General features: G+C 66.9%; 39 protein-coding genes and 1 pseudogene. 21 read left to right on the forward strand and 19 right to left on the reverse strand.

Going from position 1 to position 49122, the window contains the following annotated elements; translation table 11 throughout:
- Positions 1-217: 217 nt before the first annotated feature.
- On the forward strand, positions 218-1132 hold the full coding sequence (locus WS62_RS06205; RefSeq protein ID WP_066569046.1) for a glutaminase: 915 nt from the start codon (positions 218-220) through the stop codon (positions 1130-1132).
- A gap of 461 nt (positions 1133-1593) precedes the next feature.
- Here WS62_RS06205 and WS62_RS06210 read toward each other — a convergent pair whose 3' ends face one another.
- Positions 1594-2316, reverse strand: coding sequence for a ribonuclease T2 (locus WS62_RS06210; RefSeq protein ID WP_066569047.1), 723 nt, complete (start codon positions 2314-2316; stop codon positions 1594-1596).
- A 412-nt stretch (positions 2317-2728) separates the two neighbouring features.
- Entirely contained in the window at positions 2729-3823 is a 1095-nt protein-coding gene (gene sfnG / locus WS62_RS06215; protein WP_059471593.1) for a dimethylsulfone monooxygenase SfnG, read from the reverse strand.
- A gap of 357 nt (positions 3824-4180) precedes the next feature.
- On the opposite strand from sfnG, the gene WS62_RS06220 reads away from it, so the two are divergent.
- The 6 genes from WS62_RS06220 to WS62_RS06245 all read left to right on the forward strand — a co-directional run bounded on the left by WS62_RS06220 (position 4181) and on the right by WS62_RS06245 (position 12321).
- Positions 4181-5383 (forward strand): efflux RND transporter periplasmic adaptor subunit, encoded by a 1203-nt coding sequence (locus WS62_RS06220; protein WP_066569048.1) that lies wholly within the window; start codon positions 4181-4183, stop codon positions 5381-5383.
- Between the two features lie 2 nt (positions 5384-5385).
- Positions 5386-7347, forward strand: coding sequence for a macrolide ABC transporter ATP-binding protein/permease MacB (gene macB / locus WS62_RS06225; protein ID WP_066569050.1), 1962 nt, complete (start codon positions 5386-5388; stop codon positions 7345-7347).
- Between the two features lie 9 nt (positions 7348-7356).
- A complete protein-coding gene (locus WS62_RS06230; RefSeq protein ID WP_066569052.1) occupies positions 7357-8748 on the forward strand; it encodes an efflux transporter outer membrane subunit in 1392 nt (463 codons plus the stop codon).
- A 112-nt stretch (positions 8749-8860) separates the two neighbouring features.
- On the forward strand, positions 8861-9475 hold the full coding sequence (locus WS62_RS06235) for a TetR/AcrR family transcriptional regulator (protein ID WP_226377317.1): 615 nt from the start codon (positions 8861-8863) through the stop codon (positions 9473-9475).
- Positions 9476-9518: 43 nt separating this feature from the next.
- Positions 9519-10547: an oxygenase MpaB family protein gene (locus tag WS62_RS06240; RefSeq protein ID WP_082720745.1), complete on the forward strand. Its 1029-nt coding sequence runs from the start codon at positions 9519-9521 to the stop codon at positions 10545-10547.
- Between the two features lie 100 nt (positions 10548-10647).
- Positions 10648-12321, forward strand: a complete 1674-nt coding sequence (locus tag WS62_RS06245) for a long-chain fatty acid--CoA ligase (protein ID WP_066569055.1) — start codon at positions 10648-10650, stop codon at positions 12319-12321.
- Positions 12322-12427: 106 nt separating this feature from the next.
- On the opposite strand, the gene WS62_RS06250 is transcribed toward WS62_RS06245, so the two are convergent.
- From WS62_RS06250 to WS62_RS06275, 6 genes are all read right to left on the reverse strand, one after another.
- A complete protein-coding gene (locus WS62_RS06250; RefSeq protein ID WP_066569058.1) occupies positions 12428-13585 on the reverse strand; it encodes an enoyl-CoA hydratase/isomerase family protein in 1158 nt (385 codons plus the stop codon).
- On the reverse strand, positions 13582-14376 hold the full coding sequence (locus WS62_RS06255) for an enoyl-CoA hydratase (protein ID WP_066569061.1): 795 nt from the start codon (positions 14374-14376) through the stop codon (positions 13582-13584). Before WS62_RS06255 ends, WS62_RS06250 begins: the two co-directional genes overlap by 4 nt.
- Positions 14376-15272, reverse strand: a complete 897-nt coding sequence (mmsB, locus tag WS62_RS06260) for a 3-hydroxyisobutyrate dehydrogenase (RefSeq protein ID WP_066569063.1) — start codon at positions 15270-15272, stop codon at positions 14376-14378. Before mmsB ends, WS62_RS06255 begins: the two co-directional genes overlap by 1 nt.
- A gap of 12 nt (positions 15273-15284) precedes the next feature.
- Positions 15285-16814 carry a CoA-acylating methylmalonate-semialdehyde dehydrogenase gene (locus tag WS62_RS06265; RefSeq protein WP_066569066.1) on the reverse strand — a complete coding sequence of 510 codons (1530 nt, stop codon included), beginning with the start codon at positions 16812-16814 and terminating at the stop codon, positions 15285-15287.
- 77 nt (positions 16815-16891) lie between these two features.
- Entirely contained in the window at positions 16892-18595 is a 1704-nt protein-coding gene (locus WS62_RS06270; protein ID WP_066569069.1) for an AMP-binding protein, read from the reverse strand.
- A gap of 121 nt (positions 18596-18716) precedes the next feature.
- Positions 18717-19850, reverse strand: coding sequence for an acyl-CoA dehydrogenase family protein (locus tag WS62_RS06275; protein ID WP_066569077.1), 1134 nt, complete (start codon positions 19848-19850; stop codon positions 18717-18719).
- Positions 19851-19949: 99 nt separating this feature from the next.
- Between WS62_RS06275 and WS62_RS06280 the strand changes: the two genes are divergently transcribed.
- The 9 genes and pseudogenes from WS62_RS06280 to WS62_RS06320 all read left to right on the forward strand — a co-directional run bounded on the left by WS62_RS06280 (position 19950) and on the right by WS62_RS06320 (position 30084).
- Positions 19950-21077 (forward strand): AraC family transcriptional regulator, encoded by a 1128-nt coding sequence (locus WS62_RS06280; RefSeq protein ID WP_082720746.1) that lies wholly within the window; start codon positions 19950-19952, stop codon positions 21075-21077.
- Between the two features lie 77 nt (positions 21078-21154).
- Positions 21155-22648: an NfeD family protein gene (locus WS62_RS06285; protein WP_066569088.1), complete on the forward strand. Its 1494-nt coding sequence runs from the start codon at positions 21155-21157 to the stop codon at positions 22646-22648.
- Positions 22645-23415, forward strand: a complete 771-nt coding sequence (locus WS62_RS06290; protein ID WP_066569091.1) for a slipin family protein — start codon at positions 22645-22647, stop codon at positions 23413-23415. Before WS62_RS06285 ends, WS62_RS06290 begins: the two co-directional genes overlap by 4 nt.
- Before the next feature lie 265 nt (positions 23416-23680).
- Positions 23681-24568 (forward strand): M24 family metallopeptidase, encoded by an 888-nt coding sequence (locus WS62_RS06295; RefSeq protein ID WP_066569093.1) that lies wholly within the window; start codon positions 23681-23683, stop codon positions 24566-24568.
- Positions 24569-24618: 50 nt separating this feature from the next.
- Positions 24619-26409 carry an SDR family oxidoreductase gene (locus WS62_RS06300; RefSeq protein ID WP_066569096.1) on the forward strand — a complete coding sequence of 597 codons (1791 nt, stop codon included), beginning with the start codon at positions 24619-24621 and terminating at the stop codon, positions 26407-26409.
- Between the two features lie 35 nt (positions 26410-26444).
- Complete coding sequence (locus WS62_RS06305; protein ID WP_066569152.1) at positions 26445-27353, forward strand: metal-dependent hydrolase; 909 nt, start codon at positions 26445-26447, stop codon at positions 27351-27353.
- Positions 27354-27821: 468 nt separating this feature from the next.
- Positions 27822-28235: pseudogene (locus tag WS62_RS06310) on the forward strand (isocitrate lyase/phosphoenolpyruvate mutase family protein); the annotation flags it as partial.
- Between the two features lie 86 nt (positions 28236-28321).
- Positions 28322-29047, forward strand: a complete 726-nt coding sequence (locus WS62_RS06315) for a sulfite exporter TauE/SafE family protein (RefSeq protein WP_066569100.1) — start codon at positions 28322-28324, stop codon at positions 29045-29047.
- A 650-nt stretch (positions 29048-29697) separates the two neighbouring features.
- Positions 29698-30084: a DUF2917 domain-containing protein gene (locus WS62_RS06320; protein ID WP_066569103.1), complete on the forward strand. Its 387-nt coding sequence runs from the start codon at positions 29698-29700 to the stop codon at positions 30082-30084.
- A 758-nt stretch (positions 30085-30842) separates the two neighbouring features.
- Here the strand turns inward: WS62_RS06320 and WS62_RS06325 are convergent.
- From WS62_RS06325 to WS62_RS06330, 3 genes are all read right to left on the reverse strand, one after another.
- Entirely contained in the window at positions 30843-31127 is a 285-nt protein-coding gene (locus WS62_RS06325) for a hypothetical protein (protein ID WP_066485167.1), read from the reverse strand.
- A 201-nt stretch (positions 31128-31328) separates the two neighbouring features.
- Positions 31329-31868, reverse strand: a complete 540-nt coding sequence (locus WS62_RS36040) for a hypothetical protein (RefSeq protein WP_156440885.1) — start codon at positions 31866-31868, stop codon at positions 31329-31331.
- Positions 31869-31962: 94 nt separating this feature from the next.
- Positions 31963-32445, reverse strand: coding sequence for an NlpC/P60 family protein (locus tag WS62_RS06330; protein WP_066569104.1), 483 nt, complete (start codon positions 32443-32445; stop codon positions 31963-31965).
- Positions 32446-32834: 389 nt separating this feature from the next.
- On the opposite strand from WS62_RS06330, the gene WS62_RS06335 reads away from it, so the two are divergent.
- Positions 32835-34136 carry an NCS2 family permease gene (locus WS62_RS06335; protein WP_066569106.1) on the forward strand — a complete coding sequence of 434 codons (1302 nt, stop codon included), beginning with the start codon at positions 32835-32837 and terminating at the stop codon, positions 34134-34136.
- A gap of 918 nt (positions 34137-35054) precedes the next feature.
- On the opposite strand, the gene WS62_RS06340 is transcribed toward WS62_RS06335, so the two are convergent.
- The gene (locus tag WS62_RS06340) at positions 35055-35342 is read right to left on the reverse strand and encodes a DUF1488 domain-containing protein (protein WP_010108324.1); all 288 of its coding nucleotides are present in this window, start codon (positions 35340-35342) and stop codon (positions 35055-35057) included.
- Between WS62_RS06340 and WS62_RS37935 the strand changes: the two genes are divergently transcribed.
- Positions 35278-35490, forward strand: a complete 213-nt coding sequence (locus tag WS62_RS37935; RefSeq protein WP_231748213.1) for a hypothetical protein — start codon at positions 35278-35280, stop codon at positions 35488-35490. The genes WS62_RS06340 and WS62_RS37935 overlap by 65 nt on opposite strands.
- A 438-nt stretch (positions 35491-35928) precedes the next feature.
- Here the strand turns inward: WS62_RS37935 and WS62_RS06345 are convergent, their stop codons facing one another.
- The gene (locus WS62_RS06345) at positions 35929-36123 is read right to left on the reverse strand and encodes a DUF2964 domain-containing protein (protein ID WP_066569108.1); all 195 of its coding nucleotides are present in this window, start codon (positions 36121-36123) and stop codon (positions 35929-35931) included.
- Positions 36124-36392: 269 nt separating this feature from the next.
- Here WS62_RS06345 and WS62_RS06350 point away from each other — a divergent pair, with 269 nt between their 5' ends.
- Positions 36393-38330, forward strand: a complete 1938-nt coding sequence (locus WS62_RS06350) for a sigma-54-dependent Fis family transcriptional regulator (protein WP_066569122.1) — start codon at positions 36393-36395, stop codon at positions 38328-38330.
- Positions 38331-38477: 147 nt separating this feature from the next.
- Positions 38478-38774 carry a 2Fe-2S iron-sulfur cluster-binding protein gene (locus WS62_RS06355; protein ID WP_066569125.1) on the forward strand — a complete coding sequence of 99 codons (297 nt, stop codon included), beginning with the start codon at positions 38478-38480 and terminating at the stop codon, positions 38772-38774.
- Positions 38775-39000: 226 nt separating this feature from the next.
- Here the strand turns inward: WS62_RS06355 and WS62_RS06360 are convergent, their stop codons facing one another.
- The 6 genes from WS62_RS06360 to WS62_RS06385 all read right to left on the reverse strand — a co-directional run bounded on the left by WS62_RS06360 (position 39001) and on the right by WS62_RS06385 (position 45960).
- On the reverse strand, positions 39001-40245 hold the full coding sequence (locus tag WS62_RS06360; RefSeq protein WP_066569128.1) for a peptidoglycan DD-metalloendopeptidase family protein: 1245 nt from the start codon (positions 40243-40245) through the stop codon (positions 39001-39003).
- Between the two features lie 726 nt (positions 40246-40971).
- Positions 40972-41673, reverse strand: coding sequence for an ABC transporter ATP-binding protein (locus WS62_RS06365; RefSeq protein WP_066569135.1), 702 nt, complete (start codon positions 41671-41673; stop codon positions 40972-40974).
- Positions 41673-42446 (reverse strand): high-affinity branched-chain amino acid ABC transporter ATP-binding protein LivG, encoded by a 774-nt coding sequence (livG, locus tag WS62_RS06370; RefSeq protein WP_066569138.1) that lies wholly within the window; start codon positions 42444-42446, stop codon positions 41673-41675. Before livG ends, WS62_RS06365 begins: the two co-directional genes overlap by 1 nt.
- Positions 42443-43714: a high-affinity branched-chain amino acid ABC transporter permease LivM gene (locus WS62_RS06375; protein WP_066569140.1), complete on the reverse strand. Its 1272-nt coding sequence runs from the start codon at positions 43712-43714 to the stop codon at positions 42443-42445. The genes livG and WS62_RS06375 overlap by 4 nt, the downstream gene beginning before the upstream one ends.
- Before the next feature lie 8 nt (positions 43715-43722).
- Positions 43723-44649 carry a high-affinity branched-chain amino acid ABC transporter permease LivH gene (gene livH / locus WS62_RS06380; RefSeq protein WP_066569142.1) on the reverse strand — a complete coding sequence of 309 codons (927 nt, stop codon included), beginning with the start codon at positions 44647-44649 and terminating at the stop codon, positions 43723-43725.
- A gap of 195 nt (positions 44650-44844) precedes the next feature.
- Entirely contained in the window at positions 44845-45960 is a 1116-nt protein-coding gene (locus tag WS62_RS06385; protein WP_066569144.1) for a branched-chain amino acid ABC transporter substrate-binding protein, read from the reverse strand.
- Between the two features lie 866 nt (positions 45961-46826).
- On the opposite strand from WS62_RS06385, the gene WS62_RS06390 reads away from it, so the two are divergent.
- Entirely contained in the window at positions 46827-48071 is a 1245-nt protein-coding gene (locus WS62_RS06390) for an NAD(P)/FAD-dependent oxidoreductase (protein ID WP_066569147.1), read from the forward strand.
- Positions 48072-49122: the final 1051 nt, after the last annotated feature.

The following is a 49122-nucleotide window of genomic DNA, read 5'->3' on the forward strand; positions in this document are numbered from 1 at the left end:
CCTCTTCGAATCTCATCTTCCGGGTTTCCTGTAACCACCGTGCCCGGCTTACGGGTGGCTTCATGCCGCACCCAAAAACCGGACAGATTACGTGCTACAGACCCGGACAATTCATTTGCTCGCGACACGATGCGCCGCCGATGCTTGACGAATTGCCGCCGAGAAGGTTCCATACGGGCTCGCTTCATACCCGCGCGGCGCACCGCGTACCGATTCGATGAATTACGCAGCGATCCTAGAACGCATCCACACCGAACTCGCGCCCTGGATCGGCGCGGGCCGCGTCGCCGACTACATCCCCGAACTCGCGAAGGTGCCCGCCGAACGGTTCGGCATGGCCGTCGTCACGCTCGACGGCGAAGTCCACACGGTCGGCGATGCGCGCGAGCGCTTCTCGATCCAGAGCATCTCCAAGCTGTTCGCGTGCACGCTCGCGTTCCAACTGCTCGGCGACGAACTGTGGCAGCGCGTCGGGCGCGAGCCGTCCGGCACCGCGTTCAACTCGCTCGTGCAGCTCGAAAGCGAGCGCGGCAAGCCGCGCAATCCGTTCATCAACGCGGGCGCGCTCGTCGTCGCCGACGTGCTGAGCCGCCGCTTCGTGCGCGCGGAGACGGCGCTCGTCGAATTCATCCGGCGCCTGACCGGCATCGCCGACATCGACTACGATTCGCGCGTCGCGCTGTCCGAGTTGCAGCACGCGGAGCGCAACCGCGCGATGGCGCATTTCATGGCGAGCTTCGGCAACATGCAGATGCCGCCGGAGATGGTTGTCGACGCGTATTGCCGCCAATGCGCGATCACGATGAATTGCGTCGAGCTCGCGCAGGCGGCGCTCTTTCTCGCGAACGGCGGCGTCGCGCCGGCGACGGGCGCGCGGATTCTCGATCCGAGCTCGGCGAAGCGACTGTCGGCGCTGATGCTGACCTGCGGCACCTACGACGCCGCCGGCGACTTCGTCTACCGCGTCGGGCTGCCGGCGAAGAGCGGCGTCGGCGGCGGGATCGTCGCGGTGCTGCCGGGCGAGATGGCGGTGTGCGTGTGGTCGCCCGGGCTCGATCCGAACGGCAACTCGCTCGCGGGGACGCTGGCCTTGGAATGGTTGACGACCTATTCAGGGCGATCGATTTTTTGAAGCGCCGAGGTCAAGCGCGACTCATCCGGCGCAACGGCGGCAGGTTTATGTCGGCGCTCGCCGGCACGCTCGCGCTCGAGTGGCTGACGACGTATTCGGGGCGTTCGATTTTCTGACGACTTCAGCGGCGCGACGCAGGATCTGACGGCGCGCGAGCGCCTTGATGTCGCCGGTCACCGATGACCCACGCGACCGCTCCTCCGCAAGCCGCGCCGCCAGTTGCCAATCGGCGACCTGCGCGCCGGCAAGCGATCTCGCTGCTTGACCGGCGGAAAACCGGGCAACGGCCGAGCGGCAACCGGGCGACGTCACGTCGCCGACGCCGGCGACGTTCGCCGCCTACCCGGCAGCCCACCCGGCAGCACTCGGGCTGCCGGTCCGACAACCGCGATCGCTTCGCTTGCGCTCCGCGCCGCTTGCCCGAGCCGCGTACCGCCCGAACTGCGCCAACCAGGCCGCGCTTACTTCGCGATGTAGATCCCGGACGTCGGGCACGTGCCCTGCGTGCTCCCGTCCGTCACGAGCGACGCTGCGCTCGGGAACTGCGAAGTCGCATCCGTCTTCACCGCAATCCACGCCTCGGTGAAATAGCTGACGTAGTTGACCTTCACGCACTTGAGCGATACCGCGCCGCGCGTATTGCTGCCGAACGCGCCTTCGAACGCGCTCAGGAGTTGCGTCCGCGTCACCGTGTTGCCCGCGTTCGATTGCAGGAACGTGTTGAACGACGTCGTCGACAGGCGGCTGACCATCCCGGTCGCGTTGTTCCAGTACGCGTCGGCCGACGGCGCCTGCGCGCAGGTGCCGTGCTTGTACCACTCGTGCTTGTCGAGGCACGACGCGACGCCCGGCATGTACGTCGACAGCGCGCTCAACGTCGACGAGCCGACCGGGTACGAGTCCATGCTGCACCACTGATGGTTGTTGTCGAGGTCGATCTCGTTCTGCGGCACGCCGCAATAGAACGGCTGATTGCCGTCGTAGTTGTTCGGCCACAAACCGTGCAGCGACAAGTTCGTCGACGCGTACGAACCCGACAGCGTGCTGCACTCGGTGGCGCTGTGCGTCGCGCAGAAGCCCGGCTCCCAGGACGTCGCGAGCAACAGATAGTCGTAGGCGTTGGCGGTGTTGCAAGCCGACGCGACCGCAAGCGCGCACACGGCGCGCGCGAAGGTATGAAGCATACCGGCCCCTTCAGTATGGACGCGGCGACCGCGCGAGAGGCGCCGCGATGTTGGTGAACTGTCGGGTGCCTATTGTGCTTTCGTCAATATTGCAGCGGTGTGACCGCGCGAAGGCGCGACGACGCGGGTCGTGCGATGAAGGCGATGCTCGGCGCAGTTGGACGAGATACGGTGAATGCGCATGCGATCGCACGCACGGCGTGGATGTTCGGCGTGGATGTTTCAAACGAGAAATTCAAACGCGGAGTCCGATGAAGCGCCGCGTGCGCTCGCGAACAGCGCCATTCCCTCGCCAGTCCATCGCGCACCCGACAGCGCACGACCCGTCGCTCGTCGCTCGTCGCTCGTCGCTCGTCGCTCGTCGCTCGTCGCGAGACGCGAGACGCTCGACGGGCCGCCGCGTCGCATCGCATCAAGCCGGCTGTGCGTCGCGCTGCCGCTCCAGCTCGCGCACGAGCGGCAGCACGCGCCTGCCGAAATATTCGACATCCTCGAGATAATGGAGGAACCCGCCGAGCACGAGATCGACGCCGATCTCCTTCAGCGCGACGATCCGCTCGGCGATCTGCTCGGGCGTGCCGATCAGGTTGGTCCTGAAACCGTCGTTGTACTGAACGAGATCGGCGAACTTCGAATCGGCCCACATTCCCTGCCCTTCGGGCGCCGCCTTGCCCGCCTGCTTGACCGCGTGGCCGAACGCGTTGACGGCGTCGACGTCCGCGTGACGGACGATCTCGTCGAGCACGTCGCGCGCCTCGCGCTCGGTGTCGCGCGCGATGATGAACGCGTTGACGCCGAATTTCACTTGCCGTCCCTGAGCGGCCGCCGCCGCGCGGATCTCGTCGATCTGCGCGCGATGGCCGTCGAGCGTGTTGCCGTTCATGAAGTACCAGTCGGACACGGCGGCCGCCATCCGGCGCGCGGCCGCCGAGTTGCCGCCCTGGAAGATCTCCGGATGCGGCTGCTGCAACGGCTTCGGCTTCAGCGTGTAGTCATTGAAGCGATAGAAGTCGCCCTTGAACGTGAAATTGTCCTGCGTCCAGACGCCCTTCACCGCTCGGATGAATTCCTCCGAGCGGCGATAGCGCTCGTCGTGCTCGAGCCACGGCTCGCCGATCGCGGTGAATTCGCCCTTGAACCAGCCGCTCACGACGTTGATCGCGACGCGTCCCTGGTTCAACTGATCGATCGTCGCGAGCTGCTTCGCGACGACGGCCGGATGCCACGGCCCCGGCAGGATCGCGGCAATCACCTTAAGCCGCTCGGTCGCGGCGAGGAGCGCATGGCTGAACGCGACGGATTCGTGCTGAAACTCGGCGCCGTAGCCCGCCGTGAAGCGGATCTGGGACAACGCGTAATCGAAGCCGTTCTTCTCGGCGAGCTGCGCGAGACGTCGGTTGTAGTCGATATCCCAGCTCGTGCGCTGCTCGATCTTGCTGACGACCAGGCCGCCGCTGACGTTGGGCACCCAGTAGGCGAACTTGAGGTGGTCCGGCTCGTGACTCATCGGATCGTTCCTTGAAGCATGAAGGGGACGGTAAGGATTCGGCGGCGTGCGGCCGGCCGGTCGGCAATGGCCCTCGGACGCGCCGCTTCGCGCGGCGTCTGTCTCGGCGCATCGTAGGGCGGGCCGGCATGTCAGCCAACCAATGAATTCAGCTATCGATGCCCGCCGCGGCGAGATATGCAAATGACGCACGGCGGCGGCCGAGATCGCGCTTTCACGCCGCGCGTGTAACGAACTGTCGAAATATTGAAGAAATTTGTCGCTGCATTGAACCCGGCGCGCCTTTCCGTATTCCAATGGACGGTTTGCATTTTCATTACAATTGCCCGCCTGCCACGCCTTACCGCTCTGCCTCCCATGAAAAAATCCCAACGCCGCTGGATCGCCGCGGCGGCCGGCGTCGTCGTGCTCGTCTCGCTCGTCGTGCTGGTCCAACGCTTTTTCGCGAAAGACAAGGCGCCGCATTACCTGACCGCGAAAGTCGCCCGCGCCGACCTCGAAAACGCCGTGCTGGCCACGGGCACGCTCCACGCGTTCAAGCAGGTCGACGTCGGCGCACAGGTGTCCGGCCAGTTGAAGTCGCTGAAGGTGAAGCTCGGCGACAAGGTGAAGAAAGATCAATGGCTCGCCGAGATCGATCCGGTGATCTCGCAGAACGAGCTGCGTCAGGCCGAAGCGAACGTCGACAACCTGATCGCGCAGAAGCGCTCGACCGCCGCGCAGCTCAAGCAGGCCGAGCTTGCGTTCAAGCGGCAGCAGCAGATGCTGCCCGACGACGCGACATCGCGCCAGGACTACGAGACCGCGGCCGCGACGCTCGACGTGCAGCGCGCGAGCCTCGCCGCGCTCGACGCACAGATCCGCGAGGCGCGGATCAAGATCGAGATCGCGCGCGCGAACCTCGGCTACACGCGAATCGCCGCGCCGATCGACGGCGAAGTGGTCGCAATCGTCACGCAGGAAGGCCAGACCGTGATCGCGCAACAGCAGGCGCCCGTGATCCTGAAGCTCGCCGAGCTCGACACGATGACGGTCAAAGCCCAGGTGTCCGAAGCGGACGTGATCCGCATCCACCCCGATCAGGCCGCGTACTTCACGATCCTCGGCGAGCCCGACAAGCGCTACTACGGCAAGCTGCGCGCGATCGAGCCCGCGCCGCAGAACTTCCTCGACACGCAAGGCGGACTCGGCGGCATGGGCGGCGGCGGCTCGTCGAAATCGAACACTGCGGTGTTCTACAACGCGCTCTTCGAAGTGCCGAATTCCGGCCATCGGCTGCGCATCTCGATGACCGCGCAAGTGAGCATCCTGCTCGGCACCGCGCGCAACGCGCTCAACATTCCCGTCACCGCGCTCGGCGCGAAGGACAAGGACGGCACGTACCCGGTGCGCGTGGTCGGCGTCGACGACAAAGTCGCGACCCGCAAGGTTCGCACCGGCATCAACAACAACGTGAAGGTCGAAGTGCTCGCGGGCCTGAAGGAAGGCGAGCGCGTGATCATCGGCGACGCGAACGAACCCGCGGCCGCCGGCGCCGCCGCGTCCGGCGCGGGGAGCTGACGATGGCCGAACCATTGCTGCAACTGATGCACGTCACGCGGCGTTTTCCCGCGGGCGACAAGGACGTCGTCGTGCTCGACGACGTGAGCCTCTCGATCGGCGCGGGCGAGATCGTCGCGATCGTCGGCGCGTCCGGCTCGGGCAAGTCGACGCTGATGAACATCCTCGGCTGCCTCGATCATCCGAGCGCGGGCAGCTACAAGGTGAGCGGACGCGAGACGAGCGAGCTCGAAAGCGACGAGCTCGCGCGCCTGCGCCGCGAGCATTTCGGCTTCATCTTCCAGCGCTATCACCTGCTGCCGCATCTCTGCGCGGCCGCGAACGTCGAGATGCCGGCCGTCTACGCGGGGAGCGCGCACGCCGAGCGGCGCGAGCGCGCGCTGAAGCTGCTCGCGCGGCTCGGCCTGTCGGATCGCGCCGACCATCGGCCGAGCCAGTTGTCGGGCGGACAGCAGCAGCGCGTCAGCATCGCGCGCGCGCTGATGAACGGCGGCGAAGTGATTCTCGCCGACGAGCCGACGGGCGCGCTCGATTCGAAGAGCGGCCAGGACGTGATCCGGGTCCTGCGCGAGCTGAACGCGCTCGGCCACACGGTCATCATCGTCACGCACGACGAGCACGTCGCCGCGCATGCGCGGCGCATCATCGAGATCAGCGACGGCCGGATCGTCGGCGACCGGCTCAATCCGCGCGCGGACGACGCCGACGGCGAGCACGACGCGAACGGCGGCCCGGCGCCCCACCGCACGCGCCGTCTGTCGGCGGGCGTCGGCCGCTTCGCGGAAGCGTTCCGGATGGCATGGATCGCGCTCGTGTCGCATCGGCTGCGCACGCTGCTGACGATGCTCGGCATCATCATCGGGATCACGTCGGTCGTGTCGATCGTCGCGATCGGCGAAGGCGCGAAGCGCTACATGCTCGACGAGATCGGCAGCATCGGCACGAACACGATCAACGTCTACCCCGGCCGCGACTGGGGCGACAGCCGCGCGGACACGATCCAGACGCTCGTGCCCGCCGACGCCGCAGCGCTCGCCGAGCAGATCTACGTCGACAGCGCGACGCCCGAGACGTCGCGCAGCCTGCTGCTGCGCTATCGGAACGTCGACGTCAACGCGCTCGTGAGCGGCGTCGGCGAGCGCTTCTTCCAGGTGCGCGGGATGAAGATGGCGCAAGGCATCGCGTTCGGGCCCGACGAGGTGCGCCGCCAGGCGCAGGTTGCGGTGATCGACGAGAACACGCGCCGCAAGCTGTTCGGCGCGAAGCCGAACCCGCTCGGCGAAGTGATCCTGATCGACAACCTGCCGTGCGTCGTGATCGGCGTGACCGCGGAAAAGAAGAGCGCGTTCGGCGACATGAAGAACCTCAACGTCTGGGTGCCGTACACGACCGCATCGGGGCGTCTGTTCGGCCAGCGCCATCTCGACAGCATCACGGTGCGCGTGCGCGACGGCCAGCCGAGCGACGCGGCCGAGAAGAGCCTGACGAAGCTGATGCTGCAACGGCACGGCCGCAAGGATTTCTTCACGTACAACATGGACAGCGTCGTCAAGACCGTCGAGAAAACCGGACAATCGCTGACGCTGCTGCTGTCGCTGATCGCGGTGATCTCGCTCGTCGTCGGCGGAATCGGCGTGATGAACATCATGCTCGTGTCCGTGACCGAGCGCACGCGCGAGATCGGCATCCGGATGGCGGTCGGCGCGCGGCAGGCCGACATCATGCAGCAGTTCCTCGTCGAAGCCGTGACCGTGTGCCTGATGGGCGGCGCGATCGGCATCGTGCTGTCGTTCGGGATGAGTTTCCTGTTCTCGCTGTTCGTCGATCAATGGAAGATGGTGTTCTCGGCCGGCTCGATCGTGTCGGCGTTCCTGTGCTCGACGCTGATCGGCGTCGTGTTCGGCTTCATGCCCGCGCGCAACGCGTCGCGGCTCGATCCGATCGATGCGCTCGCGCGCGATTGAGGTGAAGCGATGACGCACTTCCCGACCCGTCGTTTCGCCCGACGCGCCGCCGCGTTTGCATGTGCGTCTGCATTGCTGACCGGCTGCGCGACGCAGTCGCGCGACACGCCGCCGCACGCGGTCCGCTTGCCCGAGCAATGGGCGTCGCCCGTCGCCGCGCAGGCGAGCGCCGCGCCCGACGACTGGTGGCGCCGCTTCGGCGACCCGACGCTCGATCGCCTGATCGACGAAGCGCTGCGCACGAACAACGATCTCGCGGCCGCCGCGATCCGTGTCTATCGCGCGCAACTGCAGGCAGGGCTCGCCGATACGAACCTGACGCCGAACGTGACGCTCGGCGCGACCGGCAACGTATCGCGCACGCTCGACACGCACCGGATGGGCCGCACGAGCGGCATCACGGCGACGCTCGGCTACGAGCTCGACTTGTGGGGCAAGCTCGCCGCGCAGCGCGACGCCGCGCGCTGGGAGCTCGAAGCGACGCAGGCCGACCGCGATGCGGCGCGGCTGTCGCTGATCGGCACGACGGCGGCGCTGTACTGGCAGGTCGCATACCTGAACCAGCAGATCGCGCTCGGCAACGCGAACATCGCGTATGCGGAGCGGACGCTGAAGCTCGTGCGCTCGCGCCATGCGGCGGGAGCGACGTCCGGTCTCGACGTCGCGCAAGCCGAGCGCAACCTGTCCGCGCTGCGTGCCGACCAGACGCAACTGATCCAGCAGCGCGCCGAGAACCGCAACGCGCTCGCGATCCTGTTCGACCGGCCGCCGCAGCGGCAAGCAGCCGAGCGCGGCGCGCTGCCCGATGCGCCGCTGCCGGAAGTCGCCGCGGGCCTGCCCGCCGAGCTGCTCGGCCGCCGCCCCGATCTGCGCGCGGCCGAGTTCCGGCTGCGCGAATCGCTCGCGAACGTCGACGTGACGCGCACGAGCTTCTACCCGACCTTCACGCTGACGGGCAACATCGGCACGGCGAGCACGAGCCTCGAGCGCGTGCTGCAAAACCCGGTCGCGACGCTCGGCCTCGGGCTCGCGCTGCCGTTCATCCAGTGGAACACGATGCAGTTGCAGATCAAGGTGTCGAAAACGCAGTACGAGGAAGCGGTCGTCAATTTCCGCCAGAACCTGTATCGCGCGCTCGGCGAGGTCGAGAACGCGCTGTCCGCGCGCGTGCAGCTCGACGCCGAGGCCGACGAACGCACGCTCGCGCTCGCACAGGCGCGGCGTGCGGAATCGCTTGCGAGGGCGCGCTTCGTCGCCGGCGCGACAGGCGTGCAGCCGTGGCTCGACGAACAGCAACGGCTGCGCGATGCGCAAAGCGCGCTGGCGCGCGCCCAATTGGGCCGCCTCAACAATCGGATGAGCATCTACAAGGCGCTGGGCGGCGCGGACCGGTCGTCCTGAGCGCAGCCCCAATCCGCGCGCGCCTCGCCGTTTCGAGTCCGCGCTCGAACGAATTCGCTTGCCGAAATCCTACGCCGCTGCATATATTTCCTACGCATGTGAAGGAACAGCGATGCAAGAACGTACTCGTGCCGCCCATTTGGGCCCCGAGCGCAGACGGCCGCAGGTGCTGGACGCCGCGCTGCGCATTGCCGTCACGCGCGGATTGGCGGGCGTGTCGATGGAAGCGATCGCGCAGGCGCTCGGCGTCACGCGGCCGGTCGTCTACGCGTGCTTCGCATCGCGCGAAGAATTGATCGACGCGCTGCTCGAACGCGAAGAGCGCCGCCTGTTCGACGGCGTGATTTCCGCGTTACCGCACGAGCCGCCGTTCGGCGATCCGAAGCAATGGATGACGGCCGGATTCCAGGCGCTGCTGAAGGTCGTCGCGGAGCACGCCGATTCGTGGCGGCTCGTGCTCGCCGCGGATCACGATCGCGACGCGGTCGAACGCTACGGCAATGCGCGACGCCGCGTCGCGCAGCAGGTCGGCGCGCTGATGGGGCCCATGATGAAGAAGGCGGGCGTCAAGCAGATCGACAAGAAGCTGCCCGTGCTCGTCGAAATCTTCATGTCGCTCGGCGACGGCGCGGTGCGCGCGATGCTCGACGACGAACAGCAGTGGACGCCGGACGAACTCGGCGCATACGTGGGCCGGATCGTGCTCGGCGGATTCATGAAAGCCTGACGGCCGGATTCTTCCAGTGGCGGCGCATACAGGAGACATTGCGATGGATTTAGTCAGGAATATTGATCGTCAGGACCGGAAACGACAGGAAGACTACGGTTTCTTCGGCCCCGATTCCCCGACCTGGCGCGTGTGGACCTGCCCCACCGCGCTCACCATCGGCTTTCAGCGCTCCGTCGTCGTCGAGGAGCTCGATCCGTTCCTGCTCGCGGCCGTCAACTCCCGGCGCGGCATCTACACGAACCCGAAGCTGCGCTACGACCGGACGATCCGGTATTTCGCGACGGTGGCGGTCGGCGACGCGCGCAGCGCGCTCGACGCGTCCGAGATACTCGTGAAAGTGCACGCGAAAGCGGTCGGCATCGAGCCCGTCAGCGGCAAGCGCTTCGACGCGAACGATCCGGATTCGCAGCTGTGGATTCTGCTCACCGGCTGGCATTCGGTGCTGATCGCGTACGAGCGCTTCGGCCCCGGCAAGCTGTCCGCGGCCGACGAAGCGCGCTATTGGGAAGAATGCGCGATCGCGGCCGAGCTGCAGACATGCCCGTCGTCCGCCGTGCCGCGCACGCGGCAAGGCATCCGCCAGTATTTCGCCGAGATGCGCCCGCGGCTCGCCGCATCGGAACTCACGCAATCGACGATGCGGTATCTGCTCGACGGCTCGCGGATCACGATCGACGCCAACACGTCGCGCGCCGCGCGCCCGTTCCTGAAGCTCGCGGCATGGGTCATGCGCGCCGCGACGCTGTCGACGATGCCCGCGTACATGCGCGAGCTCGCCGGCATTCGCCAGCCGCATTGGGTCGGCGCCGCCATTGCGCCGCTCGTGCGCGCCGCGATGAAGTTACTCGCGACGCAGCGTGCTTCGCTCGCGCTCGTCGACGCCATCACGCCGTCGACCCGCCCGGTCATCGAGCCCGTGATCCGAGGCGTGCCGCCCGAGCGCGGCGAAACGCTGACGCCCGCCGAGGCGCGCGAACGCTACGGCCGGATCAGCGCGGCGGACATCTATCGGCGAATCCTGCAAGGCGGCGCGGGCGAAGGCGCCGCGGAACCCGCGGCGGTGCGTTGACGCGCCGCGACGCAGGCTCGCGGCACGCATCGCCGATGCAGCCGAGCGATGCCGCGAGCCACTCGCGGCACGCCGAATACACCAACGAGGAGACATGAGAATGAACAGGATCTGGCTTGCGGCCTATCCGCCCGGCGTGCCGGCCGATATCGACACGTCGCGCTATGCGTCGCTCGTCGCGCTGATGGAGGCGAGCTTTCGCGACTATCGCGCGCGCGACGCGTTCGTCTGCATGGGCAAATCGATCACGTACGGCGAGCTCGACGCGCTGTCGCGCAAGCTCGGCGCGTGGCTTCAGTCGCGCGGCCTGTCGCGCGGCGCGCGGGTCGCGATCATGCTGCCGAACGTGCTGCAGTACCCGGTGGCGATCGCCGCGATCCTGCGCGCGGGCTATGTGGTCGTCAACGTGAACCCGCTCTACACGCCGCGCGAACTCGAGCACCAACTGAAGGACAGCGGCGCCGAGGCGATCGTGATCCTCGAGAACTTCGCGACGACGCTGCAGGCGGTGATCGCGAAGACGTCGATCAAGCACGTCGTCGTCGCCGCGATGGGCGATCTGCTCGGCGTGAAGGGCGTCCTCGTTAATTATGTCGTGCGCCGCGTGAAGAAGATGGTGCCGGCATGGAGCCTGCCATCGTACACGCGCTTCAATGCGGCGCTCGCGCAGGGCGCGCAGCATGCGCTGCGGCGCATCCCGATCGAGCCGAACGACATCGCATTCCTGCAATACACGGGCGGCACAACGGGCGTATCGAAGGGCGCGACGCTGCTGCATCGGAACATCGTCGCCAACGTGCTGCAGTCCGAAGCATGGCGCGCGCCGCTCGTCGAAGGCCGGCCGAAGGACGTGCAGTTCGTGACCGCGATCGCGCTGCCGTTCTATCACGTGTTCGCGCTGACGGTGTGCGGCTTCATGACGATCCACGCGGGCGGGCTCGGCGTGCTGATCCCGAATCCGCGCGACATCGGCGGGATGATCGCCGCGCTCGAAGGCTATCCGATCTCCGCGTTCCCGGCCGTCAACACGCTCTACAACGCGGTGCTGCATCATGCCGACTTCCCGAAGCTCGACTTCTCGAAGCTCATTGTCGCGAACGGCGGCGGGATGGCGATCCAGGACAGCGTCGCGAAGCGCTGGCACGAGTGCACGCGCGTGCCGATCGTCGAAGGCTACGGCCTGTCGGAGACGTCGCCGAGCGCGACCTGCAATCCGGTGACGATCGCCGCGCACACCGGCACCGTCGGCGTGCCGCTGCCGTCGACCGAGATCGCGATCCGCGACGATGCCGGCCGCGACGTGCCGCTCGGCCAGGCGGGCGAAATCTGCATTCGCGGTCCGCAGGTGATGGCGGGCTACTGGAATCGGCCGGACGAAACCGCGAAGGTCATGACGCCGGACGGCTTCTTCAAGTCCGGCGACGTCGGCGTGATGGACGAACGCGGCTACGTGAAGATCGTCGACCGCAAGAAGGACATGATTCTCGTGTCGGGCTTCAACGTCTATCCGAACGAGATCGAGGACGTGGTCGCGTCCCATCCGGGCGTGTACGAAGTCGCGGCGATCGGCGTGCCCGACGAGCATTCGGGCGAGGCGGTGAAGCTGTTCGTCGTGAAGAAGGACCCGGCGCTCACCACCCAGGACGTGCTCGCGTACTGCAAGGAACGCCTCACGAACTACAAGCGGCCGAAGCACATCGAGTTCCGCGCCGATCTGCCGAAGAGCAACGTCGGCAAGATCCTGCGACGCGAGCTGCGCGACGCGGCTCGCTGAGCGCCGCATCGCGCGACGGCGCATCGATGCGCCGTCGCGCCCTTGCGACGTCGTGCCGGACCGCGCGGCCCGGCGCACCCGGCGGCGCGCCGGCCGTCACGTCATTTCACGTCATGTCATGTCGCGCCGCGCCGAGATCGGCGAGCGGATGCGTGTCGCGCTTCCACGGCGACGCGAGAAAATGCTGGACACGCTCGCGCTGCACCTCGACGAGCGACGCGGGCGCCCAGCCCGGCCTGCGATCCTTGTCGACGAGATGCGCGCGCACGCCTTCGCAGAAATCGCCCTCCTCGATCGCGTGCGCGACGATCCCGAGCTCCATCCGGAACGATTCGGCGAGCGTCATCTGCCGGCCGCGCAACAGCGCCTCGCGCGTGACTTCGAGCATCGTCGGCGAATGGCTCGTCAATGCGTCGAGCGTCGTCTGCAGCCATTGCCGGTGCTCGCGCGACAGCTCGTCGCGCGTCAGATCCTGCCGCAGCGTCGCTGCGATCCGCTCGACGCCCGAGCGCTTGTCGAAATGCCGGACGATCCATGGCATCTGGCTGTCGAGCGCCGCGTGCGGCACGACGTTGCACGGCGGCGCGAACACCGCGCGCAGTGCGCGCAGCGCGTCGCCCGACCAGTCCGTGCGTTCGAGCCGCGTCTCGAACGTGTCGAGCCACGACGACGGCACCGACAGATCGGCCAGCTTCGCGACGAGCGCATCCGCGCCCGACAGCGTCGCGCCCGTCAGGCCGACGTACAGCGACAGCTCGACCGGCAGCTTCGCGAGAAAATGCGTCGCGCCGACGTCGGGCACGAAGCCGATCCGCGTCTCCGGCATCGCGATCTTGCTGCGCTCGGTCGACACGCGCAGCGCGGCGCCCTGCGCAAGCCCCATCCCGCCGCCCATCGTGATGCCGTCCATCAGCGCGACGACGGGCTTCGGGAACGTGTGGATCGCGTAATCGAGCCGGTATTCGTCGACGAAGAACGTCAGCCAGCCGCGGCCGCCCGCCTTCGCCATCCGGTAGAGCGCGCGCACGTCGCCGCCCGCGCAAAAGCCCTTGTCGCCCGCGCCGCGCAGCACGACGGCGACGATCGAGCGATCGTCGCGGCAGCGTTCGAGCAACGCGGCGAGCTCGCGCACCATGTCGTGCGACAGCGCGTTGAGCGCGGCCGGCCGGTTCAGCGTGATCAGCGCGACGCGGTTCACGACGCGCATCTGCACGTCGCGCGCCGCCGTGTCGTGGCGAGCGTCGTGCATCATCGGCGTGCTCATTGCGGGTGCCCTCCGTCGTCGATTCGCCATTGCGGCTCGCGCTTGCCGAGGAATGCGGCGACGCCTTCGCGCGGCTCGCCGCCGTCGAACAGGTCGACGAAGCGCTCGCGCTCGATTGCGAGCGCCGCGCCGCGCGGCACGCCCTGCCGCGCGAGGCCGATCAGTTCCTTCGCAACGCCAACCGCGCGCGGGCCGAGCGCGACCGCGCCGCGCGCGAGCTCGAGCGCGGCGTCGCGCGCACGGCCCGTGTCGACGACTTCCTCGACGAGGCCGATGCGCAGCGCGGTTTGCGCATCGACGCGCACGCCCGCGAGAATCATCCGCTTCGCCCAGCCTTCGCCGACGAGCCAGGGCAGCGTCTGCGTGCCGAGCCCGCACGGCGTGAGGCCCACTGATGGCTCGGGCAGCGCCATCTGCGCGTGCCGCTCGGCGATGCGCATGTCGCACGCGAGCGCGCATTCGAGGCCGCCGCCCATCGCATAGCCGTTGATCGCGGCGATCGTCGGAAAGCGCGCGTCGTGCAACGCCTCGAACGCCGCGCCGAAGCGCGCGGCCATCGTGCGCGCCATCGCGTGATCGCCTTGCGCGAACGCGTTCAGATCCGCGCCCGCGCTGAAGAACTTCGGGCCGTCGCCCGTGACGACGAGCGCGCGCACGCGGGAATCGGCCTCGAGCCGCTCGATCGTGCGCTGCAGTTGAAGGAGCCCGTCCGCGCTGAACGTATTCGCGGACGGGCGCTTGAGCGTGACGAGCGCGATCGCGCCGTCGTCGGCGTAGTCGAGCTCGATCATCAGGCGTCCTTCTTGACCGGTTGATACAGGCGGATCACCGCGGAGAAATCGAGCTTGCCGTCGCCGCGGCTGCTCATCGTCTGATACAGTTGCTGCGCGAGCGCGCCGAGATACACCGGCTGCCGGACCTGCTTGGCCGCGTCGTTCGCGAGGCCGAGATCCTTCAGCATCAGATCGGCGCCGAAGCCGCCCGTGTAGCCGCGCGACGACGGCGCGGTCTCGATCACGCCCGGATACGGGTTGTACGTGTCCGAGCTCCAGCAGCGGCCCGTCGACGTGTTGATGATGCCGGCGAGCACCTTCGGATCGATGCCGAGCGACGCGCCGAGCGCCATCGCCTCGGAAACGCCCGCCATCGTGATCCCGAGCACGAGGTTGTTGCAGACCTTCGCGACCTGCCCCATCCCGGTCGCGCCGCAGTGGGCGATGTTCTTGCCCATCGCCGAGAGCACGGGCTTCACGCGCTCGAAGTCGGCGTCGCTGCCGCCGACCATGAACGTCAGCGTGCCCGCCGCCGCGCCGCCCGTGCCGCCCGACACCGGCGCGTCGACGAATGCGCCGCCCTTGCCGCGCACGAGCTCGCCGAACGCCTGCGCGCTCGCCGGATCGATGGTGCTCGAATCGATCAGCATCGCGCCCGCGCCAAGGCCGGCCAACACGCCGTCGTCCTGCGTGAGCACGGCGCGCACGTGTGCGGCCGCGGGCAGCATCGTGACGACGAACTCGGCGCCCATCGCCGCGTCGCGCGGCGACATCACGACGTGCGCGCCGCCGTCCTTCACGAGGCGCAGCGCGTCCTCGCTGAGGTCGAACGCGTGCACTTCATGGCCTGCTTTCAGCAGGTTGAGCGCCATCGGCGCGCCCATGTGGCCCAAACCGATAAAACCGATCTTCATCGCGCCTCCCGATCAATGCAGCCGAATCGTCGTGTTGACGGCGCCCGCCGTCGCGTCGTCGTCGAACCAGCGCGCGGTGACGGTCTTCGTCTGCGTGTAGAACTGCACGACCTGCTTGCCATAAGGGCCGAGATCGCCGAGCTTCGAGCCGCGCGAGCCCGTGAAGCTGAAAAACGGCACCGGCACCGGAATCGGAATGTTGATGCCGACCTGGCCGATGTCGATCTCGCTCTGGAACTTGCGCGCGGCCGCGCCGCTCTGCGTGAAGAGGCCGACGCCGTTGCCGAACGGATTCGCGTTGACGAGCGCGATCGCTTCGTCGAGCGTCTCGACCGACATCACGCACAGCACCGGCCCGAAGATCTCGTGCGTGTAGATCGTCATCTCCGGCTTCACGTCCGCGAAGACCGTCGGGCCGATGAAGTTGCCGTGCGGATAGCCGTCGACGTTCGTGTCGCGGCCGTCGAGCGCGAGCATCGCGCCCTCCTTCTCGCCCGTCTCGATGAGACCGAGGATCCGCTGCTTCGCCGCGCGCGACACGACCGGGCCGACGTCGGTGCCCGCCTCCGCGCCCGCGCTGACCTTCAGCGTCTTCGCCTTCGCGACGATGTCGGGCAGCCAGTCGCGCGCCGCGCCGACAAGCACCGCGACCGACGTCGCCATGCAGCGCTGGCCCGCCGCGCCGAACGCCGCGCCGACGAGCGCGTTGATCGTCTGCTCGCGGTTCGCGTCGGGCAGGATCACCGCGTGGTTCTTCGCGCCCATCATCGCCTGCACGCGCTTGCCGTGCTCGCTGCCGAGCCGGTACACGTGCGTGCCGACGGCCGTCGAGCCGACGAACGAGATCGCCTTCACGAGCGGATGCGAACACAGCACGTCGACGGCTTCCTTGCCGCCGTGCACGACGTTCAACACGCCCTTCGGCACGCCCGCCTCGATCGCGAGCTCGACGAGCTGCATCGTCGACAGCGGGTCCTGCTCGGACGGCTTCAGCACGAACGTGTTGCCGCAGACGATCGCCATCGGGAACATCCACAGCGGGATCATCGCCGGGAAGTTGAACGGCGTGATGCCGACGCACACGCCGAGCGGCTGGCGCAGCGTGTAGGTATCGACGCCGCCCGCGACGTTCTCCGCGAATTCGCCCAATTGCAGCGAGCCGACCGAGCACGCGTGCTCGACGACTTCGAGGCCGCGGAAGATGTCGCCTTCGGCGTCGGGCAGCGTCTTGCCCTGCTCGGCCGTCAGCGTCTTCGCGATCTGCGGCAGGTTCGCGCGCACGAGCTCCTGGAACTTCAGCATGATCCGCATCCGCGCGGACAGCGGCGTGCTCTTCCATTTCGCGAACGCGGCCTGCGCGGATTCGACCGCCGCGTCGACCTCGGCCGGCGTCGCGAACGGCACGCGCGCGAGCAGTTCCTGCGTCGCCGGATTGACGATGTCGCGCCACTCGGTCGCGTGGGACTCGACAAATTCGCCGCCGATCAATAGCTTCACGGTCGGCACGTGATGTCCCTTCTGGGACGACGGGGTTGCGTTCATCGTGCGATTCTCCAGGCTATGGCCGGCGACGCGCCGCGCGCGTCACCGGCCGGTTTATACGGCGGCGCGGCCGGGCGTCACTTGCCGTCGGCCGCGAAATCCTCTTCCCAATACTCGCCGGGCATCCGGCTCGACGTGTCGTCGCCGCGCGCCAGTTCGCGTCGGCGCAATTCGACGCGGCGGATCTTTCCTGAGATCGTCTTCGGCAGCTCGGCGAACTGCAACCTCCGAATCCGCTTGTACGGCGCGAGCTTTTCGCGCGAGAAGCGGAAGATCTCGCGCGCGAGCGCCTCGCTCGGCTCGTAGCCCGCGCGCAGCGTGACGAACGTCTTCGGCACCGACAGCCGCACCGGGTCCGGGCTCGGCACGATGGCCGCCTCGGCGATCGCCTCGTGCTCGATCAGCACGCTTTCGAGCTCGAACGGGCTCAGCCGGTAGTCGGACGACTTGAACACGTCGTCCGCGCGGCCGACGTAGACGAAATAGCCGTCGTCGCGACGCAGCGCGATGTCGGACGTCCGGTAATGGCCGTCGCGCATCGCGTGCGCGGTCGCCTCCGGATTGTTCGCGTAGCCCTTCATCAGGCCGACCGGGCGCTCGACGCTTGCGTCCACCGGCAGCGCGACCTCGCCTTCGCTCGCGCGCGCGCCGTCCGGGTCGAGCAGGTCGATCGCGTAGCCCGGCATCGGCCGGCCCATCGAGCCCGGCACGACCGGCTGGCCCGGCGAGTTGCCGATCAGGCACGTGGTTTCGGTCTGTCCGTAGCCGTCGCGGATCGTCACGCCCCACGCCTTCTTCACGCGCTCGATGATCTCGGGATTGAGCGGCTCGCCCGCGCCGACGATCTCGCGCAGCTTCACCGCGAACGTCGCGAGCGGCTGCTGGACGAGCATCCGCCAGACGGTCGGCGGCGCGCACATCGTCGTGACCTGGTATTCGACGAGCGCATCGAGCACGACCTTCGGCTCGAAGCGCGCGTAGTTGAACGCGAACACGCACGCCTGCGCGTTCCACGGCGCGTAGAAGCAGCTCCACGCGTGCTTCGCCCAGCCGGGCGAGCTGATGTTCCAGTGGATATCGCCCGGCTGCAGGCCGACCCAGTACATCGTCGACAGGCTGCCGACCGGATAGGTGCGGTGCGTGTGCTCGACGAGCTTCGGCTTCGATGTCGTGCCGGACGTGAAATACAGCAGCATCGGATCGCTCGCGTGCGTGACGCCGTCCGGCGCGAAGTCCGCGCTCGCCGCGTAGCCGTCTGCGAGCGCGAGCCAGCCCGCGCGCGGCGCGCCCGCGACGATCTTCGTCACGTCGAGCCCCGGCTGCTCGAACTTCTCGGCCTCGTTCTCGTCGACGATCGCATAGCGCGCGCCGCCGATCCGCACGCGCTCGCGCACGTCGTCGGCGGACAGCTGCGTCGTCGCGGGCAGCACGACCGCGCCCAGTTTCATCGCGGCGAGCATCGTGTCCCACAGCTCGACGCGGTTCGGCAGCATCAGCAGAATCCGCTCGCCGCGCGCGACACCGAGGCCGCGCAGCCAGTTCGCGATCCGCGAGGAGCGCGCCGACATCTGCGCGAACGTGTACTGCGCGCCGTCGCCCGTCGCGGCGTCGACGATCCACAGCGCCGGCTTGTCGTTGCCGCGCGCGATTGCGTCGAAGTAGTCGAGCGCCCAGTTGAAATCGTCGAGCGCCGGCCATCTGAAATTGCGATATGCGGTGTCGTAGTCGGTGCGGTGGCGCAGCAGGAAATCGCGTGCGTCGAGGAACGCCTGTGCCGTCATCGTGTCGTCTCCTGTCGATCAGAGTTAGCGCTTTAGCGCTTACTCCGATCCCATGCAAAGCTATCCATGTTGCACGAGTGCATCTTCGCTGTGATTCGCGCGGCGATTCGCGCGGCAGCATTCACAGCTGCCGCGCGATCACCATTCTTTGCACTTCGCTGGTCCCCTCGTAGATCTGCGTGATCCGCGCATCGCGGTAATGGCGCTCGACCTCGTAGTCGACGAGGAAACCGTAGCCGCCGTGGATCTGGATCGCGTCCGAGCACACCGCCTCGGCCATTTCGGATGCGAACAGCTTCGCCTGCGACGCCTCCGACAGACACGGCAGGCCCGCCGTGCGCAGCCGCGCCGCGTGATGCGTGAGGAGGCGCGCGGCGTTGATCCGCGTCGCCATGTCCGCGAGCTTCTCGGCGATCGCCTGATGCTCGGCGATCGGCTTGCCGAACTGGACGCGCTCGCGCGCATAGCGGCGCGCGCGGTCGAACGCGGCGCGCGCGATGCCGATCGCCTGCGCGGCGATGCCGATGCGCCCGCCTTCGAGATTCGACAGCGCGATCTTCAGCCCTTCGCCGCGCTTGCCGAGCAGATTCTCCTGCGGAATCGCGCAGTTCTCGAGCGTGATCGCGCACGTGTCCGACGCGCGGATGCCCATCTTCTTCTCGGGCTTGCCGACGATGAAGCCCGGCGTGTCGGCCGGCACGAGGAACGCGGACAGCCCGCGCTTGCCCTCGTCCGGATCGGTCATGGCAAAAACGATCGTGAGGCCGGCGCGCGCGCCGTTCGTGACGAACTGCTTGCTGCCGTTCAGAATCCAGCGGCCGTCGCGCAACTCCGCGCGGGTGCGCAGGTTGTGCGCCTCGGAGCCCGCCTGCGGCTCGGTAAGGCTGAACGCGCCGATCGTCTTGCCGGTCGCGAGATCGCGCAGCCACCGCTCCTTCTGCTCGGGCGTGCCGTAGTTCAGCACCGGCCCGCAGCCGACCGAGTTGTGCACGCTCATGAGCGTCGCGCACGACGCGCAGCCCGCCGCGATCTCCTCGAGCGCGAGCGCGTACGCGACGTAATCGGTGTACGATCCGCCCCAGTCGGGCGGCACGATCATGCCGAGGAAGCCCAGTTCGCCCATCTGCGCGACGACCTCGTCGGGAAGATGCGATTCGCGGTCCCACTGCGCGGCGTTCGGCGCGAGCGCTTCGGCGGAGAAGGCACGCGCGGCGTCGAGGATCATTCGTTGATCTTCGGTGTAGAGATCGTCCATTGCTGCGTGTCTCCTGGGCGGCCGCCGCGTCATGGCGCGGCGCGCCTCGTTCGTTCTGTCTCGATGAATCAAGTGTAGGCAACGCGCGGGTTCTGTTCGATGCTCGCTCCGCTCAATTACACTGATCGTTTTTGCCACACCGCGCCGCGGCATGCTCCTGCGATGAAGTACGACGAGAAGAAAGGCACCGTTTCGATCGAGCTCGTGGAGTCGAGCCTCGCGCTGTCGCGGCGGCGCGGCGTCGACGACGCGCCGCTCCTCGCGCAGGCGGGCATTCCCGCCGCGCTCCTCGCGTCGCCGAGCGCGCGCGTGTCCGCGCGGCAGTACGGCGCGCTGTGGAACGCGATCGCGCGCGCGCTCGACGACGAGTTCTTCGGCCAGGACGCGCACCCGATGCGCTGCGGCAGCTTCATCGCGATGAGCCAGGCGGCGCTCACCGCGCGCAACGGGCTGCGCGCGCTCGCGCGCGCGGTCAACTTCATGCACTGCGTGCTCGACGATCTGCACGGCGAGATCGACGCGAACGCCGAGCGCGTGCGGCTGCGCTTCGTGCACCGCGACGGCGCGAGCGCGCCGGAGATATTCGCTTACGCGACTTATTTCGTCATCGTCTACGGTCTCACCTGCTGGCTGATCGGGCGGCGCATTCCGCTGTTGCACGCGAGCTTTCGCTGCGGCGAGCCGCGCGCGGTCCACGAATATCAGCTGATGTTCTGCGATGACATGCGCTTCGATCAGCCCGAGTCGTATGTCGATTTCGATCCGGAGTTCGCCGCGCTGCCCGTCGTGCAGACGGCGAAGACGCTCAAGCCGTTCCTGCGCGACGCGCCCGCGAGCTTCATCGTCAAGTACCGCAACCCGCACGCGCTCGCGCAGCGCGTGCGCGCGGCGCTGCGCGGGCTGCCGCCCGCCGCGTGGCCGACCGCGCAGGCGCTCGCCGCGCGGCTGCACGTCGCCGAAGCGACGCTGCGGCGCAAGCTCAGGCAGGAAGGCCATTCCTATCAGTCGATCAAGGACGCGCTGCGCCGCGATCTCGCATGCCAAGCGCTCGCCGATCCGGCCCGCACCGTCGCCGACGTCGCCACGGCGATCGGCTTCGCCGAGCCGAGCGCGTTCTACCGCGCGTTTCGCAAGTGGCGCGGGATGAGCCCCGCCGACTACCGCGGCGAAGCGCTCGCCGCGCGCGCCGCCGCTTCGCGCTTTCGCCGGAAACCGCCTACTCTTTAAGCACCGGGCGCACGCCCTTTTCACGGCCCGGCTGCGGCGCCGCACCATGCGGCCGCGCGCCGCCGGCCGACACCGCGATGCACACGCCCCGTCCCTCGCCGCGGCCGCCGCCGCGGCACGGCAAGCTTCCCGCGCGGCTTGCGCGCGCGGCCGTGCTGGTCGGCCTGTTGCTGGCCTGCGCGGCAGTCGCCGCCGCCGCGCGCGCGCCCGTCGTCGTGATTCCAGTCACGGGCGCGATCGGCCCCGCAAGCGCCGATTTCGTCGTGCGCGGCCTCGACCGCGCCGCGCGCGAGCACGCGCAGCTCGCGATCCTCCAGCTCGACACGCCGGGCGGCCTCGACACATCGATGCGGCAGATCATCAAGGCGATCGTCGGCTCGGGCGTGCCCGTCGCCGCGTTCGTCGCGCCGGGCGGCGCGCGGGCGGCGAGCGCCGGCACCTACATCGTCTACGCGAGCCACATCGCGGCGATGGCGCCCGGCACGAACCTCGGCGCGGCGTCGCCCGTGCAGTTCGGCGTCGGCGGCCCGGCGCCGCCCGCCGCGCGGCGCGAGCCCGGCGCCGCATCCGGCGCGACGGCGACCGATACCGAATCGACCGAAACCCGCAAGGCGCTGCACGACGCGGCCGCGTACATCCGCAGCCTCGCGCAGTTGCGCGGCCGCAACGTCGAATGGGCGGAGCGCGCGGTGCGCGAAGCAGTGAGCCTGCCCGCGAACGACGCGCTCGCGCAGCACGTCGTCGACCTGATCGCGAACGACCCGGCCGATCTCGCCGCGCGGCTCGACGGCCGCAAGATCGCCACCGCGACAGGCACGCACCGGCTCGACACCGCGCAGGCGCCGATCGAGACGATCGAGCCCGACTGGCGCAGCCGGCTGCTCGCGACGATCGCCGATCCGAGCGTCGCGCTCGTGCTCGTCACGCTCGGCATGTACGGGCTCTTCTTCGAATTCGCGAATCCCGGCTTCGTGCTGCCGGGCGTCGCGGGCGCGATCAGCCTGCTCGTCGGCCTGTTCGCGCTGCAACTGCTGCCGATCAACTACGCGGGCCTCGCGCTCGTGATGCTCGGCATCGCGTTCCTGGTCGCCGAGGCGTTCCTGCCGACTTTCGGCGCGCTCGGCGTCGGCGGCATCGTCGCGTTCGCGATCGGCGCGCTGATGCTGATCGACACCGACGTGCCCGGCTACGGCGTGCCGTGGCCGGTGATCATTTCGCTGGCGGCGTCGGGCGCGATCCTCGTGTTCGGCGTGTCGGGCTTCGCGCTGCGCGCGCGTCGACGGCCCGTCGTCACCGGCGCGGAAGCGATCGTCGGCGCCATCGGCGAAGTGCTCGACGACGGCCTCGTGCCCGATCAACCGCCCGAAATCGGCCCGAGCGCGAATCCGGCCGCGCCGCTCGCGCCGTCGGCGGCCGGCTGGGCGCGCGTGCACGGCGAGCGCTGGCGCGTCGCGAGCGCGACGCCGATCGCGGCCGGCCGCCGCGTGCGCGTGACGGGCCGAAGCGGCCTCACGCTGACCGTGGCCCCGCTGTACGACAACACCGCCCCACCACAAGGAGAACAATCATGATGGGCTTCACGTTCGGCTTCGGCAGTCTGTTGTTCGTGCTCGCGCTGTTCGTGATCGCGTCGGCGATCCGCATCTTCCGGGAATACGAGCGCGGCGTCGTGTTCCTGCTCGGGCGCTTCTGGAAAGTCAAGGGGCCGGGCCTCGTGCTGATCATCCCGGTCGTTCAGCAGGTCGTGCGGATCGATCTGCGCACCATCGTGTTCGACGTGCCCGCGCAGGACGTGATCACGCGCGACAACGTGTCGGTGAAGGTCAGCGCGGTCGTGTATTTCCGCGTCGTCGATCCGGAAAAGGCGGTGATCCAGGTCCAGCGCTACTTCGACGCGACGAGCCAGCTCGCGCAGACGACACTGCGCTCGGTGCTCGGCAAGCACGAGCTCGACGCGCTCCTCGCCGAGCGCGAGCAATTGAATGCCGATATCCAGAAGACGCTCGACGCGCAGACCGACGCGTGGGGGATCAAGGTGTCGGTGGTCGAGATCAAGCACGTCGACCTGAACGAGACGATGATCCGCGCGATCGCGCGCCAGGCGGAAGCCGAGCGCGAGCGGCGCGCGAAGGTGATCCACGCGGAAGGCGAGCTGCAGGCGTCCGAGCAGCTTCTGAAGGCCGCGCAGCGGCTCGCGCTACAGCCGCAGGCGATGCAGCTTCGCTATTTGCAGACGCTGACGACGATCGCCGCCGACAAGAATTCGACGATCGTTTTCCCGCTGCCGATCGACCTCGTGAGCGCGGTGCTCGAGCGCTTCGGCCGTGCCCAGCAGTGATCGAACCCCGATTGCCCGCACGCGCGGCCCGTCTCGCCCCACCCGGTCTCGCCCCATTTCCGCCCGCGCCGGCCCGCGCGGGCCACGCCGTTTCCCACCGACGAATTAGGAAAAGTACTCATCACAAACACGCGCGCGTGCGAGGCCCGTTGATATAAGATGCTTACATTGATCAATGTCACATTCACTGACGAAGCGCATTGACGGCTGACGCATCCGCGGCCGGCATCGCCGCTCAGAACGACGAAGAAAGGGAGACGACGCCATGGCCGAGCATCCGCTGCCGGAAATCCACATCGAGGAGCTGGACCAGTTCCGCTCCGTCCAGCAGCTCGCGTACCGCTGCGTCGAGACGGTCGGCGACATGCTGTACCCGGGCATCACCGAGAAACAGGCTGCGCGGCTGATGATCGAATGGGCGCAGGACCACGGCGTGCACGACTGGCTGCACAAGCCGTTCGCGTGGTTCGGCGACCGCACCGCGTTCGAAGGCTTCTCGGGCCTCAAGCATCTGGGCGGCTTCAATCTCGCGTTCTTCCCGAGCAACCGCGTGCTCGAGCCCGACATGCCGGTGATCCTCGACGTCGCGCCCGTCGTCGACGGGATCGTCGCCGACGTCGGCTACGCGAGCTGCCTCGGCCACAACCCGATCCTCGAGCAGTTGCAGGACGACCTGATCGCGCACCGCGAGATGATCGTGGCGCTCGTGAAGGCGCGCCGCACGCTCGCCGAAGTCGCGCAGGAAGTCGACGCGCTGTGCCGCCGCCAGGGCGTCGAGCCGCGCCACAAGGCGTATCCGTTCAAGGTGCTCGCGCATCGCGTCGCGAAGCTGCACAAGCTGTCGAAGCCGCGCTTCGTCGCGCGCTTCGGCCTCAACTCGACGCGCAACCTGCTGCTCGAGCAGACGCGCGCGGGCAAGGAGCAGGGCTGGTCGCCGCTGTGGTCGATCGACGCGCGCTCTAATCACGCGCCGACGCCCGGCCTCTGGGCGGTCGAGCCGCATCTCGGCTTCGCCGGCGTCGGCGCGAAGTTCGAGGAACTGCTCGTCATCACCGACGACGACGCGTACTGGCTCGACGACGACCTGCCGCACGTGCGCCGCTGGCACGCGCGCCAGGCAAGCAAGCCGCTCGCGCACGAGCAGGCCGCGTGACGGCTCTCGCCGCGCGTATTCCCTCTCCGCCAACACAACAAGACACCACGATGCAGCCCCTCTCCGACGAAGCGCCGCTCGCGCTGTTCGAATCGGTCCACACCGAAACCGCCGTCCCGGCCGGCGACGTCACGCTCGCCGCGAAGACCTGGGGCGACGCGTCGCGCCCCGCTGTCGTGCTCGTGCACGGCTATCCGGACAACAGCAGCGTCTGGCACCGCGTCGCGCCGCTGCTCGCGAAGTCGTACTACGTGATCGCTTACGACGTGCGCGGCGCGGGCCTGTCGACGAAGCCCACGCGCACGGCCGACTATCGGCTAGAACGGCTCGTCGACGATTTCGCCGCGGTAATCGACGCGCTCGCGCCGAACCGCGCAGTCCACGTGATCGGCCACGACTGGGGCTCGATCCAGGGCTGGGAGTTCGTCACCGAGCCGCGGCTCGCGGGGCGCATCCTGTCATACACGTCGTGCTCCGGTCCGAATCTCGACCACGTCGGCTACTGGCTGCGCCAGCAACTCGCGCGCCCGTCGCCCGCTTCGGTGAAACGCCTCGGCGGCCAGCTCGTGCGCTCGTGGTATGTGTACCTGTTTCATCTGCCGTTCATCCCCGAGCTGAGCTGGCGCCTGTGGCTCGGCCGCGCGTGGCCCGCGCTGATGCGCAAGCTCGAGCACACCGACGTCGGCCCGCGCCCGACGCAGATCGACGACGGCGTGCACGGCGTGCGCCTGTATCGCGCGAACTTCATCCGCCGTGTGTTCGCGCCGCGCGAGCGCTATGCGCACGCGCCCGTGCAGGTCGTCGTGCCGCTGCGCGACAAGTTCGTGAGCCCGGCGCTGTCGGCCGACATCGCGCGCTGGGTGCCGACCTACTACCGCCGCGAAGTCGCCGAGCGGCACTGGCTGCCGATATCGGACCCCGAACGCTTCGCCGCGCTCGCGAAGGAACTGATCGAGGCGGTCGAGACGGGCACGGCGCCGCCCGCGCTCGCGCATGCGCGCCGCGCAAGCGGCGCCGGCCCGTTCATCGGCAAGCGCGTCGTGATCACCGGCGCGGGCAGCGGAATCGGCCGCTGCGCGGCCGTCGAATTCGCGAAGCAAGGCGCGTCGATCGTCGCGGTCGACATCGACGAGCAGGCGGCCGAGCGCACCGCGTGCCTCGTGCGCCTGCTCGGCGCGCAAGCGCACGTGCGGCGCGTCGACGTCGGCTCGGCCGACGGCATGGAAGCACTCGCGAACTGGGTCGGCAACGAGCTGGGCGGCGCCGACGTCGTCGTCAACAACGCGGGCATCGGCATGGCGGGCGGCATCCTCGACACGTCCGCCGCGCACTGGGAGCGCATCCTGCGCGTGAACCTGTGGGGCGTGATCCACGGCTCGCGCCTGTTCGCGAAGCAGATGGCCGCGCGCGGCGCGGGCGGCCACATCGTCAACACCGCGTCGGCGGCCGCGTTCGGCCCGTCGCGCGACCTGCCCGCATACGCGACGACGAAAGCCGCTGTGCTGATGCTGAGCGAGTGCATGCGCGCCGAGCTCGCTGACCACGGCATCGGCGTGACGGCCGTCTGCCCCGGCTTCGCCGAGACGGGGATCATGGCGTCGACCCAATACGCGGGCGCGAAGAGCGCGCAGGACGAAGCACGGCTGCGCAAGCGCGCGACGAAGCTCTATCAGATGCGCGGCCTGAAACCGGAAACCGTCGCGAAGGCGATGGTCGATGCCGTGTTGCAAAACAAACCGGTCGTCGCGATAGGCGCGGAAGCGCATGCGATGCGTTTCGTGGGGCGCTTCATGCCGTGGCTCGGCCGGATGATCGCCCGAGTCAGCATGGCGTCGCACTGAGCGGCGAAACAGCCCCGACCTTGGAGGAGACACCGATGAACGCCCCCGAAAATCACTACCTGATCAAGGCGCGCCACGTCAAATTCAATTTCGCCAAGACACCGATCCAATGGATCGAAGGCGATCCGGAAAGCACGCACATCATCAACACGCTGAACCTGCTGTTCCCGGAAGGCGAGCTATGGTTCTGCCGCGTGTACAACAAGGCGCTGCCGCTCATCACCAATCCCACGCTGTACGCCGACGCCGAAGGCTTCCTGCGTCAGGAAGCGGTGCATTCGCGCTCGCACGGCAGCGTGCTCAAGCATTACTACGAGCGGCACGGGATCGACACGAAGCCGTTCACGCGGCGGCTCAACTGGCTCTTCACGAAAGCGCTGGGCGAACGCCCGTTCGGCCTGAAGATCGGCCACACGCGCTTCTGGCTGCGCCAGCAGCTCGCGGTGATCGCGTCGCTCGAGCACTTCTTCGGCTATCTCGGCAACTGGGTGCTGCACGCGCGCGGGCTCGACGACGGCCGCGCCGATCCGGCGGTCGTCGACCTGCTGCGCTGGCACGGCGCGGAGGAAGTCGAGCACCGGACCGTCGCGTTCGACATCTATCGGCATCTGGGCGGCAACTATGTGGAGCGCGCGTTCCACATGACGATCGTGGTCCTGATCCTGCTCTACTTCATCATGACGGGCGCGAAGTACATGTACGAGCGCGATCCGAGCACCGGCCGCTATCCGGGCTTCGTGCTCTCGTGGTGGCGCGGTTCGCGGCGCAACCATCTGCCGTCGTTCTGGAAGACGATCGGCGCGGCGCTCCGCTACTACCGGCCGAGCTATACGCCGCACGACGAAGGCTCGACCGAAGTCGCGCTCGAATATCTCGCGCGCTCGCCGGCCGCGCAGGCCGCCGCGCATGGCGGCAACTGGGGTTCGGAAAAGGCCGCGTCCTGATGTGACCGCGGACGACGGTTCCGCGCAACACGTGCGCGGGACCGTCCGCTTCGCTTGCCGGGTGCTTCTGCTTCGTTCGGTTCGCCCGGAATCGCTCGCTTCGCTTCATATCGGCGGCTTCGCCCGGACCGTGCGCCGCACGGCTCGAACGGGCAGCCGGCTCGCGGTCTCTCGCCCTTCCATTTTTCCGACTTCCGGCGCATCGCGCCGCCGACTCGGCATCCACTCGCCCCGCACAATGATGACCCGCATAAGAAACGGTTTCCGCATCGAACCGTGCGCCGTCGTTCCCGAAAGCGGAATGCACGACGTGCTTGTTTTCATCGCCGTCCGACTGCACACCCCGTGCACGAACGCGTGACTTTATTTCACGGAAGCCGGTTCGATATTGTCATCCAATCTTAATAAACCTTAACCACAAGGCCAGAATTTAAATTATTAAATTGCTTCATTCAAAAGGAGCAAATCGTGCCGATAAGAGAATTAATAAGCCAGCCGATTACCAACGAACAACGACGTCGATCATTCAAGGAAAAGCTGGCGTCAGGCCAGGCACTGCGCTTCATCGAGAGCCACAGTCCGATTTCCGCAATGATCAGCGAAAAAGTTTATGTAGCGGACGGGGTCTCGCAATCCGAGTTCGACGGCTTCTGGTCCAGCTCACTGACCGATTCGACGCTGCGCGGTCGGCCCGACATCGAAATCCTCGACATCGCGAGCCGACTGTCGAATGTCCAGCACATTTTCGATGTCACGACCAAGCCGCTCATCATCGATGGCGACACGGGCGGCAAGCCCGAGCATTTCGCATTGAACGTCCAATCGCTGGAACGATCCGGCGTATCGGCCGTGATCATCGAAGACAAGACAGGGTTGAAGAAAATTTTAGCACCGTGCCCGACTCGCCGATTAGCTAGCATGCTGGATTGTCCCCTATTCGGAGGCAAACCTATCGAAGAGGATGCGCAATGACAGCCTATGCGATCGTGCTGCTGATCGGCGTCGTCGCGGGCGTCGTCAGCGGCGTCATTGGGACCGGGGCATCGATCATGCTCCTGCCGCCGCTCGTGTTTTACTTCGGCCCGAAGCAGGCCGTGCCGATCATGGCGATCGCCGCGGTGCTGGGCAACATCTCGAGAGCGTACGTGTGGCGCGGCGACATCGCATGGAAAGCGTTCTTCGCCTATTCGATTACCGCGGCGCCGGCCGCCGCGCTCGGCGCGCATACGCTCTGGGTGCTCAAACCGCAGTGGGTCGATTGCGCGCTCGGCGTGTTCTTCCTGTCGATGATCCCTTATCGATACATAGCAAGCCGAAACGAATTCACGCTGTCGGCATGGCAACTGTCGGCGGCGGGCGCGGTGGTCGGCTATCTGACCGGCATCGTGTTCTCGACCGGCCCGTTGACGCTGCCGATCTTCACCGCATACGGCCTGCTCAAGGGCGGGCTGCTCGCGACCGAAGCCGCGGCGTCGCTCGTTGTCTACGCGAGCAAGCTCGCCGCGTTCGAGCAACTCGGCGGATTGCCGCTCGACGTGGTGATCAAGGGCGTGCTCGTCGGCTCGTCGCTGTCGGCCGGCATCTCGCTCGGCAAGGCCGTCACGCTGCGCTTGTCGACGACCGCATTCCACCGGTTGCTCGATCTCGTGATGCTGTCGGCCGGCACGACACTGCTGTGGGGCGCGACGCGGTGATTCGAACTGTGCGCTGCGAACCGTTCCGCGCGGAGCAGCGTTTTCGGCGAGCGGTTTGCTTCGCGCGCCAGCAACGGCGTAGCGTTGCCGATCCGGCAACGATCGGTGCCTTGTTGCCACATGGATCCGAACGGCTCGCCATGCGCTTGCGTTTTCGTACCCGCGAGCGAAGCACATGCAATCGCCTCGTGCCGACGAAATCTGCCGCCAATCTTCATCGACCTCGACCGGCGCCGATGCAACGCCAACGGCCAGCCCGAACGCGCTGCTGGCCGCTCTGCTGCTACGCAACGGATTCATTGCGGCATCCTGAGGACCGCGCGTCGCACCGGCTCCGATCGCCGGGCAGAAAACCTGTCGCGCATGCATCGCTGCGCCGGCGGACGTCGCATCCGCAGTAACCGCGTTTGTCGCAAGATTTTCGTTGACAAGCCAACGAAGGATGACCAAACTCATCGCCATGGATACGCGCAAGCACATCGTCGCAGTAGTTGCCCACCCGCCAGTGAATGCCCGTTGTGGCACATCACCGGGGGCGCTCGTGCGTTAGCTATCCGCAACATCGGATGTCAAGAGGCCCCCGCCGGAAACGGTTGGGGCCTTTTTCATTGCGCTGCGCTCCTTCCGCCGGCTCTATTCAGGAGAAGACGATGGACCAGGCAAGCCGGTTGTTATTTCGTCGCGATCCGATGCAATACGACGGATGCGACTCGATCCAGCTGCCGCGCATGACGCTTCACTTCGCGCTCGAGCCGAGTGCGATGATGACGTGGCGTGCGCGCAGCCACACCGAGATCCACGTGCTGAGCTCACGCGTGTGGCTCACGCGCTCGCGCAGCGTCGACGACTATTGGATGCAGCCGGGCGATTTACTGCACGTGCCGCGCGGCGAGCGTATCTGGCTCGGCACCGACGGGCCGTCGACGGCCGAGATCTTGCTCACGACCGCATACGTGCGTCGGCGCGGCTGGATCGGCGGCATACTCGACGGGCTGCTCGACGCAGTCGCCGATCTGACCAGCCCGCGTCCGCGATGAAGCGTCGTGCGAGCGGATGGACGAGCGTGTCGTGCCGACTCGACGCGACAATAGCCTTCGCGGGCACTGGGCCGTCAGTCGCTCCGCTCGTCGCGCGGAGCGGCTGACGCTGCGCGCAATCGGTGATGAAGTGCGTTGCCGCTTGACCTGCATTTCACGAAGTCGTCTCGATCTCAATCATCAGGATGACTACGCATATCGATGAAGCGAAGGCCGACATGTGCATGCGAGCATGATTTCGCATCCGAACGATCGATGCCGGCAAGGCGCGCCGCGACGTCGGCGATCGCTCGCGCTCGCCGAGTTCTTCTCATGGACGATGTGGCGTCATCGAACGCCCGGCGTCGACGTGTCGGGATGCAACCGACCGAGCAATCCGGCGCCGGCGTTCGAAGCGCGATATGTCGCGCACAACGATGATCTGCCGGCACGGGAAACGATCGCGATTGCAGTTCGTCCGGCCGCCTCTCGGGGAACGGCCGTGGTCGCGCACGTCATGACGCCCAGCGACATCGCGACTACGTCGCGATCGTCACCGGGACGCGCACGAGTCTGCCGGGAAAATGATGAACGTCGCATGCATCGGTTCTGCGCCTTCTCGGAACGGATGCACGCAACACATGTATTGAACGGCTACGCCGCGCGGATCGATGTACGACGCAGCCGAAACGATGAGGAAATGTGCGCGGCAAAGCGCGCACCGATGAAACCGCGACAGCCGGCTTGCGCCGCGCGTCGCGAACCACTCGTGCAACGCGTTACGTACTCGCCGCGAGACGCGGGCCCGACGCGCCGCGCACGGTCGTCGACGGCTCGTCGACGCTCTTTTGCACTTGCGCGCTCACCCACGGATCGATGCCCTGCTTCTGCACCTCTTCGAGAAACGAAACACGCGTGCGCCAATAATCGGCCTGCAACTTCGCGTCGATGACCCGCTGTTCGGCAGTGAACAACTCCATCCGTGCGGTCACGAGCATCGATGCAGCACTCTTCTCAGGAGTGGGGGCGTGACGCAACGCCCATCGGCTAATCCAGTTCAACATGCTTGCCTCCGAATTGACGGACGAAATTACATGGGGCGCCGCCCAACCTGCAAAGCCCTGCCCCAGCACGCACCACTTCAGTTGCCACTGCAAAATGCGTCGACGCTCACATCCGCTCCCGGCATCCGGCGACACCCGGCGCGAGCATTGTCTCTATCCTAGATAGAGAATCGCGTTAATGCGATGACGACTTGCATTCTTTTACACAACCCGCCTTATTGCAACACCTTCCAACCCGACGATATCCCATTGATCATAAAGAAAAATATTCATCAGAATATGAATGGAAACGCTTATCTCCAAAATAGACATATATGTCTTCTGAATGGGACGAATTTCCGGATAGCCGTCAGTCGGCGGCGTATGCGCGGCGACGAGGCATCCTGTCGACAAGCATGCATTTTTCTTTTCATGCGATCCGCGTCGACATATTGCGGTCGCGAAGCCGCCAAAATTGCTTTCCATGCAATCGGCACGGCGCCGTGCGAATCCGGCGACGCGATTGCACGATTCGCATGCGTTCGTTCGAACATGATGCCGCACCGGCATGCACGACGATGGGGCGTCGCACCGCCGCAACGCGAGCAATTGCCCGGCGTTGCCGTAACGCGCGCACAACGCGTGCATGCAGTCGATCACAACGGGAAAACGCGGTCGCGCGTGTACCGAGCGTCGCGCAAACTCCTTGCTTTCGAAGAAATTACGATCGGCGCCTCGAACGAGGCTCGCGACGATCGGCACACGAAGTCGTCATTTCTGCGCGCGATACATCAACGAGAAGCAAAACGCGCCGCCACAACCGATGACGCTCATCGGCAGACTGCGATGCAGCCGGTCAGCCCGGTCCGCATTCGTCCGGCCATCGATACGCGAGCAGCCGCGAACGCGCATACGGGAGCTCGCGCACCGCGCCGCGTTGATTGCCGCCGAACAGATACATGTGCTCGTCGTCGTGCCGTAGATAAAAGGCGACATGCCCTTTCCAACTCGTCGGATGGTCGCGCGTCAGTACGACGATGCACCCGTAGGCCGGCTCGCTCAGCGCGCGGCCCCATTCGAGCCACGATCGCGCGAGCGCGGAGCCCGTTCCCGGAATCCCAACGCGCGCGAGACACCAGTTGATGAACGACGAGCACCACGAGACCTTGTCGTCGTAGCCCACGAGATTCGTGCAGCCGTTGTACTCGACGATGCGCGGATTGCTCTCGCCGGGGCCGAAGCGCCGCACGCCCGATTCCGCGAGCGCAACCGGCATCCATGCGGGATGGCCGGCGCCGACGTCCTGTTCGCCGCGCGCGGGCGCGACGCTTTCTTGCATTCGAGCGATCAAGGTCAAGCTGTACTCTCCAGTCCGTGAACGGGCGGCGTGCCGACGCGAGCGACGACGACGTTCGTTCGTCGACGCCATCCGCGCCGCGCGCGGCAGGCGACAGGCGAAAGCGGCCAGCGGCCATTTTAACGATCCGCGGACGAGCGCGCCTGCCTGCACCCGCCTGCCCGAAGCCTCGACGCCCGTGCGGCGCGAATCGCCGCGAGCGCGACGACAAAGCACGACCAATCGCCGCGAATATATCGTCCCGCCTATGTCCGCTATTACAATCCGCCGATAGCCGCTCAATAGTGGCTGGTTACAGTACGTCCGCCTCGCGGGCAACACAACTCACAAAGCATTCGGCAACACGACTACTCGACCGGAGAATCGCCCACATGGAATCAATCAAACGGTATTTCGGCTTCGCGGAAGCCGGAACCGACTTTCGCACCGAAATACTCGCGGGCGTCACCACGTTCCTGACGATGGCCTACATCATCTTCGTCAACCCTGCGATCCTCGGTGACGCGGGCATGCCGAAGGAATCCGTTTTCGTCGCGACCTGCCTCGTCGCCGCGCTCGCGTCGCTCATCATGGGCCTGTACGCGAACTACCCGATCGCCTGCGCACCCGGCATGGGCCTCAACGCGTATTTCGCCTACACCGTCGTCAAGGGCATGGGCTTCACGTGGCAGGCCGCGCTCGGCGCGGTGTTCATCTCCGGCTGCCTGTTCCTGCTCGTCACGCTGTTCCGCGTGCGCGAAGTGATCGTCAACGGGATTCCGAAGTCGCTGCGGATCGCGATTACGGCAGGCATCGGGCTCTTCCTCGGAATCATCTCGCTGAAGACGGCAGGCGTGATCGTCGGCAGCCCGGCGACCCTCGTCACGCTCGGCGACCTGCACAAGCCGACGACGATCCTCGCGATCGTCGGCTTCTTCGCGATCGTCACGCTCGATTACCTGCGCGTGCGCGGCGCGATCCTGATCGGCATCATCGGCGTGACGGTCCTGTCGTTCTTCTTCGGCGGCAACCAGTTTCACGGAATCTTCTCCGCGCCGCCGTCGATCGACGCGACGCTGTTCAAGCTCGACATCGGCGCCGCGCTGTCGACCGGCATCGTCAACGTGATCCTCGTGTTCTTCCTCGTCGAGCTGTTCGACGCGACGGGCACGCTGATGGGCGTCGCGAATCGTGCGGGGCTCCTCGTCCAGGGCAAGATGCATCGCTTGAACAAGGCGCTCCTCGCCGACAGCACCGCGATCGTCGCGGGCTCGCTGCTCGGCACGTCGTCGACGACCGCGTACATCGAGAGCGCATCCGGCGTGCAGGCGGGCGGACGCACCGGCGTCACCGCGATCACGGTCGCCGTGCTGTTCATCGCGTGCCTCTTCATCGCGCCGCTCGCGGGCGTCGTGCCCGGCTACGCGACCGCGCCGGCGCTGCTGTACGTATCGTGCCTGATGCTGCGCGACATGGTCGACGTGCAATGGGACGACGCGACGGAAGCCGTGCCCGCGGCGCTCACCGCGCTGCTGATGCCGTTCACGTACTCGATCGCGAACGGCATCGCGTTCGGTTTCATCGCGTATGGCGGCCTCAAGCTGCTGACGGGCCACGCGAAGCGGGTGAAGCCGGTCGTCTGGATCATCGCGGCGGTCTTCCTGTTCCGCTACTTCTACCTCGGCGCCGAATGAGCGGCGCGTTGCGCGGCGGCGGAAGCGGAAACGCTCGCTGCCGCAAACAGCTCGCCCGCGCATGGACGTGCCGGGGGCGACGCGGTCGCGTCGAATGATGTAGTCGGTCGACGACGCAAGATCGCAAAAGCCGTCGCAACGACGGCGATCGTCGCGCGGGGACGCCTCGCTCGGGCATGAACTCTCACACGACAAGCCGCCCGCGCAACCGCGCGCCGCCGCCGAACCGCCCGCCCTATCCCGAGCCGCAAAACCGCCATTCCGCAGCGCTCGTCTTCACCCGTCGACAGAATGCACACGCGCTTGCGCATTCGCGACATTGCCGCGTGCGGCAACAAAACCTGACGCGGATTCACAGCCGCTGAAAGAAGATCCGGCCGATGAGATCCCCCGAAATCGCTTCTGTCGTGGCCGATCGATTCGACAGTCATCAAGCCATCTCCGGATTTTGCCGATTCGGTCGTACCGGGATCGTCCGAGGCAATGCGTTCGGAACGCTCCCAGCGGGATGTCGCACACTATGGATCGACTGGCAGCGGAAGGCTCGACTGGCGAACTCAACCGAAAAAAACTCGTCAGGACATCGCAAGATTGTGGAGAGCGCGCCAGTCAAGCGCGCATGGCCGTGGCGACGATCGTTCGCGCTGCACTTGCTCGCCGCGCATCCATTCCACAATCGGCCGATGGAATCCCGACGAACGAACAACCGGCGCTCGAGCAGCCCAACCGTTCTACGCGCCTTCCCATGGACGCTGTCCGCTCGTCCGATGAACGAACCAGAGAGTCACATGAACCGGCGCACCCGACATCCGTCGCCGATGCATACCGCAAGCATGCCGAACGAAATCGGACCGCCGACGCCGGCACAAAAAAACGAGCGCTACCCCCGGGCAGCGCTCGTTCGCGACACGGCGCACTCTAGCGCCAGTTCGCCTCGTAAAATCGGACGTATCCGCTTCTCAGCACCACGCACTGCGCACGAGTCTCGGAGAGCAGCCGCCGCGCCGCGGCCTCGATACGGGGCCGGTGCGTGTCGAATGCGCCCACCATGTCCTCGAAACGCGGCGAAGCCGCGCCGAAATGGTCCTCGAGCGCTTCGGCGGTGATATGGCATTGAACCGGCTCGCCGTCGACCATTGCCATGAACGCGATCGTCAATTCGCGTCCCGAATATTCGGGAGCATCGTTCGTGAACTGGATCTGCATTGGAACCGCCTTTGCCGTAGCTCGAGAATGCAAGAAACCGCGTGCCGCCGGAAGCATGTGCCGGCCGGAAGCGCGCGGGCTGGCCGGAGAGGATGTCGTGCGGCGAACGGCGCGCGCTCGCCTGATGCTCCGGTTGAATTCACTTTAGACGCTTTCCGGCACGACTCAAGATTTCGTCAAAAAACCCTGCGCGCGCGCATGCTGCAGCGCATTCTTCTGCCAATTAATGGGGGAACGGCTTGACTGCGCAGCAAAGCGCGCGACAAATCGTCATGCGAATCGAGCGCCGGATTCGACTGCGATTCGCCATGTCGCGCCGATCGCAAACGAGCCGAGTCGGCAGCCGTTTCGGTGTTCTGGCGCGAGGCTCGACGGTCGACCGGTTGCGCACTGAGGCGCTATATCGTCAGCGGATTGCCGCCGTGTCCGCCGATGCTCGCGCCGCCGGCGAATCGCCCTCTGCGCCGACCGCGCGGCCGCATCTCGAACGTGTCCGAGGGTGTCCGTCGCGTCGCCCAATGAGCGAGCCGATCGGACCCCACCACGCCGCGGATGCTCTCGCAGTCGCCGCGCCCGGGCCGCCCGCTTACTTATGCTCGTCCTTCGGCCATACGTTCAGCGCGACCACACAGGTCGTCACGCCGAGCGCGATCGCCGCCACGCCGTATCGCAGTGCGGCATCCTGGTCGAACAACAATCCGTGGATCGCCACGGCGATACCGGCCAGCGCGACGAACGTCGCGATCGCCGCCAGCACCACTCTCAGTTCCGTCCGAACCATGATGATTCCCCCCGAACGGATGCATGTCGCGGCGCATGCCGAATGGCGGGGACCACGCGCGTTTTCGGCGTCGGTCCCGGCGAGGCGCGGCGCGTGCGCGCCTTGTTTCCATCATTGCATGCAGGGGCCCAAAAGCAAGGGGAATTCGATTTGCGGTCGCGCATCGCTCGCGGCGCTTGTATGATGAGACGTGCCCGCGCCGCCACGTCAACCGCTGCGCCGGTCGAGCGGAGAACACACTCCGTCGGCGGGCCCCATGGAGACAAGTCATGCCGCAATCTTCCGTGCTGCCCGCCGCAGCGAGCCGTGTCGACCTGCTCGCGCAAGCGCATGCCCGCTCGCTATCGGTCGGCCTGCGCGCGTCCGAGCTGCCGGACTTCTCGCCGCTGTCGCGCACCGCGCTGCGCGAGCTGATCGGCAGCAGCCAGTCGCTGTACACGCATGCGCGTCCGGTGATGGACACGCTGCACACGCAGATTGCCGACACGCAGAGCCTCGTGCTCCTGACCGATCGCAACGGCGTGATCCTGCACAGCATCGGCGACGACGATTTCGTCGAGAAGGCGAACCGGGTCGCGCTCTGCCCCGGCGTGTCGTGGGCGGAGGACACGCGCGGCACCAATGCGATCGGCACCGCGCTGATCGCGGGCCAGGCGCTCGCCGTCCACGGTGCCGAGCATTTCCTGCGCGCGAACCACGTGCTTACCTGCTCGTGCGCGCCGATCGTCGATCCGTTCGGACGCATCCTCGGCGCGCTCGACGTGAGCGGCGATCCGCGCGGCTTCAGCCCGCATACGCTCGCGCTCGTGAAGATGTCCGCGCAGTTGATCGAGAACCATCTGTTTGCGAACCAGTGTGCCGACGCGCTGCGCGTGCGCTTCCACGCGCATGACGAATTCGTCGACTCGCTGTTCGCCGGCCTCGTCGCATTCAGTCCGAGCGGCGCGCTGATCGCCGCGAACCGCAGCGCGCAATTCCAGCTCGGCGCAAGCCTCGACGCACTGCAGCAGCGCGGCTGCGACGAACTGTTCGGCATGTCGTTCGGAAAGCTCGCGCAGCATGCGGCGCGCGAACCGCTCGCGTGCTTCACGCTGACGCTCGCGACCGGCGTGCGGGTGCGCGCGCGCTGCGAATTCGCGGACGCGCAGCGCACGGCCGTCCCGGTGACCGGGCGCGCCTCGCCGTCCCGCATTGCCGATGCGGCGCGCGAAGTCGATCCCGACGCGATCACGTTCGCGACGCTCGATACGGGCGACGCGCGGATGGCCGCCGTGCTGCAACGCGTCAGCAAGGTGCGCGGCCGCGACCTGCCGGTGCTCGTGCTCGGCGAGACGGGCACCGGCAAGGAATGGCTCGCGCGGGCGCTGCACCATGCGTCGCCGCGCCGCGACGGCCCGTTCGTCGCAGTCAACTGCGCGGCGCTGCCCGATTCGCTGATCGAGGCGGAGCTGTTCGGCTACGAAGACGGCGCGTTCACCGGCGCACGCAAGCGCGGCAGCCCCGGCAAGATCGCGCAGGCGGACGGGGGCACGCTGTTTCTCGACGAAATCGGCGACATGCCGCTCGCGCAGCAGGTGCGGCTGATGCGCGTGCTGCAGGAACGCGCGGTGATGCCGCTCGGCGGCGCACGGCCGGTGCCGGTCGACCTGCGGATCGTCTGCGCGACGCACCGCGACCTGCGCGCCATGATCGCGACCGGCACGTTCCGCGAGGATCTGTTCTACCGGATCAACGGCCTCGCGGTGACGCTGCCGCCGCTTGCCGAGCGCTCGGACCTCGAAACGCTCGTTGCACGCGTGCTCGCGCGACTCGCGCGCAGCGAGCCGATGCCGGCGAGCGTGTCGCCGGCGGTGCTCGCCACATTTGCGCGCTGCCGGTGGCCGGGCAATCTGCGTCAATTGACCAACGTGCTGCGCACGGCGGGGATGCTCGCCGAAAGCGAAACGCAGATCAGCGTCGAGCATCTGCCCGACGATTTCTGGCTAGACTGCCTGGCGCTCGAACGGGAAGCCGCGGCGCCGCACGCGAAAGCGACCGCCGCGTCCGCAGCAACCGCGGCATCGCCGACGCTGCAGGACCATCAGGCCGCGCTGATCGACGGCGCGCTCGACCGGCATCGCGGCAACGTGTCGGCGGCCGCACGCGAACTCGGGCTCGCGCGCAACACCATCTATCGGCATCTGCGCAGGCGGCGGCCGAGCGCCTGAGCCGCCACAACCGGCGACAGGCGCGCGACATCCGGCCCCCACGCGCGATGCACACACCCGCAGGCGCGCCGGCGGGCGAAGTGCGCGGCCGCATCGGGTATCCTTGCGGCTCCTCGTCCGCGACGCTGCCTCTCCACCCACGATCGCATGACCGAATCAGAAGAACGTTCGCACCGAGTGCGCGTCGAGCCGCTCGGAGTCGGTTTCGACGCGCCCGAATCGCTGTCGCTGCTCGAAGCGGCAGGCTTCGCCGGTGTGTCGCTGCCGCGCTCTTGCCGCAACGGCACGTGCCGGACCTGCCTGTGCCGCCTGCGCGAAGGCTCGATCGTCTACCGTATCGACTGGCCGGGCGTGAGCGCCGAAGAGAAAGCGGAAGGCTACATCCTGCCGTGCGTCGCGATCGCGCAATCCGATCTCGTCATCGAGGCGCCGGACGCCGAATGAGCGAACGCGCGCGGCTATCGCCGCGCAAGCACCCGCAGCCGACCGCGCGTGCCGCCCCCACCGCCCACGCGCCGTGCGCGCCGCCCGGCATCCGCATCGCCCGGTAGCCGGCGGGATAATGGAAATCGGTGACGTGTCAGGCATCACGCCATCGCGTCGTCCGCCGCGAATCGTGCGGATGCTGCCCAAGCCAGGCGCGAGCGCAAGCGGCAACCGGTCGACGGCATCAATTGACGCAAGCCGACACGACCGGATCGTTGCTCCCCGTATTGACGAATCCGTCCGACACCCACTGATTCGAGCCGAGCCGGTACCAGAGCCGCGTCGCGCCCCAGTTGCCCTGCACCGTATCGCCGTACGCGTAGCACGCGAGCTGGACCGTCGCGCCGTTCGCCACCGTGCCGACGACCGATGCGGACAACGACGGCGCACTGCGCAGATTCACGGGCCCCGGCGCCTGCACGGTCGCCTTCGCGGGCGGCGACGGCTGGATCGGCCCGCCGCTGTCTTCCGAACCATAATTGGTGAGGGACGCCTGCACGGACACGCGGCGCTGATTGCGGATCGCATAGCCCGAATATGTATTGGCGCCTTCGAAAAACTGCCAGCCGCCGATCGTCTTGCCGTTCACCGGCACGTCGCTGCCGCCCTGGCTCAGCGCAAAATGCACGTGCGCGCCTGTCGTCTGGCCGCCGCACGGCAAGGCGTTGCCGATTCGACCGAGGTATTCGCCCTGACGCACGCGCGTGCCGCTGCCGGCCTGAGTCAGTTGGACCATGTGGTAATACGTGGTCGCATAGCCGTTGTCGTGGACGAGCTTGACGATCGCGCTGCCGTTGCGCTCGCAGCTCTTGTAGAGAACGCCGTCGCGAGCGGCGAGCACCTGGCCGTTGCCGCCGGAGAAATCGAGCGAGTTGAACGGACGGCTGTCGCCGCTCCAGCCGTGCGCGCCGCCTGTCCAGTACCACGCGGTGCCTTGCTGCCACGGCAGCGCGAGCCCCGTCTGCCCCGGCGCTGCGTTCGGCTTCGGCGCGGTCGCCGCGCGACCCGCGTTGAGGTGCGCTCGTTCCTCGTTGGCGAGCAGTTTCGCCGGCGCCGCGGCGGCAAGCGCATAGAACGTGTCGCTGCCTTCGATGCCGACGACCCATCGTTCTTTCACGCGCTGCGCGAGGAAGAGTTTCGTGACGGGATCGGCCGGCGTGCCGTCCGGGACGACTTGCGTCACGGTGCCGAGCACCCATCCGGCCTCCAGATCCGACTTGATCGATTCGACCAAGTCGTCGCGTGCTGCCGGCGCCGCCGGACCTCGCTTGCTGAGCCGCGACGAGAATGCCTGTTGGACCGCATGCTGCAGGTCTGGTGCATCGACGGGCGCCCCAAGCGCGGCGCCGGACAAGCCGGCCGCCATCAACGGTGCGGCAATGAAACGCTTGATCGAATCGGATGCACTACGCCAGACCATCGGGTTCATAAGAACGCCTCCCTAATCAGTGAACGTCATCGCTTCGACGGGCAGGATCGACTGCGCTCCGACGCGGCGTCGTCGATCGACATGACCGCAGCGATCCCACGGTGAACCTTGGCAGCTCGATTCGCATTCCTTAGCAGCTTGATCAAGCCGACAAACTTCTTACGCTCCGGGAATCATAGTTATTTTTTTGTAAAAGTAAACCTTGCAGGCGATAAAGCGGATAGATCGGCATATGCATTCACCCTATCGATTTATCGATATTTGTGCACGGAACGTGCACTAAAATCCGGATTGTTTCAATGACTCACCCAGGAATTTTCCCAGATCGAATGGAGATATAAAGGAGGAGTCCAAACAATATCGAGACAGAACGATTTCACTCACGCGAGCTCATCTTCCATGGCCTTCGACACCATAAATTCCAGCGTTTTCCGCGACTTACCTTCAAATTCTCGACGAAGCGCGCAGCGACCAAGGAGGCGACACGACTGGGGATGGAGACGGAGCAGCGCGGCATCGGTTGCATTCGCATGCAGTCCGATAAAGTGTCATTCGAAATAAACGAATACGGCAATTGCATGAACTCGCGCGGATGGCGAGTTATGTGAGCTGAAGCACATTACATGTGCTCGGTGAATTCGAACGAACGCGCAATATTCGGATTTTCGGAGATGCGCATTCGCCCGTTTCCCGTTCCGCAGGCATCACGCCCGCAGAACCGCCGTGTTATCCACCGAGATACGCGCGCCTGATCCGGTCGTTTTCCAGCAGGTTCACGCCGGTGTCGGCGAGCACGACCCGCCCGGTTTCGAGCACATAGCCGCGATCGGCAACCTGCAGCGCCTTGTGCGCGTTTTGCTCGACGAGGAACACCGTGACGCCTTCGTCGCGAATCGTCCGGATGATGTCGAAGATCTGCGCGATCACGAGCGGCGCGAGGCCGAGCGTCGGCTCGTCGAGCAGCAAGAGGCGCGGCCGGCTCATCAGCGCGCGGCCGATCGCGAGCATCTGCTGCTCGCCGCCCGACATCGTACCCGCCCGCTGCGCCGATCGTTCCTTCAGCCGAGGAAACAGGCGATACACGTGCTCGACGCCTTCGTCGATTTCATGGTGGGTCGCGAAGAAGCCGCCCATCTTCAGATTCTCGAGCACGGTCAAGCTCGGGAACACGCGGCGCCCTTCCGGCGAGATCGCGAGCCCCTGGCGCATGATCCCGTGCGTCGGCATCGCGGTGATGTCGTCGCCCTCGAACAGCACACGCCCGCTCGACGCGCGCGGCGTGCCGCACACGGTCATCATCAGCGTCGTCTTGCCCGCGCCGTTGCTGCCGATCAGCGTGACGATCTCGCCCTTCTTCACTTCGATCGACACGCCCGACAGCGCCTCGATCGCGCCGTAATGCGTGTGGACCTTCTCCAGCTTCAGCATCACTCCTCTCCCAGATAGGCCTTGATCACGCGCGGATCGTTGCGCACTTCGTCGGGCTTGCCGATCGTGATCGGCCGGCCATGCTCCATCACCAGAATGCGATCCGAGACGCCCATCACGAGACTCATGTCGTGCTCGATCAGCAGCACAGCGACGCCGAACTCGCGGCGCAGACGGTCGATCAGATGCTGCAGTTCGACCTTCTCCTGCGGATTGAGGCCCGCCGCCGGCTCGTCGAGCATCAGAAGGCGCGGGTTCGTGATCATGCAGCGCGCGATCTCGAGGCGGCGCTGATGCCCGTACGAAAGCGTGCCCGCGGGCCGGTTCGCGACCGCCGTCAGGTTCATTCGATCGAGCCACACCGCCGCGCGCTCGAGCGCTTCGCGCTCCGCGCGGCGATACGCCGGCGTCGCGAAGAGGCCGTGCAGGAGCCCCGACTTCACCAGCCGGTGCTGGGCGACGAGCAGGTTCTCGACGACCGTCAGCGACTTGAAGAGCCGAATGTTCTGGAACGTCCGCACGAGCCCTTTACGCGCGACCTGGTGGCTCATCAGGCCTCCGATCGCGTGGCCGTCGAGCACGACGCTGCCCGACGTCGGCCGATAGAACCCGCCGATGCAGTTGAACACCGTCGTCTTGCCCGCGCCGTTCGGGCCGATGATCGCGAACACCTCGTCGCGGCGCACGTCGAAATCGACCCCGTCCACCGCGAGCAGGCCGCCGAAGCGCATCTGCAGCGCGGCTACCTTCAACATTTCCGTCGTCGCGCTCATTGCGGCAGCTCCACGTGGGGACGGCTCGCGGGCAGCAGGCCCTGCGGGCGCCACATCATCATCAACACCATCACGAGACCGAACATCAGCATCCGGTACTCGGCGAAGCCGCGCGCGATTTCGGGCAGCAAGGTCAGCAGGACCGCCGCGAGGATCACGCCGAGCTGCGAGCCCATCCCGCCCAGCACGACGATCGCGAGAATCAGCGCGGATTCGATGAACGTGAACGACTCGGGATTCACGAGCCCCTGGCGCGCCGCGAAGAACGCGCCGCCGATGCCGGCGAACGACGCGCCGAGCGTGAACGCCGACAGCTTGATGCGCGTCGGGTTGAGTCCGAGCGACCGGCAGGCGATTTCGTCGTCGCGCAGCGCTTCCCACGCGCGGCCCATCGGCATCCGGATCAGCCGGCTCGTCACGAACAGCGTGAAGCAGACGAGCACGAGCGCGATCAGGTACAGGAAGATCACGACGTGCTCGCCGCTGTACTCGAGCCCGATCAGCTCGTGGAACGTCTTCGCGCCCTCGACGCTCGCGCTTCTCGCCATCTCGAAGCCGAACACGGTCGGCTTCGGAATGCCGGAGATGCCGTCCGGGCCGCCCGTGATGCTCGTCAGGTTGTTCGCGAGCAGACGGATGATCTCGCCGAAGCCGAGCGTGACGATCGCGAGATAGTCGCCGCGCAGCCGCAGCACCGGAAAGCCGAGCAGGAAGCCGAACGTCGCCGACGCGAGCGCGGCAAGCGGCAGGCATTCCCAGAACGTCAGCCCGAAGTACTGGTTGAGGAGCGCATATGTGTAGCCGCCGACCGCATAGAAGCCGACATAGCCGAGATCGAGCAGCCCGGCGAAGCCGACGACGATGTTCAGGCCGAGGCCGAGGATCACGTAGATGAGCGCGAGCGTCGCGACGTCGATCGCCCCGCGCGAGCCGACGAACGGCCACACGAAGCCGATCGCGACGAGCGCCCAGACGACCGCGCGCTGCTGCCGCGCGCCGAGCGGCGCCGCCGCGGGCAGGCGCACCGCTGCCTTCGCACGCAGCAGCGCGGGCTTGAACAGCTGAAACAGGAACACGGCGGCGACCGCGATCCAGACCGGCCGCCAGTGCGCTTCGAGCACGACCTGATAGCCGTCGAGCTTCAACTGGAGGCCGAGGATCGGCACCGTGAGGATCGCCGTCAGCACGGCGGCCGTCACCGCGTGCTTGAGCGACTGGACGGCCGGCGCGCCGGCCGTCGTGCGGACGGAAGTCATCGCTTGATTCATGGGCGGCCTCACACCTTTTCGATGTCCGACTTGCCGAGCAGGCCCGTCGGACGGAACAGCAGGATCAGCACGAGGAGGCCGAAGGCCACCACGTCCTTGTACTCGGCGGGCATGTAGCCGGATGCGAAGGTCTCCGCGAGACCGAGCAGCACGCCGCCCAGCATTGCGCCCGGAATGCTGCCGATGCCGCCCAGCACCGCGGCCGTGAACGCCTTGATGCCCGCGACGAAGCCGATGTACGGATTGAGCTTGCCGATCGTGAGCCCGATCAGCACGCCGCCCACCGCGGCGAGCATCGCGCCCAGCACGAACGTGAACGAGATCACGCGGTTCGTGTCGATGCCGAGCAGGTTCGCCATCCGCATGTCCTCGGCGCACGCGCGGCATGCGCGGCCCATCCGCGAATGCGAGATGAACAGCGTGAGCGCGATCATCAGCGCGATCGTCACGCAGACGATCAGAAGACGCGCATACGGCACCGTCACGTCGAAGTCGCCGCCGACATGGATGTCGAACGCGCCGGAAATCAGCACGGGCACCGACATGTCGCGCGCGCCCTGGCCGATCTGCACGTAGTTCTGCAGAAAGATCGACATGCCGATCGCGGAGATGAGCGGCACGAGCCGCGGCCCGCCGCGCAGCGGCCGGTACGCGACGCGCTCGACCGCGAACCCGTAGAGCCCGGTGACAACGACCGACACGACGAGCGCCGCACCGAGCACGAGCGGCAGCGGATAGCCCGCCGACGTGCCGATCGCGGTCAGGGTGACGAGCCCGACGTACGCGCCGATCATGTAGATCTCGCCGTGGGCGAAGTTGATCATGCCGATGATCCCGTAGACCATCGAATAGCCGATGGCGATCAACGCATAGATCGCGCCCAGCGTGAGGCCGTTGACCAGTTGCTGGGCGAATTGCGGAAAGAATTCATTCATGCGGGAAGCTCCCGTTCGCGCCGACGCGCGTGCATGCGCGCCCGCTCATGAAAGCGGCGGCGCATGCCGCGCACGGGCGTCCGATCTCGACACGCCCGCCGCGCCGCGGCCCGCTGCTCGCGCGGCGGCGCCGGGCCCATGCGACCCGCCCCGCGCGAACGTGCGGCGGGGCGGATGGGCGGGCAGATACTCCGATTAGTTGGCGGCCGTCTTGGTCGCGTCCTTGTGCCACTTGTAGACGACGAACTTGAACGCCTTCAGGTCGCCCTGCGCGTCGTACGACACCTTGCCGATCGGCGTGTCGAAGCCGTGCTGATGCATGTACGCGGCGACCTTCGTCGGATCGGTGGTCTTCGCGCCCGCGATCGAATCGGCGATGATCTTCACGCCGGAATACGCGGGCATCTGGAACGTGCCGTTCGGATCGCGCTTCTTGTCGGCGAACGCCTTCACGAGCGCCGCATTGGCCGGATCGGCGGTGAAGTCGGCGGGCAGCGTGACGAGCATGCCTTCGGACGCGGGGCCCGCGATCGCGGTCACGTCCTTGTTACCGACGCCTTCCGGTCCCATGAACGCGGCCTTCACGCCCTGCTCGCGCGCCTGGCGCAGCAGCAGGCCCATTTCCGGGTGATAGCCGCCGAAGTAGACGAAGTCGACACCTTGCGACTTCAGCTTCGTGATGGTCGCCGAGTAGTCCGAATCGCCCGCGTTGATGCCTTCGAACAGCACGACGGAGATCTTCGCCGCTTCGAGGTCCTTCTTCACCGCCGACGCGATGCCCTGGCCGTACGACTGCTTGTCGTGCAGCACGGCAACCTTCTTCGGCTTGACCTTGCCGATGATGTACTGCGCGGCGGCCGGCCCCTGCTGGTCGTCGCGGCCGATCGTGCGGAACACGAACTTGCGCTTCTTGCCTTCGGTGAGCTGCGGCGCGGTCGCGGACGGCGTGACCATCACGATGCCTTCGTTCTCGTAGATGTCGGACGCCGGAATCGTCGAGCCCGAGCACACGTGGCCGATCACGTACTTGATCTTCTGGCTGACGATCTTGTTCGCGACCGCGACCGCCTGCTTCGGCTCGCACGCATCGTCCATCATCACCGCCTCGAGCTTGTTGCCGCCCGCGCCGCCGGCTGCGTTGATCTGCTCGATCGCCGTCAGCGCGCCGGCCTTGACCATGTCGCCGTACTGAGCGACCGAGCCGCTCATCGGGCCGGCAATGGCGATCTTCACGGTTTCCGCATGGGCCGCGGCGCCGGCGGCGGCAAGCATCGCGGCAAGAGAGATGGACGAAAGACGGGACAGCATCATCAGGAGCTCCTCGATTATGTTTAGTCATACGGGCAAGGCGGCATGACTTGCGCAATCGAACAACACCCGTGGACGAAACGACTTGGAATACGCCCGAGACGGATAGACGGACCTGCAGATGGAATGACGCTTGCGGGGCCGGCAGTGTCAGCCGCCGTCGCGAAAGACGGAGACCTTGGTTCGGAAAGACAACGTGATGCGTCTTATATTGCGCAAGCGATTCGCCTGCCCCGCTTACCTAACCGCTCGTCGGACGGATCTGCCGACAGCCGTTGGCAAGGCAGCCGAAATTATAGGATCGTTTTTCATGCGTCTGACCAGAAATAGCTGACGAATCAGGGAAAATACGCAGTCCGGCCGATCGCGCGAGCCCCCGGTTGCGCCCGATTGCGACGTGTTGCATCGCAATCCGATTCAAGGTTCGCGACGCGTTTCGCGCGGTCATTCAGCGCAATTCCTCTTTATATACGAGTGCTTGACGCGATGCTGCACTGCACCGTCGCGTGCGCCGAACGAAATCGGAGACGGTCGAGGCGACGGCGTGCGGCCCGGCATCCGGACCGAGGTGCAACCGCATGGGTATCCGAACCGGCATGACGTCCATGCAATGTTCGCCCACGAACATGCATATGGCGGCACCTTCGTTGGGGCCATAGCAGGCATTTTGATATTTAGATGAAATAATGCAATCGCGCGGCCAGCCCGCCGTTTCTTTCGATTGCCTGTCGAATCGGCTTGCCGTTTTCGGCGGTTCCGCGCCGGCCGGCCGCGCGCTTCGCTCGTCGTGCGATCGTGCGATCGTGCGACATTCATCTGGCGGGAATCCGTCCGCCATTCGCGCTACACAAATCACCGACTCTCGCCTCATGGATTTCGACGTCATCGTTCTCGGCGCAGGCATCGTCGGCGTATCGGCCGCGCTGCACCTTCAGGATCGCGGCCGCCGGGTCGCGCTCGTCGATCGCGGCGCGCCCGGCGAAGGCACGAGCTTCGGCAACGCCGGACTCATCGAGCGCGCGTCGGTCGCACCGTATGCGTTTCCGCGCAGCCCGCTCGCGCTGCTGCGCTACGCGATGAACCGCTCGACCGAGCTCTATTGGCATCGCGCGTCGCTGCCGTCGTTCGCGCCGTGGCTCGCGCGCTTCTGGTGGGAATCGTCGCCGCGCCGCCACGCGGCCGCCGCGCGCGACCTGCTGCCGCTCATCGAGCGCAGCGTCGCCGAGCACGACGCGCTGATCGCGCGCGCGAACGCGGGCGACCTCGTGCGCGCGTGCGGCTGGATCGAGGCGTATCGCACGCCCGCCCGCCTCGCGCATGCGACAAGCGACGCACTGCGCAGCGCGAGCCGGCACGGCCTGCGCGTGGCGACGCTCGACGCGTCCGCGCTCGCCGCGCAGGAGCCCGCGCTCGGCCCGGGGTTCTGCGGCGCGCTGCACTGGCTCGATCCGAAGAGCGTCGTCGATCCCGGCGCGCTCGTCAAAGCGTACGCACGGCTCTTCGAGCTCGACGGCGGCACGCTGCTCGAAGGCGATGCGGCGAGCATCGAGTCGAGCGGCGACGGCTGGCGCGTGCGCACGGCCAACGGCGTCGCGGCGGCGCGCGAGGTCGTCGTCGCGCTCGGCCCGTGGTCCGATACGGTGTTCGCGAAGTTCGGCTACCGCATTCCGCTGCGCGAGAAGCGCGGCTACCACATGCATTACGCGCCGCCCGACGGCGCGTCGCTGTCCGCGCCCGTCGTCGATCTCGAGCACGGCTACGTCGTCGCGCCGATGCGCGGCGGGCTGCGGCTCACGACGGGCGTCGAGATCGCCGCGCGCACGCTGCCGCCGACGGGCGTGCAGCTCGCGCGCGCCGAACGCGTCGCGCAGCCGACGTTCAGGCTCGGCCCGCGGCTCGACCCCGAGCCATGGCTCGGCTTTCGGCCGTGCACGCCGGACATGCGCCCCGTGATCGGCGCCGCGCCGCGGCACCGCGGGATGTGGTTCGCGTTCGGACACAATCATCACGGGCTCACGCTCGGACCGATCACGGGACGCCTGCTCGCAGAGACGATGTGCGGCGAGCCGACCGCCGCGAACGTCGCGCCGTTTCGCGCCGAGCGGTTTCTCTGATTCGAAGCCGATGCGAGCGCGAGCGCATCGGCGGCGGCAGGAAGACGTTCAACGCGCTCGCGAACGCGTCGGCGCCCGACGACGATGCGCCACGGATGCCGCGCTCCGGCGGCAGCGAGCCGCGCGACATGAACCGTGCGGCATGTCGTTCGACACGCGATGCATGGTCGATCCGCACGAAACGTCGGACGATGCTTGATCCGCGCGGCCGGGGCGCGCGGTGCATCGGGTGAGATTCGGCAAGCGACGAGCGTGCCGAGCGATGCATCGATCTCCATTGCCGTCGAGCGTGCTCGACGAAGCGCGCTCGCCGAGCACGCTCGACGGCTCCGCGAAGACAATCGCCGCGCACATGCGATATGCGATATGCGCTCGACCCCGATGCGCACCCGCCGCTCTTCGGTCGATTGATCCGGCAAATGCGATCCGCCGAACGAGACGAAGCAGCGTCGCCGCATCCCGCTCCGTTTCCCGGCAACGCCGCAAATCCGACATTGCGCGGAATCGCGCAAACGATTTTGCGCGGTCGTCGAAACGCGGCACCTAATCGGTCATCGCGCAATAAGCAACCGACTAACCCGCCGAAGAATCACAGCATGTTGAACGAATAGTGCTTTGCAACTTTCACAACGAACATCGTCGCAACGATCCATGCAGCCGAATCAAATGCAGGATTAACCACAACGCACTCGAACGCGGCCACGGCAAAACAATCGCACGAATCGCCTTAGCGCTGAAGCGACAAACCTTGACACGCAGTAAAACACCATGACAAGCGGTGAGCCGCCGCCACACATCCGCACATCGCGGCAGCCGACCGCGAACGGCACGTGCAGCGTGCCGCAGCGGGATTCAGGCGCCATTTCGCACCCGGTTCGTGCACCATTCGAGTGAACGACTCGGCGCTCTACTTTTGTCTGCTAAGGATGCTCTGCACAAACGCGAATCGAGTGTGCTTGGTCGTTTGACAGGAAGCTGAATGCGCCACGACGCCAACCTATCAGCCCGGAACGAAGCTGGCCGGCACGCGCCGAGCAGCCTTCGCGTGCAG

This window comes from Burkholderia sp. ABCPW 14, from assembly GCF_001523835.1.
Taxonomy (GTDB): Bacteria; Pseudomonadota; Gammaproteobacteria; order Burkholderiales; family Burkholderiaceae; genus Burkholderia; species Burkholderia mayonis.

Excerpts from the sequence above, each read along its gene's own strand:
- livG (WP_066569138.1), bottom strand. The coding sequence starts at position 42,446 with ATGAGCGCGACGACGGAAATGTTGAAGGTAGCCGCGCTGCAGATGCGC.
- WS62_RS06320 (WP_066569103.1), top strand. The coding sequence starts at position 29,698 with ATGGACCAGGCAAGCCGGTTGTTATTTCGTCGCGATCCGATGCAATAC.
- WS62_RS06355 (WP_066569125.1), top strand. The coding sequence starts at position 38,478 with ATGACCGAATCAGAAGAACGTTCGCACCGAGTGCGCGTCGAGCCGCTC.
- WS62_RS06210 (WP_066569047.1), bottom strand. The coding sequence starts at position 2,316 with ATGCTTCATACCTTCGCGCGCGCCGTGTGCGCGCTTGCGGTCGCGTCG.
- WS62_RS06235 (WP_226377317.1), top strand. The coding sequence starts at position 8,861 with ATGCAAGAACGTACTCGTGCCGCCCATTTGGGCCCCGAGCGCAGACGG.
- WS62_RS06280 (WP_082720746.1), top strand. The coding sequence starts at position 19,950 with ATGCTCGCTCCGCTCAATTACACTGATCGTTTTTGCCACACCGCGCCG.
- WS62_RS06360 (WP_066569128.1), bottom strand. The coding sequence starts at position 40,245 with ATGAACCCGATGGTCTGGCGTAGTGCATCCGATTCGATCAAGCGTTTC.
- WS62_RS06205 (WP_066569046.1), top strand. The coding sequence starts at position 218 with ATGAATTACGCAGCGATCCTAGAACGCATCCACACCGAACTCGCGCCC.
- WS62_RS06335 (WP_066569106.1), top strand. The coding sequence starts at position 32,835 with ATGGAATCAATCAAACGGTATTTCGGCTTCGCGGAAGCCGGAACCGAC.
- WS62_RS06230 (WP_066569052.1), top strand. The coding sequence starts at position 7,357 with ATGACGCACTTCCCGACCCGTCGTTTCGCCCGACGCGCCGCCGCGTTT.
- WS62_RS06275 (WP_066569077.1), bottom strand. The coding sequence starts at position 19,850 with ATGGACGATCTCTACACCGAAGATCAACGAATGATCCTCGACGCCGCG.
- WS62_RS06330 (WP_066569104.1), bottom strand. The coding sequence starts at position 32,445 with ATGCAAGAAAGCGTCGCGCCCGCGCGCGGCGAACAGGACGTCGGCGCC.
- WS62_RS06365 (WP_066569135.1), bottom strand. The coding sequence starts at position 41,673 with ATGCTGAAGCTGGAGAAGGTCCACACGCATTACGGCGCGATCGAGGCG.
- mmsB (WP_066569063.1), bottom strand. The coding sequence starts at position 15,272 with ATGAAGATCGGTTTTATCGGTTTGGGCCACATGGGCGCGCCGATGGCG.
- WS62_RS06265 (WP_066569066.1), bottom strand. The coding sequence starts at position 16,814 with ATGAACGCAACCCCGTCGTCCCAGAAGGGACATCACGTGCCGACCGTG.
- WS62_RS06315 (WP_066569100.1), top strand. The coding sequence starts at position 28,322 with ATGACAGCCTATGCGATCGTGCTGCTGATCGGCGTCGTCGCGGGCGTC.
- WS62_RS06240 (WP_082720745.1), top strand. The coding sequence starts at position 9,519 with ATGGATTTAGTCAGGAATATTGATCGTCAGGACCGGAAACGACAGGAA.
- WS62_RS06340 (WP_010108324.1), bottom strand. The coding sequence starts at position 35,342 with ATGCAGATCCAGTTCACGAACGATGCTCCCGAATATTCGGGACGCGAA.
- WS62_RS06250 (WP_066569058.1), bottom strand. The coding sequence starts at position 13,585 with ATGAGCACGCCGATGATGCACGACGCTCGCCACGACACGGCGGCGCGC.
- WS62_RS06290 (WP_066569091.1), top strand. The coding sequence starts at position 22,645 with ATGATGGGCTTCACGTTCGGCTTCGGCAGTCTGTTGTTCGTGCTCGCG.
- WS62_RS06285 (WP_066569088.1), top strand. The coding sequence starts at position 21,155 with ATGCACACGCCCCGTCCCTCGCCGCGGCCGCCGCCGCGGCACGGCAAG.
- sfnG (WP_059471593.1), bottom strand. The coding sequence starts at position 3,823 with ATGAGTCACGAGCCGGACCACCTCAAGTTCGCCTACTGGGTGCCCAAC.
- WS62_RS06220 (WP_066569048.1), top strand. The coding sequence starts at position 4,181 with ATGAAAAAATCCCAACGCCGCTGGATCGCCGCGGCGGCCGGCGTCGTC.
- macB (WP_066569050.1), top strand. The coding sequence starts at position 5,386 with ATGGCCGAACCATTGCTGCAACTGATGCACGTCACGCGGCGTTTTCCC.
- WS62_RS06295 (WP_066569093.1), top strand. The coding sequence starts at position 23,681 with ATGGCCGAGCATCCGCTGCCGGAAATCCACATCGAGGAGCTGGACCAG.
- WS62_RS06345 (WP_066569108.1), bottom strand. The coding sequence starts at position 36,123 with ATGGTTCGGACGGAACTGAGAGTGGTGCTGGCGGCGATCGCGACGTTC.
- WS62_RS06385 (WP_066569144.1), bottom strand. The coding sequence starts at position 45,960 with ATGATGCTGTCCCGTCTTTCGTCCATCTCTCTTGCCGCGATGCTTGCC.
- WS62_RS37935 (WP_231748213.1), top strand. The coding sequence starts at position 35,278 with ATGAACGCGATCGTCAATTCGCGTCCCGAATATTCGGGAGCATCGTTC.
- WS62_RS06390 (WP_066569147.1), top strand. The coding sequence starts at position 46,827 with ATGGATTTCGACGTCATCGTTCTCGGCGCAGGCATCGTCGGCGTATCG.
- WS62_RS06300 (WP_066569096.1), top strand. The coding sequence starts at position 24,619 with ATGCAGCCCCTCTCCGACGAAGCGCCGCTCGCGCTGTTCGAATCGGTC.
- WS62_RS06245 (WP_066569055.1), top strand. The coding sequence starts at position 10,648 with ATGAACAGGATCTGGCTTGCGGCCTATCCGCCCGGCGTGCCGGCCGAT.
- WS62_RS06255 (WP_066569061.1), bottom strand. The coding sequence starts at position 14,376 with ATGATCGAGCTCGACTACGCCGACGACGGCGCGATCGCGCTCGTCACG.
- WS62_RS06350 (WP_066569122.1), top strand. The coding sequence starts at position 36,393 with ATGCCGCAATCTTCCGTGCTGCCCGCCGCAGCGAGCCGTGTCGACCTG.
- WS62_RS06375 (WP_066569140.1), bottom strand. The coding sequence starts at position 43,714 with ATGAATCAAGCGATGACTTCCGTCCGCACGACGGCCGGCGCGCCGGCC.
- WS62_RS06325 (WP_066485167.1), bottom strand. The coding sequence starts at position 31,127 with ATGTTGAACTGGATTAGCCGATGGGCGTTGCGTCACGCCCCCACTCCT.
- WS62_RS06305 (WP_066569152.1), top strand. The coding sequence starts at position 26,445 with ATGAACGCCCCCGAAAATCACTACCTGATCAAGGCGCGCCACGTCAAA.
- WS62_RS06270 (WP_066569069.1), bottom strand. The coding sequence starts at position 18,595 with ATGACGGCACAGGCGTTCCTCGACGCACGCGATTTCCTGCTGCGCCAC.
- livH (WP_066569142.1), bottom strand. The coding sequence starts at position 44,649 with ATGAATGAATTCTTTCCGCAATTCGCCCAGCAACTGGTCAACGGCCTC.